Consider the following 55,072-nt stretch of genomic DNA (forward strand, 5'->3'; position numbering starts at 1 on the left):
TTCAGTGTTCGGTTGCCGAGAAGTCGCGTCAAGGCGGGAAAGCGTGCCTTGACCCGACTGCTCGGCAACCGATGTGGGCTGGGGATCGGGTGCGGGAGGGGGAGTGGTTCGGGGGGTTGTTGCTTTGCGTTGCCGGGTGGCGGTTTGCCGGTGCGGCGGGCGGCTTGACGAGGTGCGGCGTTGTGTTGCCGGGCGGTGATTTGCCGGTGCGGCGGGCAGCTCGGCGAGGCGCGGCGTTGTGTTGCCGGGCAATGATCGCCAGCCAGCGATTCCCCACACGGCCTGGCCGGGCTCGCGGCATCGCAGGCAGCGGGACTGTGGCGGAGTGGTGCGGCCGCACCCCATGTGGCCGCACCACCCCGGGCTATTCGGTGGCGGCTTCGAAGAACCAGGCGACCGTCAGCGCGCCGGGATCCGTCACGCCGCGCGCGTGTTCCCCGACGTAGCTGGCCCGGCCGCGCTTCGCCAGCAGTTGCTCCGTCGAGCGGGCTCCCGCGTCCGCCGCGGCGGCCGCTTCCTTCAGCGCGGTTTCCACGTCGGCGTTGCGCTCCGCCGCCGCCGCCAGCGCCTGCGCCGCCGGCACCATCGCGTCCACCATCGTCTTGTGGCCCACCTCGGCTCCGCCCAGGCGGCGCACCGTCGCCTCCGCCTCGCCGGCCGCGGCCGCCAGGCTCCGCGGCGTCACCTCGTCGCCCAGGCCCTTGGCGAACTCCCGGAACCACATGCCGAACAAGGGACCGCTGGTGCCACCGGTGTTGAGGAACGCGTCCGACACCGCGGTGAACACCGCACCGGGCGTTCGCGGGTCGTCGGCGGCCAGGTTCGCCCGCACCTTCCCCAGGGCCGACCGGAGGTTGGTGCCGTAGTCGCCGTCACCGGCGCGGCGGTCCAGCTCCGTCAGCTCGGCGCCGCGCTCGTCGATGACGGCAGCGAACCGCTCGATCCACGCACGAGTGTCCACAATGGTCTCCTTCACCAGGTCAGGGCCGCGGTGCGGACGGGCGCGTCCCACAGGGCCAGCAGTTCGTCGTCGGCGCGCAGCAGCGTGATCGAGCAGCCCCGCATGTCCAGCGCGGTCACGTACGACCCGACCAGCGCACGGCCGATCCGCACACCCAAGCCGTCCAGGAACCCACCCAGCTCGCGGTGCACCACCGACAACTCCAGACCGTGCGTCGCGCCCAGGCCGTTGACGATCGCGATCACCTCGTCGCCCCGGTCCAGGCCCAGCGCGGCCACCAGCGGCTTGGTCAGATCGGCCACCAGTTCCCGCACCGGCGCGTACGGGCGCCGCCCCACACCGTGCTCGCCGTGGATGCCGACCCCGAACTCGATCTCGCCGTCCGGCAGGTCGAACGACGGCCGGTCCTGACCCGGCTGCGTGCACGCCGCCAGCGCCAGCGCCATCGTGCGCGCCGACGACACGATCCGCTCCCCCAGCGCGGCCAGCTCGTCCAGCGACGCGCCGTTCTCCGCCGCCGCGCCGCAGATCTTCTCCACCGCCACGACCGCCGCCGTGCCGCGACGGCCGGGCGCGCCGTCCTCCTGGCCGTCGGTGGCGAGGTCGTCGTCGACGAGGACGGTCCGCGTCTCGATGCCGTCGTCGGCGGCCAGCTCGGCGGCGATGCGGAAGTTCAGCACGTCACCGGTGTAGTTCTTGACGATCAGCAGCACCCCGCGGCCCCGGTCCGCGGCGGCGATGGCCGCGCGGATCTGGAACGCCGTCGGGCTGGCGAACACCGCGCCCGGCACGGCGGCGTCCAGCATGCCGGCGCCGACGAAACCGGTGTGCAGCGGCTCGTGCCCGGAGCCGCCGCCGGAGACCAGCGCGACCTTGTCCGCTTGCCGCGCGCGGACCACGTACGCCGGGTCCTCGTGGTAGCGGACCAGGTCCGGATGCGCCCGCTGGAGCCCCTCCAGCGCCTCCCGCACGAAATCGTCCGGATCGTTCACGAGCTGGCGAACCGCCATGCCACCCCTCCGTCATCGTCGACCATCATTCGACATTGTCGAATCGCGTACGAAGATAGAACGGCGGGCGGCTGTTGTAAAGTGCTGGCGGGCAGGAGGGTGCACCGATGATCCAGTCCGTCGACCGGGCGGTCCGCGTGCTCGCCGTGCTGCAGGCGGAACGGCGGCTGAGCCTGTCCGAGATCGCGGCCCGGCTGGGGCTGGCGCCGTCCACGGTGCACGGCATCATCAAAACGTTGCAGGCCCACGGCCTGGTGCTGCAGGACCGCGGCTCGGCCCGCTACCGGCTCGGGCCCGCCGTGCTCAAGCTCGGCAACGTCTACCTGGACACCCTCGAACTGCGGTCCCGCTCGCTGACCTGGGCGGCCGAGCTGGCGCGCACGACCGGGTTCGCGGTGCGGACCGGGGTGCTGCTGCCGGGCGAGGTGATGATCGTGCACCACGAGCCGCGCCCGGACGGCTCCCGCCAGATGCCGGAGGTCGGGATCGTCATCCCGGCGCACGCGAGCGCGCTCGGCAAGGCGATGCTGGCCTGGTCCCCGGACCTCGCGCCGGAACCGCTGCGCAGCATGACCCGGGACACCGTCACCGACCCGGCGGAGCTGGCCGCGCACCTGGCCCAGGTGCGCGGCGAGGCGCTGGCGACCGAGGTGGAGGAGGCGGTGATCGGCGAGTGCTGCGTGGCCGCGCCGATCTTCGACGCCGCCCACGACATCGCCGGGGCGATCGGCGTGGTGGTGCCGATGACCGACTGGCCGGCCGGCCCCGCGGTGCCGAGCGCGGTGCGGGAGGCGGCGCGGGCGATCTCCCGCGAGCTGGGCGCGCCGTCCTGGCCGCCGGCGCAGGCATGATCACGCGCCGGCCGGGTACCCGGCCGGCATGACGACCTCACCGTTCGAACCCGACCCGTACCTGGGCGAAGAGCGCATCGCCGCCGCGGACCCCGGTCCCGGAGCGCCGGAACCGGCACCGGGCTTCGGCCCCCGCGGCGGCAACGCGGAGGACGAGCACCGCGGCGAAACGGCGGACCAGGAGCGCGAAGACTCCTGATCCGCCGCCCCGGAGCATCAGTACGGGCAGGTCGACCGGTACTCCTCGATCGCCAGACCGCTCGGGTTCGGGCAGAGGAACTGGTCGTAGCGGGTGTCGTTGTCGATGAACCGCTTGAACCACGAGATCATGTATTTGGCCATCGTGGTGTTGGACGTGTTCGGGAAGAAGTGCGACGCGTTGTTCAGCTCCATGTACGCCTTGTCCAGGCTGCTGGGCAGCGACGTGTAGAACGGCTCGGAGTGCGAGGAGACCGGCGCGACCGAGTCCGACTCGCCGCCGATGATGAACGTCGGCACCTGCACGCTGGAGAAGTTCTTCCGCAGGTTCCACGGCGCGAGCGGCACGGCCGCCTGCAGCGCGGGCCGTTCGTCGGCGGCCTCCAGGGTGCCGCCACCGCCCATCGAGTGCCCGGCGACGCCGAGGCGGCTGCTGTCGATGCGGCCGCGCACCGAGCTGCGCTGCGTCAGGTAGTCCAGCGCCGCGAGCAGCTGGTCACCCCGGCTGGACGGCTGGTCGTAGCGGGTGATCGTGTCGATGGTGAACACGACGAACCCCTGCGAGGCCAGGCGCGGCCCGATCCAGGCGATGCTGGACTGGTCGGCGGTGTAGCCGGGCGAGATCGCGACCGCGCCGAAGGTGCCCTGACTGGTGTCGGCCGGGTAGTAGATGGTGCCGCCGCCGAAGCCGCTGACGGCCAGCGACGAAACCGTGGTCTGCGAGACGGCGAACGGGCCGCGGCTGGCCTCGATGCTCGACTCGGTCGGGTCGGGGCCGCGCTCGTACGGGTTGTCGGCGGCCTGGGCTGTGGCCGTCGCAGCGGCGGTGCCCGCGACCAGGGCCAGCGCCGTGACCAGCCGGGAGAGGTGTCTTGGTGAACGTCGCACTGTTCGAACTCCCTTTCCGTGAGAGGGGAACCAGGCGAGCGTGGCAAAAGCCCGCAACCACGCGCATCGGTGAAATCGCCAGTCACCGGTAGCGGGCGGCCAGCTCGACGCGGGACCGGATGCCCAGCCGCGCGAAGATGTTGCGCAGGTGGTGGTCGACCGTGCGGTGGCTGATGACCAGCTGGGCCGCGATCTCCCGGTTCGTCGCGCCCTCGGCGACCAGCCGCGCGATCTGCATCTGCTGCGGCGTCAGCCCGCCCGGCTTGGCGCACCCGGGCACCGACTCCCCCGCCGCCCGCAGCTCGGCCGTGGTGCGCTCGGCCCAGCGCGCCGCGTCGTAGCGCTGGAAGATCTTCAGCGCGTCCCGCAGCAGCTCGCGCGCGGCGCGGGCCTTGCGGTTGCGGCGCAGCCGGTGCGCGTAGAACAGCTCGGTCTTGGCCAGCTCCAGCGCGGTCTGGCTGGCGCGGTGCAGCTCGATCGCGGTCTCGAAGTGCTCGTCGGCGTCCGGCTCGCCGAGCAGCGCGCGGCAGCGGTGCGACAGCGCCATCCGCACGTCGCAGCCGGTGCTGCGGGCCCAGTCCTCGTACGGGGCCAGGGCCTTGGCGGCCTTGACGTGCTGCCCGCAGCGTGCCGCGGCCTCGACGAAGTGCGGGGTCGCCATCGCCCGGATGCCCGGGTGCACCCGCCCGGTGCCGGCCGCCATCAGCCGGAACCGGTCCAGCGCGTCCTCCGGCCGGTCCTCGGCGAGGTCGACGCACGCCGACGCCCACGTGCTCAGCGCGCCGGGCCGGCCGAGGCCGCGGGTGCCGACCTCGTGCGCGGCCGCGTCCAGCCTGGCCTGCGCGGTGTCCCGGTCGCCGCGCAGGGACGCCTCCAGGGCGAGGATCGTCAGGTGGTCGACCGCCGAGTTCGGCTGGCCGATGGTGCGGGCCATGCGCAGCCCCTCCAGCGCGCTGGACAGCGCCGCCGAGTGCCGGTCGAGCAGCAGCTCGGACACCGCCACGTACACCAGGGCCCACGGGACGACGGCCGTCGTGCCGCGGCTGCCGGCCGCGGTCACCGCGCCGACGGCCAGTTCGTGGGCGCGGGCGGCGTCGCCGAGCGTGTAGGCGGCCTGGCTCGCCCAGATCTTCGCCACCGGCTCGTCGAGCACCCCGCCGAGCCCGACGACCCGCGGCCGGGGCGCGGCCGCGCGGTCGTGCCGCCCGCGGAAGGCGTCGCTCATGCCGGCGAAGTGGTCCAGGATCAGCCGGGTGCGCGGGGAGTCGTCGGGGCGGCGCAGCTGCTGCGCCCGGTCGGCGATCGCGTAGTACCGCACGTAATCCCCCGCCACGCAGCTCGCCTCGCCGGCGAGCATCAGCGCGGTGAGCGCGTGGTCGCGCTGGGACCCGGCGAGCTGGTTCGCCGCGACGAGCAGCGTCTGGCTGGCGACCGCCGGCATGCCCTCGCGCATTTCCAGGCTGCCCTGCAGCAGGTCGGCGACGCCGCGCAGGGACGTGTCCCGCGCCAGCGGGCGGGCCTGCCGCAGCAGCGCCCGCGCCCGCCGGGGCCGCCCGGCCAGCCAGAACTCCGACGCCGACTCCAGCAGCTCACCGGCCAGCTTCGGATCCGCGCTCCCGGCGAGCGCGGCCCGGTGCCAGGTGCAGCGCAGCCGGTGCCGCCGCGGGTCCAGGACGGACAGCAGCAGGGTGTGCGTGGCGCGCCGGTCGGCCAGCGGCGCATCCTCGCGGACCAGCGCCTGCAGCAGCGGGCTGGTGGCGAGGACGTGGTCGCCGTCCAGCCGCACGAACCCGGCTTCGCGGGCCTCCTCCAGCGCGCGCAAGTCCACTCCGGACCGTTCGGTGGCGCGCACCAGGGTGTCCACGTCGAGCCAGTCGCCGAGCGCGGCCATCAGGGCGATCTCCCGGGCGCCGGGGCCGAGCGCGGCGAGCCGGTCCCGCACCGCGCGGCGCAGTCGGCTCTGCGGCGGGATCCGCGACGCGGCGGCCAGCTCGGTGAGGGCGAGCGGGTTGCCGGAGGCCAGGTCGAGCAGGTCGGGGGCGGGTTCGGCGACGCCGTGGTCGGCGAGCACCTGGGCGCTGGCCTCCGCACCCAGCGGTTCGAGCCACAGCCCGGGCATCCCGTCGAGCGGCGACCCGGCCGCGAACAGCACGAGCACCCCGCTGCCGGACAGCCGCCGGGCCGCGAACGCCAGCGCGTCGCGCGATCCGGGGTCGAGCAGGTCGGCGTCGTCGACCAGGCACAACAGCGGCGCCGCGGCGGCCAGTGCCGCGTGGACGGCGCGGCCGAGCGCGAGCGGGTCCGCGGGGAGATCGGCCGGTTCCGGCAGCAGCTGGAGCAGGCCGCTGTGGCGGAGGTGCCGTTCGGCGGCCACGCCCCGGGCCGAGCGGATGGCGAACCCGTCGGCTTCGGCCCGCGCCGCCGCGAGCAGCGCGGTCCGGCCCGACCCCGGCTCACCGAGCACGACGAGACCGCCGCCGCGGCCGTCCCGGGCGTCGGCGAGCGCGCGGCGCAGGACGGTCAGCTCACGATCGCGACCACGCAGGACCACCTGGTCATCGGAGCCCATGCGGTCATCGTGCCCAGCCGCCCCGGGCGCCGGGAAGAGACGATGGTGGGAAACTCACCGGGCCGCCGGTTCTTGCGCCGGTGACACGCACGCGCGTGACAAATTCCTCCGGCTTGCGACCCACCGGGGCGAAGCGCAACAGCCGCGGGCGGCAACACCCGGGTGCGCCCGGCTCATCGATCCTTCCTCAGCAGGCTCCGGTCGCGAAAGCTGCACGCGACCGCGGCCGGGTCCACTACGGCTCGCGGTGCACCGACCGGTCCCAGTCGACAGCGCCGGCCCCGGGCCACATCCCGGCACGTCCGCGCCCCGCTCGCGCGCCTTCCGCACCGCGCGGACCGCTGGACGGGGACGCGGAAGACTCCGCGTCCCCTACGGCTTGCGACCCACCGCGCCGGCGATGCACCGCGCGGCCAGGCTCAACGGCGCCAGCCGCGGGCCGTCCGGCCACCACTCGTCGCAGACGGACAGGCCCGGCTCGGACAGCGCGTTCGGCTTGATCAGTTCCAGGCCGTCCAGCATCGCGAGGATCTCCGCGCGCGTGCGGAACCGGCCGGCGCCCATCGGGCCGTTGACGAGGATGTTCTCGATCCGCTTCGCCACCTCGGTCAGCTCCGGCACCTCGGGGTCGAAGAAGTGCGAGAACACGACGTAGGAGCCCGAGGGCAGCGCGTCGATGTAGGCGCGCATGATGGCGGCCGCGCCGTCGCCCTCGTAGTGGTGCATCGTGCCGACGTGCAGCAGCACGAGCGGCTCGCTGAAGTCGAGGTGCCGCCGGACCACCTCGTCGCCGAGGACCTCGGACGGCTGGAAGATGTCCGCCTCCGTCATGTGCACGAAGTCGTTCTCCACGAGCAGCGCGCGGCCGTGCGCGAGCACCACCGGGTCGTTGTCGACGTAGACGACCGTCGTCTCCGGGTTGGCGCGCTGCACGATCTGGTGCGTGTTCTCCGCCGTCGGCAGACCGGAACCGCAGTCGAGGTACTGGGTCAGCTCGGTCTGGCCGGCCAGGAAACGGCAGGCGCGGTTGAGGAAGCCGCGGTTGCCGCGGGCGATGTCGACCGCCTCGGGGACCGCCTCGTTGATCTTGCGCATCACCGCGCGGTCGACCTCGTAGTGGTCCTTGCCGCCGAGGAAACCGTCGTAGACGCGGGCGATGCTGGGCCGGGTCGGGTCGACGCCGACGGGCACCTGGCTGGGCGAAGAAGCCATCACAACACCTTCTCGCGAGCGGGTGGGTGAGCACACAGTAGTGGTCCGCGTCCGCTAGGTGGAAGCGCCCTCACGCCGGCGACGTGGACGGGGCCAGCGCCTCGGACACGCTCGCGTACACCGGCAGCACCCGGTCCAGACCGGCGAGCTTCAGCGGCTGCAGCACGGTCCCGCTCGCCGCGACCACCCGCAGCGGCGTGTGGTTGCGGGTGCACCGATCGTCGGAGTTGACCAGCAGCGTCAGCCCGCACCAGCCGAAGAACCCGACCTCCTGCAGGTCGAGCACGACGGGCGCGGGCGGGGACGCGACGGTCACCGCGGTGTTGAGCTCGTCCTGGAGGTGCGCCAGCGAGCTGAAGTCCACCTCACCGGCGACGTGCACGACGACGGCCGCGCCGCGGGTCTCCCGGCGGATGGTGAGCAGACCGTCGGCGGAGGTGCTTCCGGACATGCCGTCGCCCTCCCCTCCGCACGAGGCCCGGTGCGGTTGTCCTACCACGCGACCTGGGGACTGTCCACCGATCTTCGGATCGCGCGGGTGCCGCTGCTGCCGGCGGTGCTCGCCCTCTTGCGGGACGCGGCGACCGGACTCAGGCTGAGGTCGGAAGATCACCTGAGGGAACTGGAGCGGATGCCGTGACCGAGGTCCGGGCGTTGCACGAGTGGGTGCGGGCACACCGCGCGGCGATGGTCGGCGACCTGGGCCGGTACGTCGGCCTGGAGACGCCGAGCACCGACCGGCCGCTGCTGGAGGGCGGCCTGTCCTGGCTGGACGGGTGGCTGCGGGCGCGGCTGGGCGAGCCGGCGTCGGTGCGGGTGACCGGGCGCGGCCAGTTCGGCGACGTCCGGGTGTACGACTACGCCGGGTCCGGTGTGGAGCCGGTGCTGGTGCTGTGCCACTACGACACGGTGTGGCCGCCGGGGACGCTGGCCGGGTGGCCGTTCACTGTGGACGGTGACCGGGCGACCGGTCCGGGGGTGTTCGACATGAAGGCCGGGCTGGTGCAGGTGGTGTGGGCGCTGCGGGCACTGGAGGCGGCGGGGTTGCCGCGGCCGCCGGTGCGGCTGGTGCTCAACGGCGACGAGGAGATCGGCAGCCCGGTGTCACGGCCGGTGATCGAGGCGGCCGCGGCCGGGGCGCAGGCGGCGCTGGTGTTCGAGGCGGCGGCCGACGGCGCGCTGAAGACGGCACGCAAGGGCGTGGGCATATATCGGATATCCGCCACGGGCGTGGAGGCGCACGCCGGGCTCGACCCGGGCAAGGGCGCGAGCGCGGTGGACGAGATCGCCCGGGTGGTGCTGGCGTTGCACGGTCTGACCGGCCTGGCGGCCGGGACGACGGTGAACGTCGGTGTGATCGGGGGCGGTTCGCGCGGGAACGTGATCGCGGGCGCGGCCTGGGGCGAGGTCGACGTGCGGGTGTCGAGCGCGGCGGAGGCGGCGCGGATCGAGGCCGCGCTGGCGGGGCTGACGGCGGCGGACCCACGCGCGACGGTGACCGTGGAGGGTGGCTGGAACCGGCCGGTGATGGAGCGGTCGGCCGGGATCGCGGCGTTGTTCGCGCGGGCGCGGGACCTGGCCGCGGAGATGGGGGTGACGCTGCGGGAGTGCGCGGTGGGCGGCGCCAGCGACGGCAATTTCGTGGCCGCCCTGGGCGTCCCGGTGCTCGACGGTTTCGGCGCCATCGGCGACGGGGCCCACGCGCGCCACGAGCACATCAGCGTGACCGGCATGCTGGAGCGAAGCGCCCTCGCCGCGGCGGTGCTCACGTCCCTGGCCTGAACCGCTCCGGCGGTTCGGTCACCGGGGCTCGCCGCCGTCCAGGAATGCCCGGCCTCGCGGGGAGAGGCGGTAGCCCACCTCCAGGCTCTCCGTCAGCCCCAGCTCCTTGAGGCGCCGGACGCGGCGCTTGAACACGTCCCGCGCCAGGCCGACCCGCGCTGCCAGGTCGACCGCCCGTACGGCCTCGTTCGCGGCGATCAGCCTCAGGAACGCGCCCGTCCACGGTACGTCCGCCACCCGGTCCATCCGCCACAGCGCGGCGCCGATCGCGGCCCGGTCGTCGTCGGTCAGATCGGCCGCCGCGCGGAGGGCCACGCGCGGGTCCGGGCCCGCCACGCGCAGCCCGATCCGGAACAGCCGCCCCGAGCCGCGGTCGGGCAGCTCCGCCGCGGACGGGTAGCCGGCGGCCCGGGCGTCCTCGTCGGTCACCGTGGTGACCTCGTCCACCGAGGTCACCTCGACCACCTCGGCCGCGGTGCGCATCCGCGAGCCGGGCCGCACGCGGGGCGCGTCCCACCTGCGGAAGGCCACCGTGACGCGGCCCTCCGCGAGTCCCTCGATCGCCGCGCGGTCGAAGAGCATGCCCCAGTCTCGCACGCAAGACCGCTTGCGCCGATGCCCGAAGATCACCCACATGAGCAACGAAATCCGCGCCCGGTACGACGACGACACGATCGTCGTGTACCAGGCCTACTCGCCGGAGATCGCCGATGGGCAGGTGCGGGTTCCTGTCCGGATGCCACTGCATTCGCACCGGGCTGGTGGCCGGTTGCGCCATCCAGATCGGTGTGGCGGGTGAGGCCGCGAGCCGCTACGTCGACGACAACCGAACGCCCTTACCCGGTGGACGCAGTACTCGCCTCCCGCATCGGCGTCGGCTAGCGGCCGCATCGGCATCGGTCTCTCTCAGGACCACCGTGCGCCCCCGGCGACGCGATCGCCGCCCGCCGAACCGGCCGGTCAGCGGGCCAGCACCCGCGCCACCGCCGACTCCAGCACCGCGTCCGCCTCCGGCACGGGCATCGGTGTGCGCCAGGCGACGAAACCGTCCGGGCGGACCAGCAGCGCCCCGCCGCCCGCGATGCCGACAGCCGAAAGCCACGCCGGGTCCGGCACCACCGCGGCACCCAGCGAAACTCCCAGGCGCGCGGCGGCCTTGTCCGTCGCCTCCGCCCAGTCCGGGGTGCCCGCGAACACCGTGAACCGGGAGCGCACCAGGTCCACACTGGACACCCCGGGCGACACCCACCGGTGCGGCAGGCGTGATCCCGGCGCGCCGTCCAGCGCCGCCGCCACATCCTCTGTGGACGGTGGCTCGGGCACCGCGTCGATCACCGCGGCCGAGTCGTAGCGGTAGCCCATCGTCACCATCGGCGCGTTCCACGCCCCTGCCGCCGCCCGCTCCGCCGCCGCGGCCGGATCCCAGTGCAGCCGCGGGTTCTCCCACCGCAGCACCGCCTGCCGGGTCACCAGCTCCGCCACCGCGTGCCGCTCGTCGTCGTAGGTGTCCAGCAGCCGGTCGCCGGCCTGTCCGGACAGCACCATCGCCAGTTTCCACGCCAGGTTGTGCGCGTCGGCCACGCCCGTGTTCAGCCCGAACGCCCCCAGCGGCGAGACGGCCCGCGCCGCGTCCCCCACCAGGAACGCCCGCCCGGCGCGGAACGCCTCCGCCATCCGCAGCGTCGGCCGCCACCACTTCGCCGCGATCACCGTCACCGGCACCTCCGCGCCCAGCGCGGTGCGGATCAGCTCCTCCGGCGTCCCGGGCGCGCCCGAGTGCAGCACCCACCGCCGCTCGCCGACGCTGAGCAGCATCCCCCGCACGTCCGGGTGCCGGATCTCCACCATCGTCGGCATCGTGCCGAAGAACCCGGTCAAATCGGCCTCGAACAGGATGTTCAGCACCGGCTCCCCCACCTCGCCGGGCCCCGTCGTGCCGATGCCCAGCGCCGGGCGCACGGCCGTGTTCACCCCGTCCGCGCCCACCAGGTACCGCGTCCGCAGGATCCGCCCGTCCGACAGCGTCACCGACACCCCGTCCGCGTCCTGCTCGACCCCGGTGACGGCCACACCGAACTCCACCGTCGCACCCCGCTCCCGCGCGGCGGGCAGCAGCGCGGCATCGAGCCGGTCCTGCGGGTAGTGCCCGCGGGGCGTCTCCGGCGAGACCTCCGACAGCGCCGGCAACGGGTGCCGCGGCGCGTCCGCCGGGTCGATCTCCGCCACCGTGCGCGCGTCCGCCTTCCACATCGCGGTCGACCGGACCGCGACGGCCTCGAGCGCCGGCCCCAGCCCGGCCTCGCGGAAGAACTCCAGCGTGCGCGGGCTGAGGCCGAGTGCCCGCGGGTGCTCCGACAGCCCCGCCCGCCGCTCCACCACGTGCGCACGCACCCCGTGGTGCCCCAGGAACACCGCGGCAGCCAGCCCGACCGAGCCGCCACCGGCGATCACCACATCCGACACGAGCCTTCTCCTCTCTTCCGGGAACAGCGTTCCCGATATGGGCACACTGTACCCGAGAAGTACGCTGTGCCCATGCCGCGCGCGAAGAACCCGCCGACGATGGTCTGGATGCGCGACCGGACCGCGAAGACGCGCCCGGTCGTCACCGAGGAGAAGATCGTCCGGACGGCCATCGCGATCGCCGACGCCGAAGGGCTGGACGCGCTGTCCATGCGGCGCCTCGCCGCGGAAATGGACTCCGGCACCACCTCGCTCTACCGGCACGTGGCGAGCAAGGACGAGCTGTTCGAGCTGATGGTCGACACGATCATCGGCGAGCAACCGCTCCCGGAACCCACCGACGACTGGCGCGCGGAGCTGGCCCAGCTCGCCCGCCGCCAGCGCGCCCTGCTGCTGCTGCACCCCTGGCTCGCCCAGCAGATCACCCGCCACCCGGCGCTCGGGCCGCACGTGATCGCGCACGCCGACCACCAGCTCGGCATCGTCTCCCGCGTGACCGGCGACCCGACGCTCGCGACGATGGTGGTGGACACGATCAACACCCACGTGCTGGGCGCGGTGTCCGCCGAGCTGGCCGAACTGGAGGCCCAGCGCCGCACCGGCATGACCGAGAACGAGTGGCGCGACTGGGTGGGCGCCTACGTCCGGCAGGTCATCGAGTCCGGCCGGTACCCGCACTTCACCCGGCGGGTGCTGGAGGCCGACGACACCGACCCCGCCACCCGCTTCGAGTTCGGGCTGGAATGCCTGCTCACCGGCATCGAGGCCGCCCTGCGCCGGTGAACGCTGCGCCGGTGAACGCGGGCGGCCGAGTCAGGCCGCGGCGAGCGCCTCCTCGACGCTGTCGTACACGTCGAGCACCTTGTCCAGCGCGGTGAGCGCGAAGATCCGGCCCAGCGAGCCCGGTGCGACGATCCGCAGCTCGACACCCGCGGTGAGCGCGGAGGCGATGGCCGCCAGCCCGGACGAACCGAGGAAGGCGACCCCGCTCAGGTCGACGACGACCACTCGCGGGCGGCGCGCGACGAGCCGCCGGAAGGCCGTCTCCAGCCGGTCCGCGGTGGCCAGGTCGAGTTCGCCCTCGACCGTCAGCACGGCGACGTCGCCGCCCGGCCACCGGGCCGAAACCCGCAGCGGTGTGGGCGTGGTGAGTCCGGCCGGTTCCTCCGGAACGCGCGGAACCCGAGACATGACGCGCTCGCCTACCCTTCGGCGACAGCCCTGCCCTTCGGCAACGCATGGTGCGGCTGCGCTCTGAACCGCGTCCAACCCAGCGTAGTCGACCCGCCGACGCCCGCACCACCGAACCCGGAGGCGACGACTTCTGTCCCGGGCGGCGCGGCGGAGTACTCTCCGGACCGATGAGACGGTCCGGAATCGTGGTGGACGCGCGCGGCCTCGGCTGCCACGACCACCTGTGCTGGGGCTACGAGGACCCGGCCGAGTTCCGGTCCCGGGTGCGCGAGTTCCTGGCCGAGGGCCTGGCCCTGGGGTACCGGGTCGGCTACGCCGGGACCGGGCCGGTGTCGCGCCTGGCCGAGGACCTCGACGGCATCGTCGACGGCGACGAGGCGCGGCGCCGCGGTGATCTGCGGGTGGTGTCGCTCGACGACCTCGGCGAGCTCGGCGACCCGCACGTGCGGCTGCGGCTCTACGCCCAGGCCACCGAGGCGGCGGTGGCCGACGGCTACCGCGGCCTGCGGGTGGCGGCCGATGTCACCGGGCTCCTGCGGCCACCCACCCGGCTGAATTCGCTGGCGCGGTTCGAGCACCTCACCGACGGATACTCCGCGCTGCACCCGTTCTCCGCGTTGTGCGGCTACGACCGCAGACAGCTGGACCGCCACACCCTGGCGCTGCTGTCCGCCCTGCACCCCAGCGCCAACGAGAACCGCGCGGGGTTCCGGCTGCACGCCTCGGCGCGCGGCGGCTGCTGCGCGAGCCTGGGCGGCGAACTCGACCTCGCGTCGGCCGAGGTGTTCCCCCGCGCGCTGCGGCACGCCGACCCCCGTCCCGTCCGCGGGCGGCTCGTGCTCGACGCCACGACCCTGGACTTCATCGACCACCGCAACCTGCTGACGCTGGCCGAACACGGCAGGCGGCACGCGGCCGAGGTCGTCCTGCGCGCCCCCCGCCCCGGGCCGGCGACCGTCGTGGCGGTCCTCGATCTCGCGGACCTCCGCGTGGAGGCGCCACGATGACCACCGGTTTCGTGCACGAGGCCCTCTTCTACGACTCCCCGGACGAGTACGTGGCCGGGCTGGTGCCGTTCCTGACCGAGGGCTTGGCGGCCGGACATCCGGTGGCGGCCGCCGTGCCGGAACCGAACCTGTCGCTGCTGCGCGACGCGCTCGGCGAGGACGCGAGCCGCGTGCACCTGCTCGACATGGGTGTGGCGGGCCGCAACCCGGGCCGGATCATCCCGCACGTGCTGCGGGACTTCGCCGACCGCCACCCCGACGCCGCCCGCGTGCGCATCATCGGCGAGCCCATCTGGGCGTGGCGCTCCGCGGTCGAGTACCCGGCGTGCGCCCAGCACGAGGCGTTGATCAACCCGGCGTTCGAGGGCCGGGACGTCACGATCGTGTGCCCGTACGACACGAACGCGCTCGACCCGGTCGCGATCGCGGACGCGCGCGTGACCCATCCGCTGGTGACCGAACGTGGCGTGCAGCGCGACAGCGACACCTACGCGTGGGAAGACCTCGTCGCCCGGTACAACGATGAGCTGAAACCGGCCGCGGACGCGGTGACGTTCCGCGTCGAGGTGCCGGACGAGCTGTCCACCGCGCGACGGACCTTCGCGGCGCACGCGCGGGAGCAGGGGCTGGACGAGGACCGCACCGAGGACCTCAAGCTGATCCTCACCGAACTGGCGACCAACAGCCTGCTGCACGCGGGCACTCCGTGCGAGCTGAGCCTGTGGCGCGAGGGCGGCGAACTGGTCTGCTCGGCCACCGACGGCGGGCGGCTGGCCGACCTGCTCGCCGGGCGGCGTCCGCCCCGGCGCGGCCAGCTGTCCGGGCGGGGCCTGCTGCTCGTCAACGACCTGGCCGATCTGGTCCGCACCCACCGCGCGCCGGACGGCACCACGATCCAGGTGCGGCTGCGGCTGGGCGAAAAGCCCTTGTGACAGAAGCAGGCCGGATGTCCACTTCGGAGCCGGTCCGGCTGCCGTGACGATCATCGAGCCGGTATGTTCGGCCGGGTCATGACGAAACCCGATCAACCGTTCCTCCTCGACACGCTGCGCGCCGAGATCCACGGGATCGGGGTCCTCGCCGCGCCGGCCGATCCGGACCTGCCCGTGCCCGCGTGTCCCGGGTGGACGGCCGGCACGCTGATCCGCCACCTGGGCGGCGTCGCGCACCGCGTCACCGATTGGGTGGACAGCCAGATCCTGCCGCTGGAGTGGGAACGCGAACCGCCGGCCGGGCAGGACGCGCTCGGCTGGTTCCGCGCCGCGGCCGACGGGCTGTTCCGCAGCCTCGCCAGCCGGCCGCCGAGCTTCCCGTGCCAGACCTGGTTCCCCGCCGACCGCACCTACGGGTTCTGGCGCCGCCGGATGGCGCACGAGTTCACCGTGCACCGGGTCGACCTGGAGCAGGCGCTCGGCCTGCCGCCGGTGGTCGATCCGGAGCTGGCCGCCGACGGGGTGGACGAGGTGCTGACCGTGTGGCTGGCGGAGGGCAACCGGCCCGCCCCCGAGGAGACGGTGTCCGTGGCCGCCGCGGGCGAGGTGTTCGAGGTGCGGTGCGCCGGTCGCGTGTGGACGGTGCGGATGCCGTCCGGGACCGGTGTTCCGGACGTGCGGCCGGACGCCGCGGACACCGCCGACGGGCGGGTGACCGGGGCGCCGGAGGACGTGTACCTGTGGCTGTGGGGGCGCGGGCCCGCCGATCCGCTCTCGGTGACCGGGGAGGTGGCCGGGTTGCGCGCGGCGCTGGCGGCCGTCACCCGGTACGCCGGCGAGTAGCGTGGTGAGATTGGGCACGACTCCCGCACCACCGCCCGCCGAGGGCCCAGAATGGGCAGGTTGCGCACCAACCTAGGGAGGGGCCGATGCAGGAGCCGTTGTTCGGCTCGGTTGACGAGGTCGTCGAGCGCCTGGCCGGGGCGGGCTACCTGGCCTCCACCGCCGTGGCCACCACCGTCTTCCTCGCCGACCGCCTCGGCAAGCCGCTGCTGGTCGAGGGCCCGGCCGGGGTGGGCAAGACCGAGCTGGCCCGCGCACTGGCGCAGGCCACGGGCAGCGAGCTGGTGCGGCTGCAGTGCTACGAGGGCATCGACGAGGCCCGCGCGCTGTACGAGTGGAACCACGCCAAGCAGCTGCTGCGCATCACCGCCGGCCGCGACGAGGGCTGGGAACAGGCCCGCGACGAGGTGTTCAGCGAGGAGTTCCTGCTCCCCCGCCCGCTGCTCAAGGCGATCCGCAACCCGGACCCGACGGTGCTGCTGATCGACGAGACGGACAAGGCCGACGTGGAGATGGAGGGCCTGCTGCTGGAGGTCCTCGGCGACTTCCAGGTGACCGTGCCGGAGCTGGGCACGATCACCGCGCGGCGCCGCCCGTTCGTGCTGCTCACCTCGAACGCGACGCGTGAGCTGTCGGAGGCGCTCAAGCGGCGCTGCCTGTTCCTGCACCTGGACTTCCCGTCGCCGGAGCTGGAACGCGACATCGTCACCCTCAAGGTCCCGGGCCTGGACGCGCGCCTGGCCGACTCGGTGGTGCGCGTGGTCGCCGCGCTGCGCACGATGGAGCTGCGCAAGGCGCCCTCGATCGCCGAGACCGTGGACTGGGCCCGCACGCTGCTCGCGCTGGGCGCCGACACGCTCGACGAGCAGGTGGTCGAGACCAGCCTCGGCGTCATCCTCAAGTACCAGAGCGACCACCGGAAGGCCGCGGCCGAGCTGCGGCTCGACTCGCTGCTGTCATGACCTCCCCGGCGCTGCCGCGACGGCTGGTCGAGTTCGTCGGCTCGCTGCGCGAGCACGGCATCCCGGTCGGCCCCGGCGAGACGGTCGACGCGGCCGCGGCCGTGGACGTGCTCGGGCTGACCGACCGCGAGCAGCTGCGGGCCGCGCTGGCCGCGACCGTGCTGCGCCGCTCCGGCCAGCGGGCCACCTTCGACGCGCTGTTCGACCTGTACTTCCCGGTCGCGGTCGGCGCCGCCGAGACGGCCGGGGACGCGCCACCGGACGCCGCCGACCTGCGGGAGGCCCTGGTCGCCGCGCTCGCCGAGGGCGACGAGGACCGCCTGCGCGCGGCGGTCGCGGCCGCGGTCGAGGCGTTCGGCCGCTACGGCTCGTTCGGCGAGGGCGGTTCCGGGGGCGGCGGGGCGACCGGGATGCGCGGGTGGTCGGCCTACCAGGCGCTGGACCGGGTCCGGCCGGACGCGCTGCTCAACCGGGTGCTCGCCGCGATCCGCACCGACGGCAGCGCGTTCGGCGACGCCGTGGCCCGCAGTGAGGCGCAGTCCCGCATCGCCACCTACCGGGAAGCCGTGCAGGCCGAAGCCCGCCGCCGCACCGCCGAGCTGCGCGGACGCGACCGGATCGCCCAGTACGCGGTGCCGCCGCAGACCGACCTGGTCAGCTTCACCAACGCCACCCGCGCCCAGCTGGCCGAGCTGCGCCGCACGATCCAGCCGCTGTCCCGCAAGCTCGCCACCCGGCTGGCGACCCGCCGTCGGCGCGCCCGGCGCGGGCAGATCGACCTGCGGCGCACGCTGCGCCGGTCGCTGGCCACCGGCGGGGTGCCGATGCGCCCGGCGATGCGCGACCGCCCTCCCGGACGGCCCGAACTGGTGCTGCTGTGCGACATGTCCGGCTCGGTGGCCGGGTTCGCGCAGTTCACGCTGCTGCTGGTGCAGGCGCTGTCCGACCAGTTCAGCAAGATCCGCACGTTCGCGTTCGTCGAGCTGACCGACGAGATCACCGGCCTGGTCACCGCGGGCGCGGCCGATCCGGAGGGGCTCGCGCGGCGCATCCTGACGCAGGCGAAGCTCACCCGCTGGGGCATGAGCAGCGACTACGGCGGGTCGCTGGCGAGCTTCGCCGACGGGTGGCCGGACGCGGTCGGCCCGCGCACGTCGGTGCTCATCCTCGGCGACGGCCGCACCAACGGCGGCGACCCCAACCTGGACGCGGTGCGCCGGATCGCCGACCGCGCCAAGCACGTCCACTGGCTCAACCCGGAAGCGCGATCCGCCTGGGGCACGGGCGATTCCGCCGCGCTGCAGTACGCCCGCGTGGTGCCGATGCACGAGTGCCGCAACCTGCGTCAGCTCACCCAGCTGGTGACCGAACTGCTGCCCGGGTGAGGGTAACGAAGACGTCTCGCGGGGAGTGATTTTCCCGCTGCGGCGTGTAAGTGGTCGAGACCAGGGCACCCCCTGGTCATGGCGGGCAGCAAGGTCGGCAGGCGGGCGTTCCTCACCGCGGCTCTGGCGGGCGCGGCGAGCGCGGCCTGCAGCAGTGGTGGAAATTTCTTTTCCGTGCCAACGCTTTCCGGGCCGCACAACCGGCTGGACGCCCCGGCCGCCGGGTTGCGCGGGTTCCCGGCGCAGGTCGCCACGCACAGCGTGGTCGACGACCACCTGCTGGTCGGCTACTGCGGCGCGCCGGGCAGCCCGGCGCTGGGCCGGATGACCGGTGACCTGCAGGCGGCTTCGGCGCAGCTGCGCGAGCTGATCGCCACGTACCCGAAGGACCGGCCGGTGGTCCCGGTGGTCGAGCTGATCGCCACCACGGTGAACCCGACACCCGGGCCGGACGGCATGTTCCGCAGCCGGGCGAACGACAGCACGATCCGGCGGTACCTGGACGCGGCGCGGGCGCTGGGCGGTCAGCTGCTGCTCGACATCCAGCCCGGCCGCGCGGACTTCCTGCCCGAGGTGAAGGCGTTCGAGCACTGGCTGGTCGAGCCGGACGTCGGTGTCGCGCTGGACCCGGAGTGGGCCGTGGAACCCGGTGTCGTGCCCGGTGAGGAGTTCGGCGTCACCACGGGCGAAGAGCTGGACGGGGTGGCCGCCTACCTCGCCTCGCTGGTGGCACGGCACCGGCTGCCGGAGAAGATCATGGTGTACCACCAGGTGGCGGTGTCGGTCGTGCGCGACATCGCCGGGCTGAAGCGGCACCACGGCGTCGCCGTGATCAACGTGGTGGACGGCATCGGCAGCCCCGAGGCGAAGAAGGCGACCTGGGACCTGGTGATGAAACGCCGCCCGCCGCACGTCAACACCGGGTTCAAGCTCTTCTACCAGGAGGACACCCGCAACGGGCAGGCGCTGATGACACCCGAGCAGGTGCTCGCGCTCAACCCGAAGCCGGTGTACGTGGTGTACGAATAGGGCCCCCGAGCGCGGGGCAGTTGGGAGTCCGCACTCGGGGGCCACTCGCCTGCCACAACGCTCCGAGGGGGAGTTCGAGCGCCGGGCAAGACGGCGGTGCCGGAGGTGTCGCGCCCACCCTCCGCGCGGGCCTTACCAGTGAATCGAGGCGAAAGCAGGGCGTGTTACTGGCGGGTCTTCAGCAATTTCCGGGGATCCACGAGATGTCGTCGAGTTCGGCGTGGCAGAGGGCCTGCCGGGTTTCCTGTGAGCTGGCTCGCATGCCCCACGACGCTAGCGATTGTTGAACGATCCGTCAACCCGGTTGCTCGATTGTTCAACGATCCCCTATTCTGTGGCGCACCACACCGTTCTCGGAAAGGTGCCAGCGATGACCGCGTCCACCCTCAGCCACCGCGACGTCGAGTTCCTGAAAGCGGTTGCCGACGGCCGCGTGGAACTGACCGCGAGCAGCGAGCCGCACGTGTACGTCGACGGTCTGTCCTGCTGCGACCAGTTCGGCGCGCGGCTGCTGATCCACGCCGGCCTGGTCCGCCGGGTCCCCGGCACGGGTGCCCGCATCCCCGCGAAGCTCACCGACGCCGGCCGCGACGCGATCCGCTAGCGGTTCGTCCTGAGTGGACGGCTGCGGTAGAGGACCGCGACGAACGCGGGCACGCCGATGATCGACGTGACCACGCCGACCGGCACCTCCCGCGGATCGAGCACCGTGCGGGCCAGCGTGTCCACCCACACCAGGAACACCGCCCCGGCCACGGCGGTCACCGGCAGCAGGCGGCCGTGGCCCGGGCCGACCAGCGCGCGTGCGGCGTGCGGCAGGACCAGCCCGACGAACCCGACCGCCCCGCAGGCGCTCACCAGCGCGGCGGTCAGCAACGCGGTGACGCACAGCAGCACGATCCGGGTCCGGGCCAGCGAAACGCCCAGCGCCGCGGCGAGGTCCTGGCCGTAGGCGAGCACGTCGAGCGTGCGGGCGTGACCGAAACACACGACCAGCGCGACGGCCAGCACACCGGCGCACACGCCGGCCTCGGACCAGGACGCGCTGCTGAACGACCCGAGCAGCCAGAACAGCACGCCCCGCGTGGTCTCCGCGTCCCCGGCCGTCAGCACGACGAACGAGGTCAGCGCGGAGAACAGCTGCATCGCGGCGACCCCGGACAGCACCACGCGTTCGGTCGTGCCACCCAGCGTCTGGCTGAGCAGCAGCACGAGCCCGAACGACAGCACCGCGCCGGCGAACGCGCCCGCGGACAGCGACACCACGCCCCCGCCGACGCCGAGCACCACCACCAGCACCGCGCCGGTCGACGCGCCCGAGGACACCCCGAGCACGAACGGGTCGGCCAGCGGGTTGCGCAGCAGCGACTGCATGACCGCGCCGCACACCGCCAGGCCCGCGCCGCACACGGCGGCGAGCAGGGCACGCGGGATCCGCAGGTGCCAGACGATGCCGTCGCGGACCGGGGTCAGCACCGGGTCGCCGAGACCGAGGTGGGCCAGCACGGTGGCGTAGACGTCGCCGACGCCGATCCCGGCCGGGCCGATCGTCACCGCGACGGCCAGCGACACCACGAGCAGCGCGAGTCCACCGGCGCACAGCGGCGCGGCGCGGGCGGTGCGCCTCACCCGGCCAGCCCGAACCCGCGCAGCGCCGCGGCGACCTGCTCGGTGCCGTCGACGGTGCGCAGCGTCGGGTTCATCGCCTGCCCGGACAGCAGCACGTAGCGTTTGTTCCGCACCGCGGCCAGGTCTCTCGTCACCGGGTGCGATTCCAGGAACGCGATCTTGGCCGCGGCGGACTCGGCGGTCTGCGAACGGCGGGTCAGGTCGCCGAGCACGATCACGTCCGGGTTCCGTTCGGCCACGGTCTCCCAGTTGATCTGGGGCCACTCGTCGCGGGTGTCGTCGAAGACGTTGTGCGCGCGCACGGTGGTCGCGATGATGCCGGGCGCGCCGCAGCAGCCGGCGAGGTAGGGGGCTTCGGAGTTGGCGAACCAGAACATCAGCCGCGCCTTCGACGCGTCGGTGCCCGCCGCGGCGCGCATCCGGTCCCGCAGGCTGCCGATCAGCTGTTCGCCGCGGTCCTCGACGCCGAAGATCCGCGCGAGGTCCCGGATCTCGGTGTAGACCGCGTCCATGGTCAGCGTCTCGGTGCGGGCGCCGTCGCCGCCGGCGCTGGTGTCCTTGGCGCACTCGGTGGGCGACACATAGGCGGGCACGCCGAGCTGCTCGAACTGCTCACGGGTGGCGACCCCGCCCTTGGCGAGGGTGGCGCCGAACGAGGCGGCGACGAAGTCCGGTTCGGCGGCCAGCACGCTTTCGAACGACGGGTAGTTCTCGGCCAGCCGGGGCACTTTCGCGTTGGCGGCGGCCAGGTGCGGCAGGACGGGGTCGGTCCAGGTCGCGGTGCCGGCCATGCGGTCGGCGAGGCCGAGGGACAGCATGATTTCCGCCGCGCCCTGGTTGAGCGCGACGGCCCGCTGCGGTGGTTGCGACACGCGGACCTGGTGCCCGCAGTTGTCGATCACCACGGCGGCGGTGGCCCCGGAGGTGGCGCTCGCGCACCCGGTCAGCACGAGCACGGCGGCGAGCAGCGGAACGGTGATCGATCGGCGCACAGCGGCCCCTTGCGTCGAGGGCTCATGCGCGGAGCCCGGTCCGGCGGTCTCCCCTGGCGGGGTGCCAGCAGGTCTTCGGACTCGGGGTCGTCCGGGCGGAACGCCTTCCCGGACCGCGTGGTCCAGTGGCCGTTGTCCCGCCCGTCGCCGCTCACCGCTGCGCGTCAGTTCCGGATTCGCACCGGATTCCCTGGCCCTTGGCGGGCACGACTGGCGCGCCCACGCTACCAGGCCTGCCAGGCCAGGGTCACGGCCAGGCCGATGCCCGCGAGGGCGATCGCGACGCGCAGCGGGGCCGGCGGCAGCCGCCGCACCACCGCCGGGCCCACGAAGGAACCGGCGATCAGGCCGACGCACAGGGCCGCCGCCGCGGGCCAGAGCACCGGGCCGGTGAACGCGAACACCAGGGCGGCCACCAGGTTCGCCGCGCCGGTCACGATGTTCTTCGCCGCGTTCGTGCGCGCCAGCGGCTGGGTCCACGCCGCGGACAGCAGGGCCAGCATGATCACGCCGGCCGCGGCGCCGAAGTACCCGCCGTAGATCGCGACCAGGAACGCGCCCGTCGCGGTGCCCGCGGTGAGCCCGCCGTCGCCGCGGCCGGCGCGCTCGGCCAGCCGCGGGGAGAACAGCAGCAGCACCGACGCGCCGCCGATGAGGAACGGGACGATGTAGGCGAACGTGCCCTCGGGCGTGAGCAGCAGCAGGGCGCTGCCCGCCGCGCCGCCGACCGCGGTGATCGCGCACAGCCGCAGCAACCGCGTCCGCTGGCCCCGCAGCTCGGGCCGGGAACCGGCCGCGGACCCGACCGTGTTGCCCATCAGCGCCACGGTGTTGGTCACGTTCGCGGCGACCGGCGGCATCCCGATCGCCAGCAGCGCCGGGTACGACACCAGCGACGCGAGCCCGGCGATCGACCCGGTCAGGCCCGCGCCGACCCCGGCCACCACGAGGAAAACCAGCTGCCACGGGCCGAGGGTGAGGATCGGGTCAGCGGGCACGTCGGGTCAATTTACCGCAGCGGCAACCGGTTTCCCGCCGCGCGAGACGAATCCCACTCCTCCACTGTGGATCCGGCGGACTACGGCTTGCGGGCGGTGACGAGCCAGGTGGCCGCGCCCAGCATCACCCCGTCGGGGGTCTGGTGCGGCTGGAGTGCTTCGGTGAGCGCGGCGACCGCCCGCTCGACGGTTTCCGCCGGATAGCGCTCGAAGATCGCCTTCACCATCGCGCCGCGGCTCAGGAAGCCGGCCGCCTCACGCGCGTCGGCGCCGATCCGGACGGGTTCCCGGACGGCGTCCACCGCGATGCCGGTCAGTCCCGCGCCGTTCAGCAGTTCGCGCAGGTAATCCGGCTGGGCGAAGGAGAACGGGCCGGGGCCGGGCGGGGCGGCGTCGCTGGTGTCGACGTACGGGGCGATGGCGTCCAGCGTCAGCGCCCGGTGCTCGTTCTCCCGCAGGTCCTGCCAGCACAGGAACGCCAGCCGGCCGCCGGGCCGCAGCATGCGGGTGACGTTGGTGAAGGCGGCGAGCGGGTTGTCGAAGAACATCACGCCGAACCGGCTGAGCGCGAGGTCGAAGGTGCCCGCGCCGAAGTCGTGGACCTGCACGTCGGCCTGCTCGAACCGCACCCCGTCGAGACCGGCGGCGCGCTCCCGGGCCACGGCGAGCATCGGGCCGGACAGGTCCGCGCCCAGCACCGTCGCGCCCTGCTCGGCGGCCAGCAGCGTGGTGGTGCCGCAGCCGCAGCCGATGTCGAGGACCCGCTCCCCGGGCTCGGTGCGGGCCGCGCCGAGCAGGTGCGGCGTGAGCCGGGCCAGCATGGCGTCGTAGTGCTCGGCGTGGTCGGCCCAGTAGCGGCCGATGTCGCCGTTCCAGTCGCGTGCCTCGTCTTCGTTGGCCATGCGGTCACGTTAGCCGCGTCGCCGCGCCGGTGGCGTAACCTGCGGCCATGTCCCACTCGCGCCCCGCCGCGCCGGAGGAGCTGCGGCCGCTCGAGGTGTTCGGCAACTCGGCGCGGTTCCTCTACGACGAGGACCACTTCCGCGCGCCCGAGCCGGCCGCGAGCTGGCTGGCCGAGCACGAACTGGGCTCGTTCCCCCTGGACACGCGCGGGCTGGAGCGGCTGGTGCGCTTCCGCGAGACGCTGCGCGACCACCTGGACGGGGTGGACGTGTCGGCCGCGCTGAACGAGTTCGCGGCGTCGGCGGTGGCCGGTCCCCGCTGGCCGGGCCCCGCGCTGGCCGCGGCGGGCGAGGGTGTGGACGGCCTGATCGCGCGGCTGCTGGAGGTGCTGTTCCGCGCCGAGGTGACGGGCCAGGCGCGGCGGCTGAAGCCGTGCCGGGCGCCGGAGTGCCGCTGGCTGTTCTACGACCGCTCCCCGGCCGGGAACAGCGTGTGGTGCAGCATGGACCTCTGCGGGGCGCGGCACAAGATGCGGGCGTACCGCTCGCGCCGCTGAGCAGTGCCCCAGCCGGGTGGCCTCAGCCCAGCCGCAGGCGCTCCCCCAGCCTCGTGATGTAGCCGGCCACCTCGTCGGCGTCCCGGTCCGGCAGGCCGAACAGCACCTCGGTCACCCCGAGCGACCTCCAGTGCGCCAGCAGCTCCTCGTCCGGGCGTCCGGCGAGCGCGATCACCCTCGGCTGCCCCTCCCGGCCGGCGTCCTGCCAGATCTTGCGCAGCAGGCGCACCTTGTCGTCCAGGTGGTGGTCCCGCGGCGTGGTCAGCCAGCCGTCGGCGGAGCGCGCGATCCACGCGAACGTCCGCTCCGTGCCGCCCGCCCCGATCACCACCGGCACGTCCCCCACCGGCTTCGGCCACGCCCACGACGGGCCGAACCGCACGTGCGCACCCTCGTACGACGCCTCCTCGGCGGTCCACAGCGCCCGCATCGCCTCCAGGTACTCGCGCAGCACCGTCCGCCGCTGCCCGGCCGGGACGCCGTGGTCGGTCAGCTCGTCGGCGTTCCACCCGAACCCCGCCCCGAGCACGACCCGGCCGCCGGACAGGTGGTCGAGCGAGGCGATCGTCTTGGCCAGGGTGATCGGGTCGTGCTCGGCGGGCAGCGCGACCGCCGTCGACAGGGTGATCCGCCGCGTCACCGAGGCCGCCGTGGCCAGGGCGACCCACGGGTCGAGCGTGCGCAGGTACCGGTCGTCGGGCAGCTCGGCGGTGCCGGTGCCCGGATGCGCCGCCTCCCGGCGGACCGGGATGTGCGTGTGCTCCGGCACCGCGAACGAGTCGAACCCGGCGTCCTCCGCCACCCGCGCCGCGTCGGCGGGCGCGATCCCGCGGTCACTGGTGAACAGCACGACCCCACACCGCACGGCGGCCTCCCGTCTCCGACGACTAGAACGTGTTCTAGTAAATCACGCCGGCGGAAGCCGGTGCACGGCCCGAGGCGTGACCGTCACGCGGTGCGCAGCGAGCGGGCCCACTCGGCGAGGTCGGTGACCGTCCACTCCGGACTCGGGTGGGCCGGGCGCGGGCGGCGGCCGTCGCGGGTGACGAAGGCCGTGCGCAGCCCGGCGGCCTGGGCGCCGGCGATGTCCCAGTCGTGCGCGGCGACCATGACCGGCGGCTCGCCGTCGTGCTCGACCAGCGCGTAGGCGGCCGGTGACGGCTTGAGCGCGCCGGCCGCTTCGGCCGAGTAGAGCGCATCGAAGCCCAGGTCCGCCAGCTGCGCCTCGATCACCGCCTGCGGCGAGTTGCCGAGCGCCACCAGCCGGTGCCCCTGGTCGCGCAGCTCGTCCAGGGCCGGGACGACGTCCGGGTGCGGCGGCAGCGACCGCAGGGTCTCGGCGAGCTTCGGCACGTCCACCTCGGGCGTGATCGTGCGCGCACAGGCTCCGGCCAGCTGCGCGAAGTCCTGGTACCGGTCGCTCGCGGTGACCACCAGCGCGGTGTGGATGAGCAGGTCGAACCACCGTGTGCGGGCCTCGGTGCCACCGAGGACGTCGTCCAGCGGCGCGAGGTCGAGCAGCGTTTCGTTGATGTCGAAGACCAGCAGCATCCCGGCAAGGTACTATCACCTTCGTACCTAGGACAAGGGGACGCGATGGACCTCGATCTCGGCACCGTGCTGTCGGCCCTGGCCGATCGGCACCGGCGCGGGGTGGTCGTCGACCTGCTGGACCGGCCGGACGGCGAGCACGCGTGCGCCTCGTTCGAGCTGCCGGTCGCCAAATCGACCCGTACCCACCACTGGCGGGTGCTGCGGCAGGCCGGGCTGATCCACCAGCGCGACGCCGGCAACGGCAGCTTCGTGCGGCTGCGCCGGAACGAGATCAGCGCGCGCTTCCCGGGCCTGCTGGACTCGATCCGGCACGCCCACCACGACGAAAGGCGATCCGAGTGACCTTCTCCACCGCCGACCTGGTCGACGAGCACGGCGACGAGCTCCGGGTGTGCGACACGCAGTTCCGCCAGTTCGGCGGGCGGCGGGTGTTCTCCGGGCGGGTCCGGACCGTGTCGTGCCACCAGGACAACGGCCTGGTCAAGCAGCTGCTCGCCACGCCGGGCGAGGACGCGGTGCTGGTGGTCGACGGCCGCGGTTCGCTGCACACCGCGCTGACCGGTGATCTGATCGCGGGGTCGGCGGTGGAGAACGGCTGGGCCGGGCTGGTGATCAACGGAGCGGTGCGGGACAGCGCGGTGCTGGCCGGGCTGCCGATCGGGATCAAGGCGCTGGGGACGAACCCGCGCAAGAGCAGCAAGGCGGGCCACGGCGCGGTGGACGTCCCGGTCGGCTTCGGCGGGGTGACGTTCCACCCGGGAGACCTGCTCTACTCCGATGATGACGGCATCGTCCTGCTGACGAGCTAGCCGCGGCCCGCGGGCGGGTGGGCTGCGCAGCGGATGACCGCAGCGCGGACCGACCGCGACGCGGCGCCCCGCGAAGCGGGGGTTGGCCACGCAGCGGCAACCCGCGAAGCGGCGGTTGGCCGCCCAGCGGCAACCCGCGAAGCGGCGGTTGGCCGCGCAGCGGCAACCCGCGAAGCGGCGGTTGGCCGCGCAGCGGCAACCCGCGAAGCGGCGGTTGGCCGCGCAGCGGCAACCCGCGAAGCGGCGGTTGGCCGCGCAGCGGCAACCCGCGAAGCGGCGGTTGGCCGCGCAGCGGTTGGCCGCGCAGCGGCAACCCGCGAAGCGGGGTGGGTTGCGAAGCGGACGGCCGCAGCGAGCCGACTGCGGCACAGCGCCCCGCAGGGCGGGCGAACCGTCGCCCACGGGGCGGGCGGGCCTACCCCAGCTCACCGGCCGCGCAGCCTGCACCACCGCCACGGCGGCGGCACGGCGGTTCGACGGCGCAGCGACGAACCGCCACCCACCGGGCGAGCCGCCTGCGGCACAGCCGCCCGTGAAGCGGGCGAACCGCCACCGGGCGGCCCGCCCCCGGGGGCGGGCCGGCAGGACCGGCCCGCCCGGGCTCAGCGTCCCGCGGCGACCAGCGCCCGCTCGGTCAGCACGCGCGCCAGGTGCTGCCGGTACTCGGCCGTCGCGTGGGGCTCGTCGGCTGGGGAGGTGCCCTCCGCGGCCAGCGCGGCCGCCTCGGCGGCCGACGCGCCACCCGCCAAGGCCGCCTCGGTCGCCGTGGCGCGCAACGGCGTGCCGCCCATGTTGATCAGCGACACCGCGCCCCCGGCGACCACCACCCCGACGATCGCCCAGTCGATCGAGCGCCGCGTGAACTTCTCGAACGCCCAGCCGGCGCCGTCCTGCACCGGGATCCGCACCTCGGTCAGCAGCTCCTCCGGCGCGAGCGGCGTCTCGAACGGCCCCTGGAAGAACTCGGCCGCGGGAATCCGCCGCTCACCGTCCGGGCCGCGCGCCACCATCACCCCGTCCACGGCCAGGATCGCCGCGGGCAGGTCGGCCGCCGGGTCGGCGTGCACCAGCGAACCGCCGATCGTGCCGCGGTGGCGGACCTGCTGGTCCCCCACCTCGCCCGCGACGTGCGCGAGCAGCGGCGCGTGCTCGGCCAGCACCGGGTCGTGGTGCAGGTCGTGGTAGCGCGTCATGGCCCCGACCGCGATCTCGCCGCCCTCGGCGCGCACGTACCGCAGCTCGTCCAGCGGGCCGATGTCGATGACGACCTCCGGCGCGGCGAAGCGCAGTTTCATCAGCGGCAGCAGGGACTGCCCGCCGGCCAGCAGCTTGGCGTCGTCCCCGTGCTCGGCGACCGCGGCCAGCGCTTCGTCCACAGAGGACACCCGCCGGTAGGTGAACTGCACCGGGATCACCGCTGGACCTCCTGCCCGGACGCGTTCATCACGGCGTTGACGATGTTGTGGTAACCCGTGCAGCGGCACAGGTTCCCCTCCAGGCCCTCGCGCACCTCCTGGCGCGTGGGCTTCGGGTTGTGCTCCAGCAGCGACACCGACGCCATGATCATCCCCGGGGTGCAGAACCCGCACTGCAGGCCGTGCTCCTCGCGGAACGCGCGCTGCACCGGGTGCAGGTCGCCGCCCTCGCCGCCCAGACCCTCCAGCGTGGTGACCGAGTGCCCGTCGGCCTGCGCGGCCAGCACCGTGCACGACTTCACGGACTCGCCGTCGAGCAGGACCGTGCAGGCGCCGCAGGACGTGGTGTCGCACCCGATGTTCGTCGCCGTCAGCCCGGCCTGCTCCCGCACGAAGTGGACCAGCAGGGTGCGGTCCTCGACCTCCTCGGAGACCGTCGTGCCGTTGATCTCGATCGAGACCTTCACTTCAGTTCGCCTTCCTCGCGTCGGTGAGAGCCTGCCAGACCCGCAGCGGGGTGGTGGGCATGTCGAGATGACGCACGCCCAGGTGGGACAGCGCGTCGACGACCGCGTTGTGCACCGCGGGCGTCGCGCCGATCGTCGCCGCCTCGCCGATTCCCTTGACCCCCAGCAGGTTCCGGGTCGTCGGGGTCTCGGAGTCGACCAGCTCGAAGTCGGGCAGCTCGGTCGCGGTGATGAACGAGTAGTCGGCCAGGGTGGCGGTGGTCGGGTTGCCGTCGGCGTCGTAGTTCATGACCTCCAGCAGCGCCTGGGCGGCGCCCTGGCCGAGCCCGCCGTGCCGCTGGCCCTGGAAGGCGAGCGGGTTGACGATCGGGCCGGCGTCGTCGCACGCGATGATCCGCCTCAGCTCGACCTTCCCGGTGAGCGTGTCCACCTCGACGACCGCGAGGTGCGCGCCGAACGGGAACGTCGGCTGGCCGTCGCCGAACCACACGTCGGCGGTCAGGTCGGCCTGCTCGGCGACCTGCGCCCAGGTGACCGAACCGCTCGCGGGCGCGCCGCGCACCTGGAAGGCGCCGTCGGCGAGTTCGATGTCGTCGGGGCTGGCCTCCAGCCGGTCGGCGGCGAGCGCGCGGGCCTGCTCGATGACCTGGTCGGCGGCCTGGCGCAGCGCGGAACCGCCCAGCTGCAGCGATCGCGACCCGAAGGTGCCGATCGCCCTGGGCACCTCGTCGGTGTCGCCGTGCCGGATGCTGATCTTCTCGATCGACACGCCGAGCTGGTCGGACAGCAGCATCGCCAGCGTGGTGTCCAGGCCCTGGCCGTGCGGGGAGGCGCCGGTCCACGCGGTGACCGTGCCGTCCGGGTTGATGTGCACCTTGCCCGCCTCGCCGGCGCGGTCGTTGCCGGTCACCTCGACGTAGGCGGACAGGCCGAGGCCGAGCACCACCGGGTCGCCGGCCTCGCGGCGGCGGGCCTGCTCGGCGCGCAGCTGCTCGTACCCGCCGGCCTCCAGCACCTGGTCCAGGACCTTCGCGTACTCGCCGGTGTCGTAGTTCGCGCCGGTCGGCGACTGGTACGGGAACTCGTCCGGGCGGATGAAGTTCACCCGGCGCACCTGCGCCGGGTCCATGCCGATCTCCGCGGCGAACAGGTCCATCGCGCGCTCGATGGCGGCCGCCGCCTCGGGCCGCCCGGCGCCCCGGTACGCGGCGATCGGCGTGGTGTTGGTGACGACGGCTTTGCTGCTCGTCTCCACCTTCGGGAAGTGGTAGACGCCGGTGGCCATCAGCTCGGCCAGCGTCGGCAGGAACATCGTGCGCGGGTAGGCGCCGGCGTCCTGCACCACCTCCAGCCGGAACGCGAGCACGGTGCCGTCGCGGCGGCCGCCGATGGTCACGGTGTTCTGCTGCGCGCGGCCGTGCGTCATCGCGACCAGGTTCTCGCTGCGGGTCTCCACCCAGCGGATCGGCCTGCCGGACCGCTTGGACGCCCAGCCCAGCACCACCGACTCCGGATCGGTGCCGATCTTCGCGCCGAAGCCGCCGCCGACGTCCGGGGTGATGACGCGGACGTCGGCGGACTCGACCCCGAGCCCCTTCGCCACCACGGACCGGGAGATCTGCGCGTTCTGGGTGGACAGCCACAGCGTCAGCCGGCCGTCCTCGCCCCACGCGCAGGCCGCGCCGCGCACCTCCAGCGGCGCCGGGGCGACGCGCTGGTTGAGGATCGTCTCCGTGACCACGACCTCGCAGTCGTCGAACGCCTTGTCGTCGAACTCGCCGCCGGTGGTCTGCAGCAGGTTCGTGCCCTGGTCCGGAAACAGCACGGTCTCGTCGCTCAGCGCGCTGTCGATGCTCGCCACCACGTCGAGCGGGTCGTAGTCGACGTCCACCAGTTCGGCGGCGTCGGCGAGCTGGTAGCGCTCCTCGGTCAGCACGAGCGCGACGGGCTCCCCGACGTAGCGGACCACGCCGTCGGCGAGCCACGGTTCCACGACCGGCCCGGCCTTGTGCGGGGCGAGATCGAGGTCCGCGGCCGTGTAGACCGCGACGACCCCGGGCGCCTCCAGCGCGGCCGAGGTGTCGATCGAGGTGATGCGCGCGTGCGCGATCGGGCTGCGCACGAACACCGCGTGCACCGCGCCCGTCAGCGCCTCCACCCGCAGATCCTCGACGTAGGTCCCGCCCTGCGTGATCAGCTGCTGGTCCTCGATCCGGACCACCCTGGTGCCGACGATGCTCAAACTGGCCTCCCACTACGGATACGTCGCGATCATGCCCGCTGACGCGGCGGAAGTCACCCTCGGGTTCGCCCGGCGGAAGAAGTCGCTGGCAGGATCTTGGCGAACCTCTGCGGTTCTGCCACTCGTGCCGGCGGGCCTACCGGAGCACGCTCCAGGCATGCGGATGCTGAGCCGAATCCTCACCGGGCTCCGTGAGTTCGCCGCCACGCAGGCCGAGCTCGCCGAGCGCCGCAACCTGCTCGACCGGCCGTGGGAAGAGGAGTTCCTGCACTGGACCGCCGGCGGCGAGCTGCACGGAAAAGTCGTGCCACCGCGCGGACGCCACAGCACGACGCGGTCCGGCTGGTGCCCCGGGCACCAGCGCGCTAACGCAGATCCGCCAGGGATTCCGCGCGGAACTCGACGGGGGTGCGGCCCGTCGCGCGCTTGAAGACCTGGCCGAAGTGGGACGCGCCGCGGAACCCCCAGCGCGCGGCGATCGCGGCGACCGGCACCGTGGCCAGCCGCGGGTCGGCCAGGTCGCGCCGGCAGCCCTCGACGCGCCGGGCGCGGATCCACGACGAGACCGTGGAACCGGTTCCCGCGAACAGGTTGTGCAGGTGCCGGGGCGAGATGTAGTGCGCGGCGGCGACCGCGGCCGGGCCCAGGTCCGGATCCCCCAGGTGCTCCTCGATCCACTCGCGCACGTGCGCCAGCAACACCTCGCGACGGCCGGGCAGCGTGCGCGTGCCGTGCAGCATCACCGTCACCAGGTCCATCACCGTGCGCACCGCGCGGGGGCCGTGCGGGCCCAGTGATGCCACGTTCCGGTTGAGGCTGAGCAGCATGCCCCACACGGTGGACGGCAGCCCGGGTTCACACTCGAAGGCGGTCGCGGTGATCCCGGGCGGCGGCGCGGGCAGGTACCGCTTGGGGAACCGGATGCACGTGGAGCGGTAGTCGTCGCTGGAGACGATCGTCGCCGGTCGCGCCGAGTCGTAGAGGGCGAAGTGGCCCGGTTCCAGGACCGTGACGCGCCCGTCCTGCGCCAGCCACAGCTTCCCGGACAGCTGCAGGGTCATCACGTAGAAGTCCGGCTCGTCCGGGGAGATCGTGGCCGCGTCGCGGTAGGCGGCGTGCCGTCCGCTCTCCATGTCGACGAAGTTGACGTCGGCGAGCGGGCGGTTGCTGACGATCCCGGCGAACGCGCGCGGCCGCTCGCAGTCGAAGCGGAACCGCAGCACGCTGCGCTGCACGGCGTGCGTCCACGAGCCGAACTCGACCTTCGGCCCGGAGGCCGCGGGCGCCACGGCCACCACGTCCGCGAGTGACGTCATCGTCATCCCCACCGGTTGTGCGCGCATTCGACAGCGGCGTGCGCTCATCGCTCACGACGGGCGCCGTCCGCCGAATCTACCGTGCGGAGACCACCGCGGAAAACCTCAGTGTGGAGGCGTTTTCATGGCGTTCGTCGAAGGTTCCCACCACGTCACGCTGTCCGTCGCGGGCGCGCAGGAGGACGTGGACTTCCACGTCAAGGTGCTGGGCATGCGCCTGATCAAGCGCACGGTCCTGTTCGACGGCTCGCTGCCGATCTACCACCTGTACTACGCCAACGCGGCCGGTGATCCCTCCAGCGTCGTCACCACGTTCCCCTGGGCGCAGGCCGGTTTCCGCGGCAAACGCGGCACGAACCAGGCGCGCGAGGTGCTGCTGTCGGTGCCGCACGACTCGCTGGACTACTGGCACCGGCGCCTGACCGAGCACGACGTCGAGGTGAGCGACGTCGAGGTGTTCGGGCAGCGGCGGCTGGCGTTCCGGCACCCGTCGGGCATCGAGTACTTCTTCGTGGGCAACACCGGCGACGACCGGGTCGGGCACGCGGGGTACGGCGTGCCGCCGGAGTGCGCGATCCACGGCATCCACGGCGTCGGCGTCCACGTCGCGACGCCGGACCGCATGGTGGAGTTCGCCCAGGAGTCGTTCTTCGCCCAGGGCCGTCTCGCCGAGGAGGGCGACCGGGCCGCGCTGCGGATCGGCGACGCCAAGCACGGCAACCACCTCGAGCTGGTCGTGAACCGCACCGACGAGCAGGGCACCTGGGGCTACGGCGCGGGCACCTACCACCACTTCGCCTGGAACGTGGGCAACCTGCGCAACCAGGACGAGGTCAAGTTCGACATCGAGGGCCGCGGCTACACCGACATCTCCGAGCTGAAGGACCGCAAGTACTTCAAGAGCGTCTACGTCCGCACCCCGGGCGGCGCGTTGTTCGAGCTGGCGGTGACGCATCCGGAAGGCGGCTGGACGTGCGACGAGTCGCCGCGGGAACTCGGCACGCGCTTCCAGCTGCCGGAGCAGTTCGAGCACCGCCGCGAGGAGATCTTGGCCCGGCTCGAACCGATCGAGATCTGAGATGGCGGCACCACACGTGACGGGTGGCCACGAGGTCACCGTGCGGCGGGGGCAGTTCTGGGTTCCGGGCGAACGGGTGAACACGAGCGGCGGGACCGTGCAGCGGGCGCCGATGTTCGTGCAGTGGGAGGCGCCGCCGGAGGTGTCCCGGCCGTTCCCGCTGGTGCTGGTGCACGGCGGCGGCGGTCAGGGCACCGACTGGACCGGCACCCCGGACGGGCGGCCGGGCTGGGCGACGCGGTTCGTCGAGGCCGGGTTCGCGGTGTACGTGGTGGACCGGTGCGGGCACGGGCGTTCGCCGTACCACCCGGACGTCGTGGCGCCGATGGGCGCGCCGTTCCCGTACGAGGCGGCGCGGGCGTTGTTCCTGCCCGCGGACCGGCGCGGCGAGCAGGTCCAGTGGACCTACGGCGAGGCGGAGGTCGACCAGCTGCTGTGCCCGATGGGCCCGCTGCCGGCGGATCTCGCGGAGTCGCAGCGGATGGACGCCGACCGGCTGGGCCGGTTGCTGGACGTCACCGGCCCCGCGGTGCTGGTGACCCACTCCGCGGGCGGCCCGGTGGGGTGGCTCGCGGCGGACGCGCGGCCGGATCTGGTGGTGGCGATCGTGGCGGTCGAACCGGCCGGGCCGGCGTTCGCCTCGATTCCCGGGATGGGGTCGCTGGACTGGGGGCTGACCGCGGCGCCGATCACCTACGCGCCGCCGGTCACCGCGGCGGCCGAGGTGCGCGCCGGGATGCGGATCCCGGCGCTGGACGGTAAACCGGTCGTGGTCGTGACCGGCGGCGCGTCGGCGTTCGCGGATTTCGCGCCACAGGTGGTGGATTTCCTGCGCGGCGCGGGCGCCGATGCGGTGCGGCTGCACCTGCCCGACCACGGCGTCAAGGGCAACGGGCACGGGCTGATCTTCGAAGCCAACTCGGACGAGACGGTGCGGCCGGTCATCGACTGGATCCGCGGACTGGAGGGGACGGACGCATGAGCCTGCACGTCAGCGACGAGTTCGACGGGTTGATGGCGCGCCTGGACGAGGCCGCGCCGGTGCTCGCCGCGAACGCCGAGAAGGGCGAGGAACTGGGGCGGCTCACCGACGAGGTCGCGCAGGTGCTGCACGAGACGGGCGCGCTGAAGATCGGGATCCCGCGGGACCTGGGCGGGTACGAGTTCTCGCCGCGGCAGGTCATCGGGACGATCGCGAAGATCGCCTACTCGGACGCGTCGGCCGGGTGGTCGTTCATGGCGTTGCAGATGGTCACCGGCACCACGGCCGCCTACCTCGGCGAGGAGGCCGCGGCGGAGTTGTTCCCGGACGTGCGCGGCAACCGGTACGCGCTGATGGCGGGGCAGGGCACGCGGCTGGGCAAGGCGGTGCGGGCCGACGGCGGGTACGTGATCAACGGGCGGTGGAGCTTCGCGTCCGGGATCTCGATGGCCACGCACATCCACACGGCGGCGCTGTGCGAGGAGACCGGGCAGGCGCTGATCTTCACGTTCCCCAAGGAGCAGGCCACGCTCGCCGGCAACTGGGACGTGATGGGGCTGAAGGCGACCAGCAGCATCGACTACGTGTGCGAGGACGTGTTCGTGCCCTCGACGCACGTGTACGAGATCACCACGATGGCACCCCGCCACGGCGGCGCGATCTACCGGATGGGGCTGGCGAACATGGCCGGCGTGTGCCACACGGGGTGGGCGCTCGGGGTGGGGCGCCGGATGCTCGACGAGATGCGGGCGCTCGCCGTGCGGAAGTCCGGGACGCCGGGCGCGTCGGTGGACACCGGGCAGTTCCACGCGGAGTACGCGCAGGCGGAGGCGGCGGTGCGCGCGGCGCGGGCGTGGGCGATGGAGGTGTGGGAGGCCAACGAGGCGACCCTGGACGGTGGCTCGCTGCTGACCACGGAGCAGGAGACGCTGACCCGGCTGATGCTGAACCACACGACGTGGTCGGTGCACGCGGCGGGCCAGACGGTCTACAAGTGGGCGGCCACGGCGGCACTCCGGCGGGGCGACCTGCAGCGGTTCTTCCGGGACCTCCACGCGGGGACGCAGCACATCACGTCGGGGCCGGTGGTGCTGCAGAACTGCGGCCGCCTGCTGGCCGGCCTGGCGCCGGAGGCGCACTGGGAGTTCCTGGAGCTGACGGACTGACGGCGGCGAGCACGCCGCGCCGGTCGGCGCGACGTGACGAACGGCAAGACGGCGCCCCGGCCGCTGCGCGCGCTGCGCGCGCCCGCGCGCCGCAGGGCGGGCACGCGACGGACGGTGGGATGGCCGCTCCCCGCGGCGTGTCGGTCACGCCCGCCACCGCCAGCCCCTCCGGCAGCGGCGCTGGCCGGCGGCGCGTCAGCCACGCGGCGGATTTTCGCCGGGTCGGGGCAGCGCATCCGCCGCTCTGGCGGCGCATTCGCTGCCCCCGGCAGCGCGTCAGCCACTCCGCGAGTACCACGCCCCAGCAGCGCATCGCCACCCCAGCGGCGCATTCGCCACCCCAGCGGCGCGTTCGCCACCCCAGCGGCGCGTTCGCCACCCCAGCGGCGCGTTCGCCACCCCAGCAGCGCATTCGCCACCCCAGCGGCGCATTCGCCACCCCAGCGGCGCGTTCGCCACCCCAGCGGCGCATTCGCCACCCCAGCGGCGCATTCGCCACCCCAGCGGCGCGTTCGCCACCCCAGCAGCGCATTCGCCACCCCAGCAGCGCATTCGCCACCCCAGCAGCGCATTCGCCACCCCAGCGGCGCGTTCGCCACCCCAGCGGCGCGTTCGCCACCCCGGCGGCGCGTTCGCCGCCCTGGTGGCGAATGTTCCGCCCCAGCCGCGCGTCAGCCACTCCGCCGCAGTACTCGCCACGCCGGGCGGCGCGCTCGCCCCTTCCAGCGGCGTCTCCGCCACCCCCGCGATCGTGCCGGCCACCGCGCGGCGTGTCAGCCCCCAGCCGCTACGGGCAGAGCCGGAAGTGCGTCGTCAGGCGATGCTGGTCGTCGGTCACGTGGAAGGCCAGCGCGGGCGGCCGGTCGTAGTCGAGCGGTCCGCCCTCGGCCCAGCCCGCCTCCCCGCCCGTCTCCCACGGCAGCGTCAGCGAAGACACCACCCCGGGCGCCACCACCAGCGGCCGCCCGGCGAAGGTCGTCACCGCGGGCGTGTGCGCGTGCCCGCAGAACAGCCCCACCACGTCCGGGTGCCGCGCGACCACCTCCGCCAGCCGCGCCGCCTCGTGCTGCCGGATCTCGTCCAGCAGCGGGTGGTGCAGCACCGCCGGGGGATGGTGGAACGCCACGAACGCCGGCCGCCCCGCCGCCTCCGTCAGCACCTCGTCCAGCCACGCGATCGTCTCCTCGCCCATCAGGCCCGATCCGCGGCCCGGGACGCTCGTGTCGCACAGCGCGAACACCGCCCCGGCCGCCTCCCCGGCCTGGTTGACCGGCGCGTCCGACGGCGCCTCGCCGAGCAGCACCGACCGGTAGGCGGCCCGGTCGTCGTGGTTGCCGGGGCAGTGGAACACCGGGTACGGCAGGCTCTCCAGCAGCTCCGCGACCTCGGCGTACTCGGCCGGGTCGCCGTGGTCGGCGAGGTCGCCGGTCACCAGCACCGCGTCCACCGGCACCCGCAGGTCCCGCAGGTGCCGCACCACCCGCGCGGCGCGATCGGCGTTCCGCGGGCCGCCGTCGAGGTGCAGGTCGGACAGGTGCGCGAGGACGGTCATGGCACGACCGTAACGACCTGCGAGAATTTTTCCGACCGGAGTCAACAACCGGGCGGTCCCGTCGCGTTGAAGGTCCGTCATCCGACGAAAGGACCACCGGTGCGGGACCGCTTCGACGATTTCGTGGCACAGCGCCTCGACCGCCTCCTCCGCTACGCCACGGCCCTGACCTGCGATCCCCACCTCGCGCAGGACGTCGTGCAGGAGACCCTGCTGCGCGTCCAGCACCGCTGGTCCCGCATCGCCGGGCTACGGGCGCCCGAGAGCTACGTGCGCAAGATGATCACCAACGAGTACCTGTCGTGGCGGCGGCTGAAGGCCTCCCGCAACGTCACCGCCGCGCACAGCACGCTCGACGCCCTCGGCACGCCCACCGCCGACCCCGCCGAGCACTTCGCCGAACGGGACGCCATGCGCGCCCGCATCGCCGCGCTGCCCCGCAAGCAGCGCGCCGCGATCGTGCTCCGCTTCTACGAGGACTGCACCGACGCCGAGATCGCCGAGGCCCTCGGCTGCTCGGCAGGCACCGTCCGCAGCCACATCTCCCGCGCCCTGAGCACGCTGCGCGCCGCCGAAGGCGGCCGGCCCCGGGGCCTGCCCGTGACGGAGGCGCTGTCATGACCCCCGACCCCACCGAACAGCTGATCCGCGCGGCGCTGCACGCCGAGGCCGCCCGCCGTCCGGACCCGCGCGCCGTGCTCGCCGGGCTGGCGCACGCCGAGCCGCGTCGCAACCGGACGCCGATGCTCGTCGTGGCCGCCGCGGCGGTCGTCGCGGTGGCGGTCGCCGCGATCCTAGTGCCGCGGATGCTGCAACGCGCCGAACCCGTCGTCGGCACACCGCCGGCCGCCGACCAGAACGTCCTGCTGGCCGGCCTGGACGATTACGGCATCGCCGATTCGGTCGTGCTCGGCCAGTTCCGGCGGGACGGCACGGCCGCGCTCGCCTCGATCCCCCGCGACTCGCTCGTCGACATCCCCGGTTTCGGCCGGGGCAAGCTGAGCAGCGCCTACACCCGCGGCAAGGACGCCGCCGAGCGGCAGGGCCGGAACGGGGCCGCCGCGGCCGAAGCGGGGGCGCGCACGCTCGTCGAGGCCGTGCAGCAGCTCACCGGCACCCGCATCGACCACTACGCCCTGGTCGGCATGCCCGGATTCGGTCAGCTCGCCTCCGCGCTGCAGGGCGTTCCCGTGTGCCTGCGCGCGGCCACCCACGACCCGCGAACCGGCGTGTCGTTCCCCGCCGGCGAGCAGGTCTTGGACTACTCGAGGGCACTGGACTTCCTCCGGCAGCGGGCCGGGCTGCCCAACGGCGACCTCGACCGCGTGGTCCGGCTCCAGGCCTACCTGCGCTCGGCCGCGGAGCGGATGATGACCCCGGGCGTCCTGGGCAATGCCGAGTTCGTGGCCACGCTGATCGAGACGGCGCACCGCTACACGCTGATCGACCCCGGCTGGGACCTGTTCGGCTTCGCCGCGCTGCTGCGGGACATCAACCCGGCCAACCTGCGGATGGGGACCGTGCCGATCGCCGGTACGGACCTCGGCTCGCCGGAGGCGGGCGCGGCGATCGATCTCGCGCCGGACGAGGTTCGCACGTTCGTGGCGAACCTGCCGGGCTCGGGCACGTCGGCGCCGGATTCCTGCGTGAACTGAGCACGGGAAATCGTGCGCGAACCGTGTCACGGTCGTCCGCGCGGGGTTAGGCTGGCACCCGCCGACGGGAAGGGGACGGCCGATGACCGGGCGGCGAGCCGACGACGAGGACGCGGGGCCGGGCGGTCCCGCGTCCTTCGGCCTGTCGGACACCGTCCGGGTGGCCGCGGTGCTGCGCACCGAAGCCGGGGACGCACCGGATTTCACCGCCGCCGCGCGGGCGGTGGTCCGGCGGTTGCGGGACGGGTTCACCGCCGCGGCCGAGCTGTACACAGTGGACGAAGACGGTCCGCCGGTTCTCGTCGCGGCGGCCGGGGACGCGCGGACCGGCGGCGAGCTGGCCGCGGCGATCGCGGCGCGCCCCGCCGGTGAGCGCTTCCCGGTGATCCCGCTGCCCGGCGCGCTGGCGTTCGGCGGGCCGCTGTCGCCGGGGCGGGCGTTCTGGATCGTGCTCGCGGCCTCGGCCGGGCTGCCGGCGGCAATGGCCCGCTCGATCGCGGTGAGCGTCCGCGCCGGGCTGCTGACGCACGGTCCGGCGGCGGACCGCGCGGACGCGTTGCGGGACTACGCCGAGCTGCTGGAAGACACCGCGCGGGTGCGGGGCGCGGCGCTGGAGGACGCGGCCGACCGGGCCGGGGCCGAGGCCGCGCTCGGGGAAACGCTGCGGGCGATCGGGCAGCGGCTGACCGCGCAGCTCGACATCGACACGCTCGTGCAGGACGCGACCGACGCCGCCACGCGCGGGACCGGCGCGGGGTTCGGGGCGTTCTTCTACAACCTGATCGACCAGTTCGGCGAGTCCTACACGCTCTACACGCTGTCCGGCATCCCGAAGGAGACCTTCGACGGCTTCCCCATGCCACGCAACACCGGCGTGTTCGCGCCGACGTTCAACGGCACCGGGATCGTCCGCAGCGACGACATCACCCGGGACCCGCGGTACGGGCACAACGCGCCGCACCACGGGATGCCGGAGGGGCACCTGCCGGTGCGCAGCTACCTGGCGGTCCCGGTGATCACACCGACGACGCGCGAGGTGCTCGGCGGGTTCTTCTTCGGCCACCCCGAGCCGGGGCGGTTCACCGAGCGGCACGAGCAGGTGGCCGCGGGGATCGCCGGGTACACGGCGATCGCGCTGGACAACGCGCGGATGTTCGCGCGGCACCGGTCGATGGCGACCGAGCTGGCGCACAGCATGCTGCCCGCGGTGCCGGACATCCCGGGCCTGCGGATCGTGTCGCGGTACCTGCCCGCGGCGGCCGGGGCCGAGGTCGGCGGGGACTGGTTCGACGTGATCCGGCTGCCCGGCGGCCGGACCGCGTTCGTGATCGGGGACGTCGTGGGGCGCGGGGTGCCGGCGGCGGCGGTGATGGGTCAGATGCGGACCGCGATCCGGTCCTACGCGCTGCTGGACCTGCCGCCGTCCGACGTGCTGCACAACGTGTCGCAGCTGGCGCGGACCACGCCCGGCGCGACGTTCGTCACCTGCCTGTACGCGGTGCACGATCCGATCGACGACACCCTGACCTACGCCAACGCCGGGCACCTGCCCGCGGTGCTGATCGGCGCCGACGGCGCGATGCGGCAGGTCGCGGAGGCGCTGGGCATGCCGCTGGGGGTCGGCGAGCAGTACCCGCAGGAGCAGGCGCCGTTCCCGCCCGGGATGCGGCTCGTGCTGTACACGGACGGGCTGGTGGAGAGCCGGACGCGGGAGCTGGGCGCGGGCATCGACGCGCTGCTGGCGGAGCTGGAGGCGGCGCCCGCCGAGGGTGATCTGGGCGCCGCGTGCGACGAGCTGATCGAGCGGCTGACCGGCGGACGGCACGACGACGACGTCGCCCTGCTGTACGTGGATCACCGGGGCGCGCACCGGCGGGTCGCGTCGATGACGCTGACCAGTGACGTCTCGCTGGGGTCGGTGCGGGAGTTCGTCGCCGGGCGGATGGCCGAGTGGGGGCTGGCGGAGGTGGCCGAGAGCGCGGTGAAAGTGTCGTCCGAGCTGGTGACGAACGCCACGCGGCACGCGTCGGCGCCGTTGACGCTGCGGCTGTTCCACGACGGTTCGCGGCTGACGGTGGACGTCGCGGACCGGGCCGGGGCGTTGCCGCACATCCTCGCGACCGGCGGGATCGAGCACCAGGGGCTGCGGGTGGTCGACGCGGCCGCGGCGCGGTGGGGCACGCGCACCACGCCCGACGGCAAGGTGGTGTGGGCGGAGCTGACGACCGGGTGACCCGGATCCGGCCGACACGTGTGTAATCCGTGCACGGTGGGTAATCCCGGCGGGACGAAGAACACGCCGAGGGGACTTCGATGCACGCCGGAGATCATCGCCTGCACCGACTGGTGCCGGCGCGGTCGCGCAACGCGACGACTCTGAGACAGGCCCTCACCCAGTGGGCGAACGACGTGGACCTGCCCGAAGACACCACGGACGCGATGGCGCTGGCCGCGTACGAGGCGATGATCAACGTGGTGACCCACGCGTACCCCGCCCAGGCCGACGGCCCGCTGGAGCTGTCGGCGGAGCTGCGCGGGAGCGAGGTGGACGTGACCGTGGCCGACCGGGGGCGGTGGCAGCCGCCCGCGGCGGACCCGGGGCCGCTGCACGGCCGGGGGCTGCCGCTGATCCGGGCGCTGTCCGAGCGGGCGGAGATCGCGCCGGGCCCCCAGGGCACGACGGTGCGGATGCGCTGGCCCGTCCCCGCGGCGGCGCGCCGCTACCGCCGGGAAGCCGCAGCAGCACGCTAGCCACCAGCCCGCGCTTTGCGCGGGCAGCCACCGAGCCTGGCCGATCCCCCGCGCTGGCTGACCCAGCGGGAACTGCACCGGTCCCGGGGCACCGTTCGTGAACGCTCGCCGGTACCCGCGGCGGCGCGCCGCTACCACCGGGGAGCCGTGCGGGAGCACGCCAGCCACCAGCCCGCGCTTTGCGCGGGCAGCCACCGAGCCTGGCCGATCCCCCGCGCTGGCTGACCCGGCGGAAATCGCATCGGCCCCGGGGCACCGTTCATGAACGCGCTCCGGTACCCGCGGCGGCAGGCCGCTACCACCGGGGAGCCGTGCGGGAGCACGCCAGCCACCAGCCCGCGCTTTGCGCGGGCAGCCACCGAGCCTGGCCGATCCCCCGCGCTGGCTGACCCGGCGGGAACTGCACCGGTCCCGGGGCACCGTTGGTGAACGCTCGCCGGTACCCGCGGCGGCGCGCCGCTACCACCGGGAAGCCGCGCAGGAGCACGCCAGCCACCAGCCGGCGGTCGCCAGCCGTCGGCCGCGCGGCGCAGCCGCCGAGCCCCCATACTGACCGCCCCAGAGGAGACCGCACCGGCCCCGGCGGGGGACGACCGTTCGGGAACGCTGCCCGGTGTCGGCTGCGGGAACCGTGTGGACACGGCCCCCTCCCACAGGGCACGGCCGCGGCCCAGCGGTACGACAGCCCGCAGCGCCAGCGCACGCCCCGGCACTCGTCGGCGGCCTCGCGGCCGTCGGCCTCAGGTCATCGTCCCGGGGCCCGGATGCCGCTTAGCTTGGCGAGCCGGCGAAGCCACGAGCCGGCGAAGCGGCATCCTCGGGCAAGCGCGGCGTAGCCGTCACTCCGAGGCTTGCTCCGTGATCGGCAGATACACCCGGAACCGCGTGTTGCCCGGTTCGGACTCGACCCTCAGGTCGCCTCGGTGGCGGTCCACCACGATGCGCCACGAGATGTCCAGTCCGAGGCCCGTGCCCTCCCCCACGGGCTTCGTCGTGAAGAACGGCTCGAAGATCCGCTGCTTGGTCTCCGCCGAGATGCCCGGGCCGGTGTCGCCGATCTCGACCACCACCCGGTCGCCGTCGCGGGCGGTGCGCAGCGTCAGCGTTCCCGTTCCCTCCATGGCGCTCACCGCGTTGTCGATGATGTTCGTCCACACCTGGTTCAGCTCGCCCGCGTACGCCGGCACCGTCGGCAGGTCCCGGTCGTACTCCTTGACGACCTGCACCCCGGTGCCGATCTTGCCCGCGAGCATCACCAGCGTCGAATCCAGACCGTCGTGCACGTCGATCCACTGGTGCGGCGCCCGGTCCATCTGCGAGTACTGCTTGGCCGCGCCGACCAGCGCCGAGATGCGGGTGGTCGAGTCCTCGATCTCCCCCATCAGCATCTCGGTCTCCAGCGCGTACGCCAGCCACCGCAGGGCGCCGTCCAGCAGGGCGTCGCCGACGGACTCCAGCACGTGGTCGAGGCTTTCGGCGGTCAGCCCGGCCGCGACGAAGATCGGGGCCAGGTCCCAGCCCTGCTCGATGTCGCGCTCCTCGAGCCAGTCGCCGATCTCGTCCTCGCGGTCGGCCTGCTGCATCGCGGTCAGCGGGGGCGCGTCGGCCACCTGCTTGACCAGCCGCTCCTGCACGTCCAGCAACAGCTCCAGCAGATCGGGCTCGATGTCCCGCTTCGCCAGTATCGCCAGCTTGTGCCGCATGCCGGCGACCCGCTCCCGCAGCGCCGCGGTAGCGCGCACCGCCGCGGCCGCCGGGTTGTTCAGCTCGTGGGTCAGCCCCGCCGACATCTCGCCCAGCGCGAGCAGCCGCCGCCGCTGCCCGATCAGCGCGTCGGTGTTGCGCCAGCCCAGGTACGAACCCTCCAGCAGGTGGGTCGCCATCGGGAACCAGCTGCGGAACTGGTCGGCGAACTCCTTCGCGGGCAGCGTCAGGAACGTCAGATCGGTGACCGCGTACACCGAGGCGCCGTAGCGCTGCTGGTGTTGCCCGTAGAAGAACTGCGTCGCCCCGCAGTAGGCGCCGCGCTGGTCCGAGCGGACGGTCTCCACCTCGCTGCCGCCCACCAGCCGCGTCATCCGCAGCGCGCCGGACAGCAGCACGTAGAAGCACGTCGCCGGATCACCCTCGTTGATGATCGCGGTGTCCGCCGGATAGTGCTCCAGCTTGGCGTGGTCCAGGATCCAGTCGAGCTGGGCGTCGGACAGATCGGTGAACAGGAACAGCTCGCGCAGGAACTCGCGGGTCAGCTGCGGCTCGGTCATCGTGCCTCCAGGTAGCGGTGCACGAGCGAGACGGCCATCGCGCCCTCGCCCACGGCCGAGGCGACGCGCTTGACCGACTGCGAGCGGACGTCCCCGGCCACGAACACACCCGGAATGGACGACTCCAGGTGGTACGGGTCCCGGTCGAGGGTCCACCCCGGCGGGCGTCTGCCCTCCACCACCAGATCGGCGCCCGTGCAGACGAAACCGTGCTCGTCACGCAGCACGTCGTCGCCGAGCCACTCGGTGCGCGGCGCGGCGCCGATGAACACGAACAGGTGCCCGGTGGGCACGGTCTCGGTGATGCCCTGCTCCTCGTCGCACAGGGTCAGCGCTTCGAGGTGGTCACTGCCGTGCGCGCGCAGCACGGTGGTGCGGGTGCGGACGTGGATGTTGCCGATCGCCTCGATCTGCTCGATGAGGTAGTGCGACATCGACGCCCGCAGCGACGGCCCCCGCACCAGGATCGAGACTTCCTTGGCGTAGCGGGAGAAGAACACCGCGGCCTGCCCGGCGGAGTTCGCGCCGCCGACGATGTAGACGTGCTCGCCCTCGCAGTCCGGCGCCTCGGTGGCGGCCGAGCCGTAGAACACGCCGCGCCCGGTCAGCTCGGCGACGCCCTCGGCTTCCAGCGCCCGGTAAGAGACTCCGGTGGCGAGGACGACGGCGTGCGCGGCGATCTCGCTGCCGTCCCCGAACCGGACCACGCGCGCCGAACCGCGTGCCTCCAGACCGGTCACGTCCCGCGCGGTCAGCACCTCCGCGCCGAACTTCTGGGCCTGGCGGCGGGCCCGGTCGGTCAGCTGCGCCCCGGACACGCCGTCCGGGAAGCCGAGGTAGTTCTCGATCCGGGAACTCTGCCCGGCCTGCCCGCCGGTCGCTCGGCGCTCCACCAGGACCGTGCGCAGCCCTTCGGAAGCGCCGTAGACGGCCGCGCCGAGCCCCGCGGGACCGCCGCCGATCACGATCAGGTCGTAGAACTCCGCGGCCGGCCGGGTGGACAGCCCGACGGCGTCGGCGATCTGCTCGCCGTCCGGTTTGCGCAGCACGGTGCCGTCCGGGGTGATCAGCACCGGGATGTCCGCCGCCGCGCACTCGGCGGCTTCGAGCAGGCGGCACGCCTCCGGCTCGTCGACCGAGTACCACCGGTAGGGCACCGAGTTGCGGGCGAGGAAGTCCCGCACCTTGTAGGACGGCGCGGACCAGCGGTGCCCGATCACCTTGGTCTCCTCGACCGGACGGTCACCGGCCGCGCGCCACGCGTCGACGAGCGCGTCGACCACCGGGTACAGCTTCTCCTCCGGCGGGTCCCACGGTTTGAGGAGGTAGTGGTCGACGTCGACGACGTTGATCGCCTGGATCGCCGCGTCGGTGTCGGCGTAGGCGGTCAGCAGCGCGCGCCGCGCGTACGGGAACAGGTCCATCGCCTGCTCCAGGAAGGTGATGCCGTCCATCTGCGGCATGCGGTAGTCGGCGAGGATGGCGGCGACGGCGTCCCCGCGCAGCTTGATCTCGCGCAGCGCTTCGAGCGCGTCCGCCCCGGAGGCGGCGCGCACGACGCGGTAGTCCTGGCCGTAACGACGGCGGAGGTCACGGGCGACCGACCGGGACACGGCCGGGTCGTCGTCGACGGTCATGAGGATGGGCAGGCTCACGACGCAAACCCTACGGCCTGACACGGTCCCACGGTCAGATCCTGCCCGCACGAGATGACCACATACTGGACGTATCTTGCCGCCTCCGGTCACTCGCGGTGATCATCGAAGCCCGTCCGCGATCGTCCCGGGAGGTCCGCGAAATGCCCGTCGAGCTGCCCGAACGCGTCGACCGCCTGCGCCCGGCCGAGGTTCCGGCCGACGGCATCCTCGAGGGTCCGCGGCTCCTCTCGCGCCTGCACGAGAATGACCGGTCGCACGCCTACGAGATGTTCACCTTGTGCCCGCTGGGCCCCCTGATCGGCGCCGAGATCACCGGCGTGGACCTCCGCCGGCCGCTCACCGCGGAGCTGCGGGAGGAGCTGAACCGGGCGCTGCTGGAGTGGAAGGTGCTGTTCTTCCGCGACCAGGACATCACCGCGGCGCAGCAGCGGGCGTTCGCGCGCAACTGGGGCCCGCTGGAAACCAACCCGTTCCTGCCGTCCGGGGACTCCGACGAGGTCACCCGGTTCGCCCGCGGCGCCGGCATGCCCGGCTTCGAAAACATCTGGCACACCGACGTCACCTGGCGCCCCGAGCCCGCGCTCGGGTCGGTGCTGCGCCTGGTCGAGGTGCCCCCGCTCGGCGGTGACACGCTGTGGGCCGACATGGCCGCGGCCTACGACAACCTGCCCGCCGACGTGCGCGAGCGGATCGACGGGCTGCGCGCGGTGCACGACTTCGTGCCCGGTTTCGCCCGCTTCGCCGACCACGACCTGCTGGCCCGCTGGCAGGACCGCTTCCCGCCGGTCGAGCACCCGGTGGTGCGCACGCACCCGGAGACCGGGCGGAAGACGCTGTTCGTCAACCAGGCCTTCACCACGCACATCACCGGCCTGGACCGCGACGAGAGCGACCGCCTGCTGCGGCTGTTGTTCGCGCAGGCGCACGTGCCGGAGTACCAGGTGCGGTTCTCCTGGCGGCCGAACTCGGTGGCGTTCTGGGACAACCGCGCCACCCAGCACTACGCGGTCAACGACTACCACCCGCACGCCCGGGTCGCCGAACGCGTCGCGATCGCCGGTGATCGCCCGTTCTGACCGGTTAGCCTGGGGCCATGGCGGACCCGAAGAGCACGGTGACCTCGTTCCTGACGGCCCTGGAACGCGACGACGTCGAAGGCGCGCTGTCCCTCGCCGACCCGGACGTGGTGTACCAGAACGTCCCGCTGCCGCCGGCGCGCGGCATCGCGGCCGTGGAGAAGCAGCTGCGGATGCTCAGCCGCTACCGCATCGGGTTCGAGGCGCGGGTGCACCACATCGCCGCCGACGGCCCGATCGTGCTGACCGAGCGGACCGACGTCCTGCGCGCCGGGAGCTGGGACACGCGGTTCTGGGTGTGCGGCACGTTCGAGGTGCGCGACGGCCGGATCGTGCTGTGGCGGGACTACTTCGACTGGGCCACCGTGCTCGCCTCGAGCGTGCGCGGCGCCGGGCGGGCCGTCGTCACCGGCGCGTCGACGCTGCTCGCCCGCGCGCGCCTGCGGGACTGACGCCGGTACCACCGCAGGCAGATCACCAGCGCGAGCGCGATCCCGACCGCGTCGCCGCCGTAGTACATCAGCTGCGCCCCGGCCCGGAACTCGTCCCCGGCCGCGTACAGCGTCTTCGCCAGGACGCCGTGCGCCGCGCCGGCCAGCACCAGCGTCGCGCCGCGCAGCGCCAGGCCGTGGCGGTGCCGCACCGGCTCCACCTGGCAGATCGCGGTCGTGAACAGCAGCCCGGCGGCGAACACGTGCGCCAGCGCCCACGGCTGGTGCGCCTGGGCGATCAGCGGCGTCCGGTACAGCAGCCACAGCCCGCCCACGTCGAGCACCGCGGCGACCGGCGGGAACACCAGCACCGCCACCGGCCACGACCGCAGCACCCGCACCAGCGCGCGGCGGCCGCGGCATACCCGCAGCGCCAGCGTGACCGGGCGGCCGAGCACCAGCAGCAGCGGACCGGCCATGCCGACCACGAGGTGCTGGGCCATGTGGGCGGTGAACGTCCGCGCCGGGGTCGACAGCGCCACGACCACCGCCAGCGCCCCGGCGGTGAACGACACCGTGCGCCACCGGGGCCAGCGCCGCGCCGCGCTCAGGTAGCCGGCCAGGGCCACCAGGACCAGGAGCGAGACCGGCCAGGTCCCACCGGGTTCAGGCAGAGTGCCGACGTGGTCAGGCACGTGCCCGCTCCCGCACCAGCAGCACCACGCCCGTGACCAGCAGCAGCACCGCGATCGCGTTCCACGCCCAGTCGTAGGGCACCAGGTTCACGTGGTAGCGGATCTGGTGCAGGGTCAGCAGCTTGTGCTGGATCGTGCCGTCGTAGAGCTGGAACGCGCCCGCGCCGGTGAGGATCCCGCCCAGCAGCGCCCGGCCGGACAGCGCCGCGCGCCGCCGCAGGTCGGCCACCAGCACCAGGCCGAGAACGGTGGCGAACCAGCCGAACGCGTGGAACAGCCCGTCGGACACCAGCCCGGCGTCCGAAGTGGACTTGTCGTAGAAGTGGTGCCAGTGCAGCAGCTGGTGGAAGACCGTCTCGTCGGCGAACGCCGCGATCCCGATCCCGATCGCGGCACCCGCCCAGGCCGATCGCGCCCGTGCCACCATCCCCGTGCACCTCCGGGCAGCGGCCTACCCGGTGGCGCCCGGGTTATGCGTTCAGTGCCGCGTCGAGTTCGGCGAGCAACCGGGCCTTGGGCCGCGCGCCCACCCACTGCGCCACCGGCGCGCCGTCGCGGAACAGGACCAGCGTCGGCATCGACATGATCCGGAGGTCACGCGCGAAGCGCTGATTCTCGTCGCAGTCGATCTTGCGGATGGCCAGGGTGCCCGCGCGCTCGGCGGCGATCTCGGCGAGCACCGGCGCGATCATGTGGCACGGCGGGCACCACTGCGCCCAGAAGTCGACCAGCACGGGACCGTCGTGGCGCAGCACCTCCGCCTCGAAGGTCTCGTCGGTCACGGCGAGCACGGCGCCGGAGAGGTCGGTGGTGGCGGTCATCGGGACTCCTCGAACGAAGTGGTGACCCGGCACGGGCCGGGTTCTCGGTCCAGCGCTTCGGTGAGCTTGGCGCGCAGGTCGTCGCGCACGGCCTGCAACCGGTCCAGGCAGGCCTCGACCTCGGCGAGCTTGCGCTCGTAGACCTCGATCGAGTCGGCGCACGAGTCCCCGGTCTCGTGGCCGGCCCGGAGGCAGTCCACGAACGGCCGGGTGTCGTCGAGGCTGAACCCGACCGCCTGCAGCGTCTGGATCTCCTTGACGAGCCGGAAGTCCTCCTCGCCGTACTCGCGGTAGCCGTTGGCCGCCCGGCGCGCGGCCAGCAGCCCCTGGGACTCGTAGAACCGCAGGGCGCGGGTGGTGGTCCCGGCCCGCTGCGCCAGCTCCCCGATTCGCATGAGATCGAGCGTAAAGGTTGCCGCTGACGTCAAGGCAAGGATTCGCGCGCGACCCGCTCCAGCCGCTCCCGGTAGTCCGCCCACCAGCGGGGGCCGGCGTCGGGCAGGTTGCCGGTGTCGCGGCGCATGCCGGCGGCGCCGTCGACCAGCTCCCGGACGATGTCGGCGTGGCCGGCGTGGCGCTGGGTCTCGGCGATCATGTGCACCAGGACCCGGTGCAGGGTGACCGGCTCCCGTCCCGGGATGTGGCCGACCGCGTCCAGCGCCAGCGCGCCGATGGTGGCGTCGGCGTGCGCCCAGGCCTGGCGGTAGAGGGCGACGATCTCCGCGCTGGACTCGTCCGCGCGCGCCCACATGTCGGCGTTGGGTTCGGCGTCGGACAGCCAGGGCAGCTCGCGGCCGAACGGGCGTCCGAAGGAGGCCCCGAAGTACCCGAGCTCGCAGCCGACGAGGTGCTTGACCAGGCCGAGCAGGTTGGTGCCGGTCGGGGTCATCGGGCGGCGCATGTCGTATTCGGACAGGCCCTCGAGCTTCCAGAGCATCACTTCGCGCGCCGCCTGGAGGTACCGGTGCAGATCGTCCTTCGGATCGTTCTCGGTCATGCGGACAGCGTCCCACCGCGGACCGGAAAATGTCGGGGGTGGGTGCGAACATGTGTTCGTGACGAACGAGGGCCCGATCCTGCACGCCGACCTGGACGCGTTCTACGCGTCGGTCGAGCAGCGTGACGATCCGTCGTTGCGCGGGCGGCCGGTGATCGTCGGTGGCGGGGTGGTGCTGGCGGCGAGCTACGAGGCCAAGGCGCGCGGGGTGCGCACGGCGATGGGGTGCGCCCAGGCGCTGCGGCTGTGCCCGTCGGCGGTGGTGGTGCCGCCGCGGATGGCGGCCTACAGCGCGGCGAGCAAGGCGGTGTTCGCCGTGTTCGAGCAGATCACGCCGCTGGTGGAGGGGCTCTCGATCGACGAGGCGTTCCTCGACGTCGGCGGGCTGGCCAGGATCGCCGGCCCGCCCAGTGAGATTGCGGCCGGCCTGCGGCGCGCGGTGGCCGAGCAGGTCTGGCTGCCCATCACGGTCGGGGTGGCGCGCACGAAGTTCCTCGCGAAGGTCGCCAGCGGGGTGGCGAAACCGGACGGGCTGCTCGTCGTGCCGCACGATCGTGAGCTGGAGTTCCTGCACCCGCTGCCGGTGGAGCGGTTGTGGGGTGTGGGGCGGGTGACGGCCGGGAAGCTGCACGCGCGGGGCATCCGGACGGTGGGGCAGGTCGCCGAGCGGGGCGAGGCGGAGCTGGTGGCGCTGCTCGGCCGGGCCGGTGGGCGGCACCTGTTCGCGCTGGCGCACAACCGGGACCCGCGCCCGGTCGTGGCCGGGAGACGGCGGCGGTCGATCGGGGCGCAGCGGGCGCTGGGGCGGCGGGCGCGTTCGCCGGACGAGCTGGACGAGATCCTCGCCGCGCTGACCGACCGGCTGGCGCGGCGGTTGCGGGCCGCGCACCGCGTGTGCCGGACGGTGGTGCTGCGGATGCGCTTCGCCGACTACAGCCGCGCGACGCGGTCGCAGACGGTGCCGCGTCCGACGGCGCACACCGAGGACATCCTCGCCACCGCGCGGGGCCTGCTGGCCGCGGCGATGCCCCTGATCCGGGAGCGGGGGATCACGCTGATCGGCCTCGCGCTGTCCAACTTGGACAACGACACGCCGGTGCAACTGGAGCTGCCCTTCGACGAACACCCACCGGACGCCCTGGACGCCGCCCTGGACCGGGTCCGCGACCGCTACGGGGCGAAAGCGGTGACGCGAGCGATGCTCCTCGGCCGCGACGACGGCCCGACGGTGCCCCTGCTACCCGATTGAGCCGCGGGCGGTCGCCGCGCCGGCGTTGCCGGGTGCAGGGCAAGCGGGCGAATGGCGGTTCGAGGGGTGACGGTGAGTTTCCGGCGGCACGTGCCCAGCCGGGGTTCGCGGGAGCGCGAATGCGACCGCCGGGGGCACTGCTCTGCGCCGGAGGCGCCGGCCAGCGTGAGGCTCGTGGACCCGGTGCGACCGAGACATCTCACGAGTCCTCCGGGCCGGAAGGAACGGCACCACCACCGGGCGATGGTGGCGGTCAGGGCGCTACCTGCGCTCGGTGGCCGGGTGGGGCTGAGGGTGGGTTGCCCGCTCTTTCCGATCCGGCGCAGTGGGGCGGCCGCTGGACCCGTGGGGATTTGTCGACCAGCGTGCAAGCGTCAGCAACCAGCGGCTCGTCCTGGTCCTGCGCGTCGATTTCAACTCACAGTTGACGTCTTCAACACGCAGTTGTAGCGTCCCTGCTCATCGTTCGATCGGGTGAGGAGATGCCATGTCTGCGAGGTCACGGGTGACGCGCTGGGGCGCGCTGGTCGTCGGCTGCCTGATGGTCACGGCGGCCTGCGGCGGCGGGTCCGACGGCGCCGGAGGTGGCGGCACCGCCACCGGCTCGGACGTTCCGGACACCGCGGCCATCCTGCAGGGCGTCACGAAAGACCCGCAGCTCGCGGCGGCCCTCCCGGCTCCCGTCGCGCAGGCCGGCAAGCTCAACATCGGCTCGAACATGCAGTCCGCGCCGAACAACTTCTACTCCGCCGACGGCAAGACGCCAGTCGGGTTCGAGGTCGACATCGCCAAGGCCGTCGCCGCCAAGCTGGGCCTCACCGCCCAGCACACTGATATGCCGTTCGGCTCGCTGATCACCAGCCTGCAGTCCGGCCGCCTCGACCTGACGATGGCCGGCATGAACGACACGAAGGCCCGCCAGCAGCAGATCGACTTCGTGGACTACTTCACCTCCGGTATCACGATCATGGTCCGCAAGGGCAACCCGGACGGCATCACCGGCCCGGACTCGCTGTGCGGCAAGACCGTCGCGGTCGTGCAGGGCACCAGCCACCAGACCTTCGCCGCCGAGCAGAGCGCCAGGTGCGTCCAGGCCGGGAAGCCGGAGGTCACCACGACGGCCACCGACAGCGACTCGCAGAACCAGAACCAGCTGCGCACCGGCCGCGTCGCCGCCATCCTCAACGACCTGCCGACCGCCGCCTACGTCAGCCGGAACGCGGGCGGCGGCGAGTTCTTCGAGGTCGTGCCCGGCGAGCCGATCAACGGCGGCCCGTACGGCATCGGCGTCAACAAGACCAACCCGCAGCTGCGCGACGCCGTCGCGCAAGCCCTCACCGCGCTCGTCGACGACGGCACCTACGGCAAGATCCTCGACGCCTGGGGCGTGCGGCAGGGCGCGATCACGAAGGTGACGGTCAATGCCGGAAGCTGACCTGACCACCCGGCTGCCGCAGGCCGAACTGCCCATCGTGCGCCTGCGGCACTGGGGCCGCTGGGTGTCGGCGGTGGTCATCCTCGCCCTGCTGGCCGGGCTCGGCGTGGTGCTGGCGCAGGCGAAGATCCAGTACGACACGGTGCCGGAGTTCCTGTGGTACCACGTGATGGCCGTCGGCCTGCTCAACACCGTCCTGCTGGCGGTGATCGCGCAGGCCGCGGCGATCGTGATCGGCGTCGTGATCGCGCTGATGCGCCGCTCGGCCAACCCGGTGGCCCGCGTCGTCGCCGCCGTCTACATCTGGCTGTTCCGCGGCCTGCCGGTGCTGCTGCAGATCCTGATCTGGTTCAACCTGGCGCTGGTGTTCGAGTTCGTCTCGATCCCGCTGCCGTTCACCGGCGGCTACCTGGTCCACGAACCGACCAACGTCATCGTCAGCGCGTTCGTCGCCGCGCTGCTCGGCCTCGCCCTCAACGAGAGCGCCTACATGGCCGAGATCGTGCGGGCGGGCCTGAACAGCGTGGACCGCGGGCAGACCGAGGCGGCGAAGTCGATCGGCATGACCCCGGCCATGACGCTGCGCCGGATCGTGCTGCCGCAGGCGATGCGGGTCATCATCCCGCCGACCGGCAACGACTTCATCAACATGCTCAAGGGCACGTCGATGGCGTCGGTGATCGGCGTGACCGAGCTGATCCACGCGGCCAACAACATCTCGTCGCACAACCTGCTGGTCATGGAGACCCTGCTGGCCGCCGCGGTCTGGTACATGGTCGTGGTCACGGTCGCCAGCGTCGGCCAGCACTACCTGGAGCGCGCGTTCGCCGCCGAGGCGCACACCGCCCGGCCGTGGTCGCGCGTCGGCCGCGCCCTGACGACCCTGCGGAGGGCCTGACATGACCGAGCCGTTACTGCGTGCGGTCAACGTGCGCAAGCACTTCGCCGGCACCGAGGTGCTGCGCGGCATCGACCTGTCAGTCCACAAGGGACAGGTGGTGTGCCTGCTCGGCCCGTCCGGCGCGGGCAAGAGCACGTTCCTGCGGTGCGTCAACCACCTGGAAACGATCGACGGCGGCCAGGTGTGGGTCGACGGCGAGCCGATCGGCTTCCGGCTGCACAAGGGGAAGCTGCACGAGCTGCGCGAGCGCGAGGTCGCCCGTCAGCGGCGGGACATCGGCATGGTGTTCCAGCGGTTCAACCTGTTCGCCCACCGCACGGTGCTGCAGAACGTCACCGAGGGACCGGTCCGGGTGCGGGGCCTGTCCGCGGCCGAGGCCCGCCGCACCGCGCTGGAGCTGCTGGACCGGGTCGGCCTCGCGCACCGCGCCGAAGCCTACCCCGACCAGCTCTCCGGCGGCCAGCAGCAGCGCGTGGCGATCGCGCGGGCGCTGGCGATGAAACCGAAGCTGATGCTGTTCGACGAGCCGACCTCGGCGCTGGACCCGGAGCTGGTCGGCGAGGTCCTGGAGGTGATGACCTCGCTCGCGTCCGAAGGGATGACAATGGTGGTCGTGACACACGAGATGGGGTTCGCGCGGGAGGTGGCCGACGAGGTCGTCTTCATGGCCGACGGCGCGGTCGTGGAGACCGGGCCGCCCGCGCAGGTCCTCGGCGCGCCGGAGCACGAGCGCACCCGGCAGTTCCTGGCGCGCATCCTCTGATGGCCAGGATCTCGCCCAGCTACCTGCTCCAGTTCGACGAGCCCGCCGGCTACCTGGACTTCGCCCGCTACGGCCCGCCGTCGCACGCCGTCGTGGACACCACCGCACGGCTGCTGAACTCCTCCGCCAAGGCCGGCCCGTCCACAGTGGACGACCTGATGCGGCAGGAGGTCCGCGCGAAGGCGGCGGTGGCGCGGCTGTGCGGCACCGACACCGACCACGTCGTCCTGCTGCCCAACACCAGCCAGGGCCTGTTCCAGGCCGCGTTCCACGCCCCGCCCGGCGAGGTGCTGGTGTCCGCCGCCGAGTTCCCGGCCAACACCTACCCGTGGGCGCGCGCCGCGGAAGCCGGCCGGATCACGCTGCGCCGGATGCGGCCGCCGCGGGGGTACGTCACGCCGGAGGTGGTGGCGCGGGAGCTGACCGGGGACACCACGCTGGTGTCGGTCAGCGCCGTGGACTTCCGCACCGGCTACCGCGCCGACCTCGCCGCCCTGCGGGACACCGTCGGCGACCGGCTGCTCGTGGTCGACGGCATCCAGGGCTTCGGCGTCGTCGACGCGCCGTGGGAGGCGGCCGACGTGCTGGTCGTCGGCGGCCAGAAGTGGCTGCGCGCGGGCTGGGGCACCGGGTTCGCGGTGCTGTCGGACCGGGCGCTGGAGCGCATGCGGCCGCTGTTGTCGGGCTGGACCGGCGCGCACGACGCGGGCCTGTTCGACGACGAGATCCACCCGCCGGCGGAGTTCGCGGCGTCGTGGTCGGTCAGCAACCTAAGCCCGGTCACCTCGGGTGCGTTCGCGGCCGCGCTGGAACTGGTCGAGGAAGCCGGGGTCGCGGCCATCGAGTCGCGCATCGCCGAGCGGGTCGGCGAACTGGAGGAGATGCTGCGTACGGTGGGCGCGGAGATCGTGTCCGCGACCGGCCGGCGTGCCGGGATCCTCGCGTTCAGCCTGCCCGGGCACCCGGCGGAGCGGGTCGGGGCGGTGCTGGCCGCCGAGGGTATCGCCGCCACCGTGCGCACCGACCACGTGCGGCTGTCCCCGCACGCGTCCACGCCGGCGTCGGCGGTGGAGGCCGTCCGCACCGCGCTGGAGCACCTGTCCCGCCCGATGCCGGCCAGCCAGGTGCCAGCCGCGTCCGCCACCGACTCGGTGCTGTCCGCGCTGGTCCCGGCGGTGAGCGGGCTGGCCGCGATGCTCGGGCCCGGCAACGAGGTCGTGCTGCACGACCTGTCCAAGCTGCCGGATTCGATCGTCGCCATCGCGGGCGGCATCACCGGCCGCGAGCCCGGCGGGCCGATGACGGACCTGCTGCTCGGGCTGGTGCGCCGCGGCACGACGCACGACCTGACGAACTACGAGACCCACGGCCCGGACGGCAGGCCGATCCGCTCGTCGACCATCTTCCTGCGGGACGCCGACGGGGTGGCGA

Annotated in this window: 56 protein-coding genes and 1 riboswitch (1 of these 57 cut by a window edge); of the genes, 29 read left to right on the top strand and 27 right to left on the bottom strand. The window is 73.4% G+C overall.

What is annotated here, in order from left to right:
• Positions 1-364 precede the first annotated feature (364 nt).
• On the bottom strand, positions 365-961 hold the full coding sequence (gene dhaL, locus D0D28_RS22135; RefSeq protein WP_094008501.1) for a dihydroxyacetone kinase subunit DhaL: 597 nt from the start codon (positions 959-961) through the stop codon (positions 365-367).
• An 11-nt stretch (positions 962-972) separates the two neighbouring features.
• On the bottom strand, positions 973-1,971 hold the full coding sequence (locus tag D0D28_RS22140; protein WP_116111969.1) for a dihydroxyacetone kinase subunit DhaK: 999 nt from the start codon (positions 1,969-1,971) through the stop codon (positions 973-975).
• A 107-nt stretch (positions 1,972-2,078) separates the two neighbouring features.
• Between D0D28_RS22140 and D0D28_RS22145 the strand changes: the two genes are divergently transcribed.
• Both D0D28_RS22145 and D0D28_RS36250 read left to right on the top strand, forming a co-directional pair.
• Positions 2,079-2,822, top strand: a complete 744-nt coding sequence (locus tag D0D28_RS22145; protein ID WP_094008492.1) for an IclR family transcriptional regulator — start codon at positions 2,079-2,081, stop codon at positions 2,820-2,822.
• A 28-nt stretch (positions 2,823-2,850) separates the two neighbouring features.
• Positions 2,851-3,021: a hypothetical protein gene (locus D0D28_RS36250; RefSeq protein WP_167481535.1), complete on the top strand. Its 171-nt coding sequence runs from the start codon at positions 2,851-2,853 to the stop codon at positions 3,019-3,021.
• Positions 3,022-3,038: 17 nt separating this feature from the next.
• On the opposite strand, the gene D0D28_RS22150 is transcribed toward D0D28_RS36250, so the two are convergent.
• From D0D28_RS22150 to D0D28_RS22165, 4 genes are all read right to left on the bottom strand, one after another.
• Positions 3,039-3,908, bottom strand: coding sequence for an alpha/beta hydrolase family protein (locus D0D28_RS22150; protein WP_116111971.1), 870 nt, complete (start codon positions 3,906-3,908; stop codon positions 3,039-3,041).
• Positions 3,909-3,990: 82 nt separating this feature from the next.
• Entirely contained in the window at positions 3,991-6,477 is a 2,487-nt protein-coding gene (locus tag D0D28_RS22155; RefSeq protein ID WP_116111973.1) for a helix-turn-helix domain-containing protein, read from the bottom strand.
• Positions 6,478-6,849: 372 nt separating this feature from the next.
• On the bottom strand, positions 6,850-7,689 hold the full coding sequence (locus D0D28_RS22160) for an SAM-dependent methyltransferase (RefSeq protein WP_116111975.1): 840 nt from the start codon (positions 7,687-7,689) through the stop codon (positions 6,850-6,852).
• Positions 7,690-7,759: 70 nt separating this feature from the next.
• Entirely contained in the window at positions 7,760-8,140 is a 381-nt protein-coding gene (locus D0D28_RS22165; RefSeq protein ID WP_116111977.1) for an STAS domain-containing protein, read from the bottom strand.
• 185 nt (positions 8,141-8,325) lie between these two features.
• Here D0D28_RS22165 and D0D28_RS22170 point away from each other — a divergent pair, with 185 nt between their 5' ends.
• The gene (locus D0D28_RS22170; RefSeq protein ID WP_240323304.1) at positions 8,326-9,471 is read left to right on the top strand and encodes a M20 family metallopeptidase; all 1,146 of its coding nucleotides are present in this window, start codon (positions 8,326-8,328) and stop codon (positions 9,469-9,471) included.
• An 18-nt stretch (positions 9,472-9,489) separates the two neighbouring features.
• On the opposite strand, the gene D0D28_RS22175 is transcribed toward D0D28_RS22170, so the two are convergent.
• Complete coding sequence (locus tag D0D28_RS22175) at positions 9,490-10,068, bottom strand: hypothetical protein (RefSeq protein ID WP_240323305.1); 579 nt, start codon at positions 10,066-10,068, stop codon at positions 9,490-9,492.
• A 37-nt stretch (positions 10,069-10,105) separates the two neighbouring features.
• Between D0D28_RS22175 and D0D28_RS36930 the strand changes: the two genes are divergently transcribed.
• Entirely contained in the window at positions 10,106-10,270 is a 165-nt protein-coding gene (locus D0D28_RS36930; protein WP_240323306.1) for a DUF4291 family protein, read from the top strand.
• Between the two features lie 161 nt (positions 10,271-10,431).
• Here D0D28_RS36930 and D0D28_RS22185 read toward each other — a convergent pair whose 3' ends face one another.
• On the bottom strand, positions 10,432-11,934 hold the full coding sequence (locus D0D28_RS22185) for an FAD-dependent monooxygenase (RefSeq protein ID WP_116111981.1): 1,503 nt from the start codon (positions 11,932-11,934) through the stop codon (positions 10,432-10,434).
• A 72-nt stretch (positions 11,935-12,006) separates the two neighbouring features.
• Here D0D28_RS22185 and D0D28_RS22190 point away from each other — a divergent pair, with 72 nt between their 5' ends.
• On the top strand, positions 12,007-12,717 hold the full coding sequence (locus tag D0D28_RS22190; protein ID WP_116111983.1) for a TetR/AcrR family transcriptional regulator: 711 nt from the start codon (positions 12,007-12,009) through the stop codon (positions 12,715-12,717).
• Positions 12,718-12,747: 30 nt separating this feature from the next.
• Here D0D28_RS22190 and D0D28_RS22195 read toward each other — a convergent pair whose 3' ends face one another.
• Positions 12,748-13,125: an STAS domain-containing protein gene (locus D0D28_RS22195; RefSeq protein WP_116111986.1), complete on the bottom strand. Its 378-nt coding sequence runs from the start codon at positions 13,123-13,125 to the stop codon at positions 12,748-12,750.
• A 170-nt stretch (positions 13,126-13,295) separates the two neighbouring features.
• Here D0D28_RS22195 and D0D28_RS22200 point away from each other — a divergent pair, with 170 nt between their 5' ends.
• The 7 genes from D0D28_RS22200 (at position 13,296) to D0D28_RS22230 (ending at position 19,890) form a co-directional block, all read left to right on the top strand.
• Positions 13,296-14,135, top strand: a complete 840-nt coding sequence (locus tag D0D28_RS22200; protein WP_240323307.1) for an MEDS domain-containing protein — start codon at positions 13,296-13,298, stop codon at positions 14,133-14,135.
• Positions 14,132-15,067 (top strand): sensor histidine kinase, encoded by a 936-nt coding sequence (locus tag D0D28_RS22205; RefSeq protein WP_116111990.1) that lies wholly within the window; start codon positions 14,132-14,134, stop codon positions 15,065-15,067. The genes D0D28_RS22200 and D0D28_RS22205 overlap by 4 nt, the downstream gene beginning before the upstream one ends.
• Positions 15,068-15,145: 78 nt before the next feature.
• Positions 15,146-15,910 carry a maleylpyruvate isomerase family mycothiol-dependent enzyme gene (locus D0D28_RS22210; protein ID WP_116112063.1) on the top strand — a complete coding sequence of 255 codons (765 nt, stop codon included), beginning with the start codon at positions 15,146-15,148 and terminating at the stop codon, positions 15,908-15,910.
• An 86-nt stretch (positions 15,911-15,996) separates the two neighbouring features.
• Positions 15,997-16,872, top strand: coding sequence for an AAA family ATPase (locus tag D0D28_RS22215; RefSeq protein WP_094008481.1), 876 nt, complete (start codon positions 15,997-15,999; stop codon positions 16,870-16,872).
• Entirely contained in the window at positions 16,869-18,257 is a 1,389-nt protein-coding gene (locus D0D28_RS22220; RefSeq protein ID WP_116111993.1) for a vWA domain-containing protein, read from the top strand. The genes D0D28_RS22215 and D0D28_RS22220 overlap by 4 nt, the downstream gene beginning before the upstream one ends.
• Positions 18,258-18,431: 174 nt before the next feature.
• Positions 18,432-19,286 (top strand): hypothetical protein, encoded by an 855-nt coding sequence (locus D0D28_RS22225; RefSeq protein WP_240323308.1) that lies wholly within the window; start codon positions 18,432-18,434, stop codon positions 19,284-19,286.
• Between the two features lie 370 nt (positions 19,287-19,656).
• Entirely contained in the window at positions 19,657-19,890 is a 234-nt protein-coding gene (locus D0D28_RS22230; RefSeq protein ID WP_027935461.1) for a hypothetical protein, read from the top strand.
• Here the strand turns inward: D0D28_RS22230 and D0D28_RS22235 are convergent.
• The 4 genes from D0D28_RS22235 to D0D28_RS22250 all read right to left on the bottom strand — a co-directional run bounded on the left by D0D28_RS22235 (position 19,887) and on the right by D0D28_RS22250 (position 23,807).
• The gene (locus tag D0D28_RS22235; protein ID WP_116111997.1) at positions 19,887-20,915 is read right to left on the bottom strand and encodes a FecCD family ABC transporter permease; all 1,029 of its coding nucleotides are present in this window, start codon (positions 20,913-20,915) and stop codon (positions 19,887-19,889) included. The two genes, D0D28_RS22230 and D0D28_RS22235, sit on opposite strands and share 4 nt — an antisense overlap.
• On the bottom strand, positions 20,912-21,907 hold the full coding sequence (locus tag D0D28_RS22240) for an ABC transporter substrate-binding protein (RefSeq protein ID WP_116111999.1): 996 nt from the start codon (positions 21,905-21,907) through the stop codon (positions 20,912-20,914). The genes D0D28_RS22235 and D0D28_RS22240 overlap by 4 nt, the downstream gene beginning before the upstream one ends.
• A gap of 49 nt (positions 21,908-21,956) precedes the next feature.
• Positions 21,957-22,137: riboswitch (cobalamin riboswitch) on the bottom strand.
• Entirely contained in the window at positions 22,132-22,905 is a 774-nt protein-coding gene (locus tag D0D28_RS22245; protein WP_094008476.1) for a sulfite exporter TauE/SafE family protein, read from the bottom strand. It overlaps the preceding riboswitch by 6 nt.
• Positions 22,906-22,985: 80 nt before the next feature.
• The gene (locus D0D28_RS22250; protein ID WP_116112002.1) at positions 22,986-23,807 is read right to left on the bottom strand and encodes a class I SAM-dependent methyltransferase; all 822 of its coding nucleotides are present in this window, start codon (positions 23,805-23,807) and stop codon (positions 22,986-22,988) included.
• Positions 23,808-23,854: 47 nt separating this feature from the next.
• On the opposite strand from D0D28_RS22250, the gene D0D28_RS22255 reads away from it, so the two are divergent.
• Entirely contained in the window at positions 23,855-24,364 is a 510-nt protein-coding gene (locus D0D28_RS22255; protein ID WP_116112005.1) for a CGNR zinc finger domain-containing protein, read from the top strand.
• 22 nt (positions 24,365-24,386) lie between these two features.
• Here the strand turns inward: D0D28_RS22255 and D0D28_RS22260 are convergent, their stop codons facing one another.
• Positions 24,387-25,229, bottom strand: a complete 843-nt coding sequence (locus tag D0D28_RS22260; protein ID WP_116112007.1) for an LLM class F420-dependent oxidoreductase — start codon at positions 25,227-25,229, stop codon at positions 24,387-24,389.
• An 83-nt stretch (positions 25,230-25,312) separates the two neighbouring features.
• Positions 25,313-25,915, bottom strand: a complete 603-nt coding sequence (locus D0D28_RS22265) for an HAD-IA family hydrolase (protein ID WP_116112010.1) — start codon at positions 25,913-25,915, stop codon at positions 25,313-25,315.
• Between the two features lie 45 nt (positions 25,916-25,960).
• On the opposite strand from D0D28_RS22265, the gene D0D28_RS22270 reads away from it, so the two are divergent.
• Both D0D28_RS22270 and rraA read left to right on the top strand, forming a co-directional pair.
• Positions 25,961-26,260, top strand: a complete 300-nt coding sequence (locus tag D0D28_RS22270; protein ID WP_116112013.1) for an ArsR/SmtB family transcription factor — start codon at positions 25,961-25,963, stop codon at positions 26,258-26,260.
• Positions 26,257-26,727, top strand: a complete 471-nt coding sequence (rraA, locus tag D0D28_RS22275; protein ID WP_094008471.1) for a ribonuclease E activity regulator RraA — start codon at positions 26,257-26,259, stop codon at positions 26,725-26,727. The genes D0D28_RS22270 and rraA overlap by 4 nt, the downstream gene beginning before the upstream one ends.
• Before the next feature lie 602 nt (positions 26,728-27,329).
• Here the strand turns inward: rraA and D0D28_RS22280 are convergent.
• The 4 genes from D0D28_RS22280 to D0D28_RS22300 all read right to left on the bottom strand — a co-directional run bounded on the left by D0D28_RS22280 (position 27,330) and on the right by D0D28_RS22300 (position 32,173).
• Positions 27,330-28,142, bottom strand: a complete 813-nt coding sequence (locus tag D0D28_RS22280) for an FAD binding domain-containing protein (RefSeq protein ID WP_116112015.1) — start codon at positions 28,140-28,142, stop codon at positions 27,330-27,332.
• A complete protein-coding gene (locus D0D28_RS22285; RefSeq protein ID WP_094008465.1) occupies positions 28,139-28,609 on the bottom strand; it encodes a (2Fe-2S)-binding protein in 471 nt (156 codons plus the stop codon). Before D0D28_RS22285 ends, D0D28_RS22280 begins: the two co-directional genes overlap by 4 nt.
• Before the next feature lies 1 nt (position 28,610).
• Positions 28,611-30,851 carry a xanthine dehydrogenase family protein molybdopterin-binding subunit gene (locus D0D28_RS22290; protein WP_116112017.1) on the bottom strand — a complete coding sequence of 747 codons (2,241 nt, stop codon included), beginning with the start codon at positions 30,849-30,851 and terminating at the stop codon, positions 28,611-28,613.
• A gap of 365 nt (positions 30,852-31,216) precedes the next feature.
• A complete protein-coding gene (locus D0D28_RS22300) occupies positions 31,217-32,173 on the bottom strand; it encodes a helix-turn-helix domain-containing protein (RefSeq protein ID WP_116112019.1) in 957 nt (318 codons plus the stop codon).
• A 118-nt stretch (positions 32,174-32,291) separates the two neighbouring features.
• Between D0D28_RS22300 and D0D28_RS22305 the strand changes: the two genes are divergently transcribed.
• From D0D28_RS22305 to D0D28_RS22315, 3 genes are read left to right on the top strand one after another with little or no spacing between them, the layout of a single operon-like run.
• Complete coding sequence (locus D0D28_RS22305) at positions 32,292-33,245, top strand: VOC family protein (protein WP_116112022.1); 954 nt, start codon at positions 32,292-32,294, stop codon at positions 33,243-33,245.
• Position 33,246: 1 nt separating this feature from the next.
• A complete protein-coding gene (locus D0D28_RS22310; RefSeq protein ID WP_240323310.1) occupies positions 33,247-34,227 on the top strand; it encodes an alpha/beta fold hydrolase in 981 nt (326 codons plus the stop codon).
• Positions 34,224-35,393, top strand: coding sequence for an acyl-CoA dehydrogenase (locus tag D0D28_RS22315; RefSeq protein WP_116112025.1), 1,170 nt, complete (start codon positions 34,224-34,226; stop codon positions 35,391-35,393). The genes D0D28_RS22310 and D0D28_RS22315 overlap by 4 nt, the downstream gene beginning before the upstream one ends.
• Before the next feature lie 787 nt (positions 35,394-36,180).
• On the opposite strand, the gene D0D28_RS22320 is transcribed toward D0D28_RS22315, so the two are convergent.
• A complete protein-coding gene (locus D0D28_RS22320; RefSeq protein ID WP_116112027.1) occupies positions 36,181-36,945 on the bottom strand; it encodes a metallophosphoesterase in 765 nt (254 codons plus the stop codon).
• A 99-nt stretch (positions 36,946-37,044) separates the two neighbouring features.
• Here D0D28_RS22320 and D0D28_RS22325 point away from each other — a divergent pair, with 99 nt between their 5' ends.
• The 4 genes from D0D28_RS22325 (at position 37,045) to D0D28_RS22340 (ending at position 41,351) form a co-directional block, all read left to right on the top strand.
• Complete coding sequence (locus D0D28_RS22325; protein WP_116112030.1) at positions 37,045-37,566, top strand: SigE family RNA polymerase sigma factor; 522 nt, start codon at positions 37,045-37,047, stop codon at positions 37,564-37,566.
• On the top strand, positions 37,563-38,600 hold the full coding sequence (locus D0D28_RS22330) for an LCP family protein (protein WP_116112033.1): 1,038 nt from the start codon (positions 37,563-37,565) through the stop codon (positions 38,598-38,600). Before D0D28_RS22325 ends, D0D28_RS22330 begins: the two co-directional genes overlap by 4 nt.
• Positions 38,601-38,682: 82 nt before the next feature.
• Complete coding sequence (locus D0D28_RS22335; RefSeq protein WP_116112035.1) at positions 38,683-40,833, top strand: ATP-binding SpoIIE family protein phosphatase; 2,151 nt, start codon at positions 38,683-38,685, stop codon at positions 40,831-40,833.
• Positions 40,834-40,913: 80 nt separating this feature from the next.
• On the top strand, positions 40,914-41,351 hold the full coding sequence (locus tag D0D28_RS22340) for an ATP-binding protein (protein WP_116112038.1): 438 nt from the start codon (positions 40,914-40,916) through the stop codon (positions 41,349-41,351).
• 839 nt (positions 41,352-42,190) lie between these two features.
• Here D0D28_RS22340 and D0D28_RS22345 read toward each other — a convergent pair.
• Both D0D28_RS22345 and D0D28_RS22350 read right to left on the bottom strand, forming a co-directional pair.
• Positions 42,191-43,615 (bottom strand): ATP-binding protein, encoded by a 1,425-nt coding sequence (locus tag D0D28_RS22345; protein ID WP_116112040.1) that lies wholly within the window; start codon positions 43,613-43,615, stop codon positions 42,191-42,193.
• A complete protein-coding gene (locus D0D28_RS22350; protein ID WP_116112043.1) occupies positions 43,612-45,270 on the bottom strand; it encodes an FAD-dependent oxidoreductase in 1,659 nt (552 codons plus the stop codon). Before D0D28_RS22350 ends, D0D28_RS22345 begins: the two co-directional genes overlap by 4 nt.
• A 143-nt stretch (positions 45,271-45,413) precedes the next feature.
• Here D0D28_RS22350 and D0D28_RS22355 point away from each other — a divergent pair, with 143 nt between their 5' ends.
• Together D0D28_RS22355 and D0D28_RS22360 are read left to right on the top strand one after the other, a co-directional pair.
• Complete coding sequence (locus D0D28_RS22355) at positions 45,414-46,349, top strand: TauD/TfdA dioxygenase family protein (protein WP_116112045.1); 936 nt, start codon at positions 45,414-45,416, stop codon at positions 46,347-46,349.
• A 17-nt stretch (positions 46,350-46,366) separates the two neighbouring features.
• Positions 46,367-46,801 (top strand): limonene-1,2-epoxide hydrolase family protein, encoded by a 435-nt coding sequence (locus tag D0D28_RS22360; protein WP_094008452.1) that lies wholly within the window; start codon positions 46,367-46,369, stop codon positions 46,799-46,801.
• Here the strand turns inward: D0D28_RS22360 and D0D28_RS22365 are convergent.
• Genes D0D28_RS22365 through D0D28_RS22385 form a run of 5 tightly spaced genes read right to left on the bottom strand, consistent with a single transcriptional unit; the run spans position 46,696 to position 49,293 of the window.
• A complete protein-coding gene (locus tag D0D28_RS22365) occupies positions 46,696-47,475 on the bottom strand; it encodes a cytochrome c oxidase assembly protein (RefSeq protein WP_198958369.1) in 780 nt (259 codons plus the stop codon). The genes D0D28_RS22360 and D0D28_RS22365 overlap by 106 nt on opposite strands.
• A complete protein-coding gene (locus D0D28_RS22370; protein ID WP_094008451.1) occupies positions 47,468-47,902 on the bottom strand; it encodes a DUF2243 domain-containing protein in 435 nt (144 codons plus the stop codon). The genes D0D28_RS22365 and D0D28_RS22370 overlap by 8 nt, the downstream gene beginning before the upstream one ends.
• Positions 47,903-47,945: 43 nt before the next feature.
• Positions 47,946-48,296 (bottom strand): thioredoxin, encoded by a 351-nt coding sequence (gene trxA, locus D0D28_RS22375; protein ID WP_094008450.1) that lies wholly within the window; start codon positions 48,294-48,296, stop codon positions 47,946-47,948.
• Positions 48,293-48,691 (bottom strand): MerR family transcriptional regulator, encoded by a 399-nt coding sequence (locus D0D28_RS22380; RefSeq protein WP_094008449.1) that lies wholly within the window; start codon positions 48,689-48,691, stop codon positions 48,293-48,295. The genes trxA and D0D28_RS22380 overlap by 4 nt, the downstream gene beginning before the upstream one ends.
• 29 nt (positions 48,692-48,720) lie before the next feature.
• Entirely contained in the window at positions 48,721-49,293 is a 573-nt protein-coding gene (locus D0D28_RS22385; protein WP_116112048.1) for a DinB family protein, read from the bottom strand.
• Between the two features lie 52 nt (positions 49,294-49,345).
• Between D0D28_RS22385 and dinB the strand changes: the two genes are divergently transcribed.
• From dinB to D0D28_RS22410, 5 genes are all read left to right on the top strand, one after another.
• Positions 49,346-50,542, top strand: a complete 1,197-nt coding sequence (gene dinB / locus D0D28_RS22390; protein ID WP_116112051.1) for a DNA polymerase IV — start codon at positions 49,346-49,348, stop codon at positions 50,540-50,542.
• A 487-nt stretch (positions 50,543-51,029) separates the two neighbouring features.
• On the top strand, positions 51,030-51,977 hold the full coding sequence (locus D0D28_RS22395) for an ABC transporter substrate-binding protein (protein ID WP_167481592.1): 948 nt from the start codon (positions 51,030-51,032) through the stop codon (positions 51,975-51,977).
• Entirely contained in the window at positions 51,964-52,875 is a 912-nt protein-coding gene (locus D0D28_RS22400; RefSeq protein WP_116112054.1) for an amino acid ABC transporter permease, read from the top strand. Before D0D28_RS22395 ends, D0D28_RS22400 begins: the two co-directional genes overlap by 14 nt.
• 1 nt (position 52,876) lies before the next feature.
• The gene (locus D0D28_RS22405; RefSeq protein ID WP_116112056.1) at positions 52,877-53,641 is read left to right on the top strand and encodes an amino acid ABC transporter ATP-binding protein; all 765 of its coding nucleotides are present in this window, start codon (positions 52,877-52,879) and stop codon (positions 53,639-53,641) included.
• A protein-coding gene (locus D0D28_RS22410) for an aminotransferase class V-fold PLP-dependent enzyme (protein ID WP_116112058.1) crosses the window boundary here: on the top strand, positions 53,641-55,072 show its 5' portion. Its footprint extends 290 nt past the window's final position; only the first 1,432 of its 1,722 coding nucleotides appear in the window; its start codon is at positions 53,641-53,643; its stop codon lies off the right edge, out of view. The genes D0D28_RS22405 and D0D28_RS22410 overlap by 1 nt, the downstream gene beginning before the upstream one ends.

This window comes from Amycolatopsis ruanii (assembly GCF_003385175.1).
GTDB classification, from domain to species: domain Bacteria; phylum Actinomycetota; class Actinomycetes; order Mycobacteriales; family Pseudonocardiaceae; genus Amycolatopsis_E; species Amycolatopsis_E thermalba.

What these genes read in the sequence shown, in the direction of transcription:
- D0D28_RS22140 (WP_116111969.1), bottom strand. Translation starts at nt 1,971, where the DNA reads ATGGCGGTTCGCCAGCTCGTGAACGATCCGGACGATTTCGTGCGGGAG.
- D0D28_RS22145 (WP_094008492.1), top strand. Translation starts at nt 2,079, where the DNA reads ATGATCCAGTCCGTCGACCGGGCGGTCCGCGTGCTCGCCGTGCTGCAG.
- D0D28_RS36250 (WP_167481535.1), top strand. Translation starts at nt 2,851, where the DNA reads ATGACGACCTCACCGTTCGAACCCGACCCGTACCTGGGCGAAGAGCGC.
- D0D28_RS22155 (WP_116111973.1), bottom strand. Translation starts at nt 6,477, where the DNA reads ATGGGCTCCGATGACCAGGTGGTCCTGCGTGGTCGCGATCGTGAGCTG.
- D0D28_RS22160 (WP_116111975.1), bottom strand. Translation starts at nt 7,689, where the DNA reads ATGGCTTCTTCGCCCAGCCAGGTGCCCGTCGGCGTCGACCCGACCCGG.
- D0D28_RS22165 (WP_116111977.1), bottom strand. Translation starts at nt 8,140, where the DNA reads ATGTCCGGAAGCACCTCCGCCGACGGTCTGCTCACCATCCGCCGGGAG.
- D0D28_RS36930 (WP_240323306.1), top strand. Translation starts at nt 10,106, where the DNA reads ATGAGCAACGAAATCCGCGCCCGGTACGACGACGACACGATCGTCGTG.
- D0D28_RS22190 (WP_116111983.1), top strand. Translation starts at nt 12,007, where the DNA reads ATGCCGCGCGCGAAGAACCCGCCGACGATGGTCTGGATGCGCGACCGG.
- D0D28_RS22195 (WP_116111986.1), bottom strand. Translation starts at nt 13,125, where the DNA reads ATGTCTCGGGTTCCGCGCGTTCCGGAGGAACCGGCCGGACTCACCACG.
- D0D28_RS22200 (WP_240323307.1), top strand. Translation starts at nt 13,296, where the DNA reads ATGAGACGGTCCGGAATCGTGGTGGACGCGCGCGGCCTCGGCTGCCAC.
- D0D28_RS22205 (WP_116111990.1), top strand. Translation starts at nt 14,132, where the DNA reads ATGACCACCGGTTTCGTGCACGAGGCCCTCTTCTACGACTCCCCGGAC.
- D0D28_RS22210 (WP_116112063.1), top strand. Translation starts at nt 15,146, where the DNA reads ATGACGAAACCCGATCAACCGTTCCTCCTCGACACGCTGCGCGCCGAG.
- D0D28_RS22215 (WP_094008481.1), top strand. Translation starts at nt 15,997, where the DNA reads ATGCAGGAGCCGTTGTTCGGCTCGGTTGACGAGGTCGTCGAGCGCCTG.
- D0D28_RS22220 (WP_116111993.1), top strand. Translation starts at nt 16,869, where the DNA reads ATGACCTCCCCGGCGCTGCCGCGACGGCTGGTCGAGTTCGTCGGCTCG.
- D0D28_RS22230 (WP_027935461.1), top strand. Translation starts at nt 19,657, where the DNA reads ATGACCGCGTCCACCCTCAGCCACCGCGACGTCGAGTTCCTGAAAGCG.
- D0D28_RS22250 (WP_116112002.1), bottom strand. Translation starts at nt 23,807, where the DNA reads ATGGCCAACGAAGACGAGGCACGCGACTGGAACGGCGACATCGGCCGC.
- D0D28_RS22255 (WP_116112005.1), top strand. Translation starts at nt 23,855, where the DNA reads ATGTCCCACTCGCGCCCCGCCGCGCCGGAGGAGCTGCGGCCGCTCGAG.
- D0D28_RS22265 (WP_116112010.1), bottom strand. Translation starts at nt 25,915, where the DNA reads ATGCTGCTGGTCTTCGACATCAACGAAACGCTGCTCGACCTCGCGCCG.
- D0D28_RS22270 (WP_116112013.1), top strand. Translation starts at nt 25,961, where the DNA reads ATGGACCTCGATCTCGGCACCGTGCTGTCGGCCCTGGCCGATCGGCAC.
- D0D28_RS22300 (WP_116112019.1), bottom strand. Translation starts at nt 32,173, where the DNA reads ATGACGATGACGTCACTCGCGGACGTGGTGGCCGTGGCGCCCGCGGCC.
- D0D28_RS22305 (WP_116112022.1), top strand. Translation starts at nt 32,292, where the DNA reads ATGGCGTTCGTCGAAGGTTCCCACCACGTCACGCTGTCCGTCGCGGGC.
- D0D28_RS22310 (WP_240323310.1), top strand. Translation starts at nt 33,247, where the DNA reads ATGGCGGCACCACACGTGACGGGTGGCCACGAGGTCACCGTGCGGCGG.
- D0D28_RS22315 (WP_116112025.1), top strand. Translation starts at nt 34,224, where the DNA reads ATGAGCCTGCACGTCAGCGACGAGTTCGACGGGTTGATGGCGCGCCTG.
- D0D28_RS22320 (WP_116112027.1), bottom strand. Translation starts at nt 36,945, where the DNA reads ATGACCGTCCTCGCGCACCTGTCCGACCTGCACCTCGACGGCGGCCCG.
- D0D28_RS22330 (WP_116112033.1), top strand. Translation starts at nt 37,563, where the DNA reads ATGACCCCCGACCCCACCGAACAGCTGATCCGCGCGGCGCTGCACGCC.
- D0D28_RS22335 (WP_116112035.1), top strand. Translation starts at nt 38,683, where the DNA reads ATGACCGGGCGGCGAGCCGACGACGAGGACGCGGGGCCGGGCGGTCCC.
- D0D28_RS22340 (WP_116112038.1), top strand. Translation starts at nt 40,914, where the DNA reads ATGCACGCCGGAGATCATCGCCTGCACCGACTGGTGCCGGCGCGGTCG.
- D0D28_RS22345 (WP_116112040.1), bottom strand. Translation starts at nt 43,615, where the DNA reads ATGACCGAGCCGCAGCTGACCCGCGAGTTCCTGCGCGAGCTGTTCCTG.
- D0D28_RS22355 (WP_116112045.1), top strand. Translation starts at nt 45,414, where the DNA reads ATGCCCGTCGAGCTGCCCGAACGCGTCGACCGCCTGCGCCCGGCCGAG.
- D0D28_RS22360 (WP_094008452.1), top strand. Translation starts at nt 46,367, where the DNA reads ATGGCGGACCCGAAGAGCACGGTGACCTCGTTCCTGACGGCCCTGGAA.
- D0D28_RS22370 (WP_094008451.1), bottom strand. Translation starts at nt 47,902, where the DNA reads ATGGTGGCACGGGCGCGATCGGCCTGGGCGGGTGCCGCGATCGGGATC.
- trxA (WP_094008450.1), bottom strand. Translation starts at nt 48,296, where the DNA reads ATGACCGCCACCACCGACCTCTCCGGCGCCGTGCTCGCCGTGACCGAC.
- D0D28_RS22380 (WP_094008449.1), bottom strand. Translation starts at nt 48,691, where the DNA reads ATGCGAATCGGGGAGCTGGCGCAGCGGGCCGGGACCACCACCCGCGCC.
- D0D28_RS22385 (WP_116112048.1), bottom strand. Translation starts at nt 49,293, where the DNA reads ATGACCGAGAACGATCCGAAGGACGATCTGCACCGGTACCTCCAGGCG.
- D0D28_RS22395 (WP_167481592.1), top strand. Translation starts at nt 51,030, where the DNA reads ATGTCTGCGAGGTCACGGGTGACGCGCTGGGGCGCGCTGGTCGTCGGC.
- D0D28_RS22400 (WP_116112054.1), top strand. Translation starts at nt 51,964, where the DNA reads ATGCCGGAAGCTGACCTGACCACCCGGCTGCCGCAGGCCGAACTGCCC.
- D0D28_RS22405 (WP_116112056.1), top strand. Translation starts at nt 52,877, where the DNA reads ATGACCGAGCCGTTACTGCGTGCGGTCAACGTGCGCAAGCACTTCGCC.